Genomic DNA, 57,671 nt, shown 5'->3' with positions numbered 1-57,671 from the left:
ACTGTAGGGATGATTGGGGAATCAAACCGACTTCCAAGCCTTCCACTTGACGCAAATGCGCTGCTATCTCTCGATAAACAGCTAATGGTAAGCCAGCAAATTCAATTTTTTCTTTAGTCTCCACTTATGAAGCTCCGACAGCAACAATATGTTGGGATGGCGTTATCCAAGAAACAGGATTTGCGCCAGGGTTTGTAGTTGGTGTTGCGGAATTAGCAGGATTATCGCCTACCATTCTGGCAACTTCAATACCATATTGTTCCACAATCACAACAGGATTGGAGCCTTCATTCATTTCAATACGTTTAATTAAAAGACCATTAGCTAATCGCTGTCCAGCTTGTACATAGCGACTAGTAGGTTCATTTGGGACTTGGATAATCGCCTGGAGTTGTTTACCAATTAAAACTACGCCAGTTACAAGCACAGATTTTGCTAATTCTGGTTGTGGTTTTTCTGGTAATACAGATACTAGTTTGGGACTAGGAATAACCGGCGGTAATACTGGAGTTAATCTAGGCAACAATTTAGGCGCAACTTTGGGAGTTTTTGCCACAAGAGCCAATTTAGACACAGGTTTTGCCTTGTTGCTTCCTGGTGGATTTAGACTAACTGATTGTACTCCACTACGTACTGGTACTTTTTTTGCTGGTGGTTGAGCAATTGGTAGGGGAGGTAACTTAGGAATAGATTTTGCCGTATTTGTGGTAAGTCCTTGAACTGTTGGTGCTTGGACAATTTCGGCAAAGGGGTCATTTCGGCCTTTTGCTATCATCACTAACCGCTCTGTAGCATTAGTGGGTTGAATCAAAGTAGCCGATGGACTATAAGTTGCGGCGGCAACTTTTGATTGTTTACCAGGGACAATTGGATTATTAAAAGATTGGGTAGCAGTTGGCGATTTAATTGCTGATTTTGTAGTCGGGGGAAGATTAGCCGCAGGACTAGGATTGCTAGCCTGTGGTGTTTCTTCAGAACTACATCCAGCGATCGCTAACATTAAAATGGCTACACCCGCGATTGTGGAATTTTTTCTACCCATTAGCCGTTCTCAAAAGCTATAGGAAAATTTGTTTGGAACATAAACATGCCTAAAATTTTTATTCAAGGCTAAGTCTGTTCCTTTTATAACCTAATTTTTTTGATTTCAATGGTTATTTTTAGTACTGTGAGACCAGCATAACTGCGGGGGCAACTGATTGATAGTTAATCTTCCGCTACACCCATGAGATTTTTTAACAAATCCAACCCTTTTTTGACTCGCCGAGAAACAGTAACTACGCTAATTCCTAACTGTTCTGCTACTTGTTTTTGCGTCAAATCATGTAAAAAGACACATTCTAAAACTTCGCGGGTTCGTTGTTCTAGTTGAACCAAAGCTTGTTGTAGACGAATTTGGTCTTCTTGTGCTAATTGAAAACTACGGTAATGCGGATCTGGTACTAATTCGCCTAAGCTAGTTGCGCCTTCTTCTCCATCTTGGATGGGTACATCCAAACTCAAAGGTGCGCGATTGATCCATGCTAATTTAATTTCCTGCCATTCATCGGGGGAAATATCTAATGCGGCTGCTAGTTCAGAGTCTGTTGGCTGACGATTATATTTTACTCGTAAAGAACGGGAGACTCCAATAGCTTGCTGTTGCAGTGCTAAGTAGCGTCGAGGAATCCGCACAGTCACACCTTTATCTCGCAAGTAATGTTGAATTTCACCGCGAATATAGGGAATAGTAAAAGAACTAAAGGCATATCCTTTAGAAATTTCAAATTTCTCGATCGCCCTAATTAGACCTAAACAACCGACTTGCAGTAAATCTTCGTAATTTTCATGGCATTGATTCATCCAGTAGTGAGCTTCTCTTCTCACTAGCCCAAAATTGAGATTAACTAGTTGATTGCGAACAGTTTCTGAGCGAGTTTGCTGATATTCTCGCAATAACTGCCAAGTTTCATGCTTCAGTTCGTTGGTGACTGTGGTAGGCATAGCACCGCATTTGTTAAGCAAAGCAAAAAAAGGATTCGTTGCTAAAGTTGGTGCGATGGGATGATATTAGCTAAATATCAGCCTAAATGAGCCAAATTAACCTATGGTACATAACAACTTGATGCTGAATAAACCATAGTTTTTTTTAGCGATCGCACCAAATCTCAACAAGCGAATTTAGGATTGTTTTTGTTATTTAGCTTTGGTATTCCTTGCAGCCAAATAACTCTATATAGCCAAAATATAAAATTTCTTATTAAATTTGGAACCGAGATTGTACCGAATTTGAATTATGAAGTATCCGGCGAACTTCTAAATAAAAAAAATAAACCTTTGCAAATTATGCCAAACAGTAAAAAAGATTGAGTCTAGTAAAAATACGTAAATAATTGCCAGAAAATCATAATTATTATAAAAAGGTTTAATTTTTGCCTTAAATATACTTAGAGATCTATTGTCAAGCAGTAGTTGATAGCAAGTAAGTGCTAATTTTAAACAACTATTTTTAAAGCAAATGATTTTCTTGTTTATCAGTTGTAAATATTAACGATGAATTTAAAGTTTAAATTTATAAATTTTGTGTAATTATGAATTTAATTTAATTGATTTAGGTTCTCTTAATAAAGATATATTTAAAAAATTACAATCTATAAATAAAAAACTCCACCCATAAGAGGATGGAGTTTAGGACTGTGGTAGGAGCGGCTTTATTTGCATCTTTGTTAATAAATAAAGATAGCGGTGAACCCGCCCGTACAAATAAATCTAAAAATCACGCCACTTGCTATGGGCGGGTATTAGACCAGATCCTTTCAATAACTAATACCTAACTGCAATCAAAAATGTAACATTGAAACCCACTCAAGGGTGGGGAAACTCACACAAGGGCTGGGAAACCCCGCCCCTACAAAAATCTTAATTACCTATGAGAATGCGGATTGGTATAACAATTGACAACTGAATTTTGAGATGCAAAGTGTAATAAATTAGCGATCGCGCTTTATTTGATCCACAAAAAAACACATACACCTAGCAATAAAAGGTGTATGTGAGTTAATTTTTGCATTCAAGCCTAATGCTTACAGAATTATTATGCTGATGTGAGTGCCCGTCAGTTGCGGTACTCAAGATAAATTAGCCTTGGGGTTCAACGCGAGCGTAGAACAAACCACGAATCTTGACTTCTTTGGGTTCACCAGCACCTAAATCTGTATCAGAGGGCTGTTCGCTCTCGAAAGTACCTGCAATTTCACCACTAGAGCTATCTACTTTTGCTACTTGTAGGGAAATTTTGCCACTAAGAATTTCAGCACGCTTAACGTTAGTGCGGGTAAGGTCTTCATCATCTGCTTGAGCAGGTAAAGCTACGGCATTATCATAGCCAGTAACAACACCACGACCTTTGGGATCTAAGAAAGCAGCACCACGATAGGAAGGTACTTTGAAAGTGCCTTCAAAATCTGTGGAGGTATTAACACTATTCAAACCAGGCTGTGTTTGTGCAACTAAGTTTTTGATGGTGAACAAGAAAGGAACTCGCTCGCCACCAGGGAGTTGGACGGTAATAGCTTGGAAGTCCAAACCATCTTTTTCTACAAATGTCAAGCTCTTATCTTGATTAAATGTCAGATCGCCTTGTACCTGATCGATAGTGGAGGTATATCTGGTTAACAGCTTACCAGCAACAAATTCTGCTTCTTGGCGTTTGTTAGCGGGTTCTTCTTTAACGAAGAAATTAGTAGGTTCCAAGCAAAGTTCTTTGATGGAGTAGGACTGGCTAGAATCTAAGGGGATGGAACCACGGCTTGTTTCTGCTAGTTGAGGGCATTTGTTAGCCAAACCAGTGCCGCGAATTTGTTCATAGGTGAGTACATCTTTACTACTGCTAGCAGATGAACCATCGCTACAAGCTGTGATTAGCCCCAAGCACAAGGCCAAAAATGCAACAATTAAAGCGCGATACCTCATAGTCAACCTCAATTTCAAAAATTAATATCTAACGTTGTAAAACTGCACTAAAGTTTTGTTCTCTGATGAGAAACAGCCCTAATGGCGGGGTTTATCAGGCTAATCGCCTTTAAATGTTTCCCAAAGGGGTTACTGTTAGCTGGGTGCTACCGCTCAAATTGAATCTTTGCTAAACCTCTGTCAACCTGTTGCTGTTGGTTCTAGGATAGAAATCCTAGTTTGGCCAGTACACAGCATCGGTTTGAGATAGTCAGCATGGAGTAGAGTCTAGGCACATAGGTTAAGTATGGCCAGACACAGAGCGGTATTGGCCCTGAGCTTTCAGGAAAAGAAAAGGGGAAAATTCCCTTGGTACTTTTCTATAGCGTATGGCAAAAGTGGCATCGCTTTAGACATTATGTATGATGTATGTGTCGCCACTACATACAGCCCTTGGTTTAAATAGGGAAATCAGCCAGATCATACGATTTTTTGAAACTCAAAATCAAAGCAATCTGGTATTAACTAAGAAGATTGCGATCGCCTTTAGTTGATTTTGAGGCTGGCGGAAAGCTCACAGCTTTGATTAAGAAGCGATCGCAATTCTGTTGCATCCGCAGGTTAATCTAGTCATACTCTGCCCTTGTAGAAACCACTAAGGAGCAACAAGCAACCACCCAAAGGGAAATGGTATAACATCGCCCTTCGTCCGTAAAAGCCAAAAATCTCCGGTAAATTTGAGTAGACTTGATTTTTAGGAAAAGCTGGAATGAACAACGACAGAAGCTTAGATACAGAGAAATTGGCTTCTAAATTAGAAACGATTACAACTACGGTGTATGATGCAGTAGAAAGTTGTCAAAAAAATTCGATAGCTATTTTGGCTCTGCTGCGGCAGTTAGAGCAGTTGCACCGAGAAATCCGCGATGGCGCTTTTCAAGAAACTTTACCTGAAAATCGTCAGCAACTTTACTCGTTACTCAAAGATATTGAGGCTGAGGGTGGCTGGCCTTATATTGAGCGGATGAAGCTACAAGCTTTTTTAGCCAACTTGCAACCAGAGGACAGCACAGAGGAAAAATTGACTGTTGACTGTTGACTGTTGACTGTTGACTGTTGACATTTCTCGGCAGCGTTACTAGGGGTTAGGGATGATACCTTCGCAAAGAGTGCGATCGCGCTGATCGACGTTGCGGTTGTGCTTGAGGTAATCATCCACCCAGTTACAACCACGCTGCAGTAAGTCATCAATATTCAAATTCCAGAGAATAATTGTGTTGTCATCGCTAGCTGAAGCTAATGTTTGCCCATCAGGACTAAAACTGACGCTTAATACTGCACCCTGATGCCCAGTCAAGGTTTTAATTAATTTTCCCTCGCGGCTCCAGAGTTTGACTGTACGATCCCAACTCGCAGCCGCGAGGAATTCACCGTTAGGGCTGAAAGTCACAGCGCTCACGCTATCGCTATAGCCTTTTAACAAGGTTTTTAATAAGGTACCATCCTGCCGCCATAACTTGACTGTGTTATCCCAACTAGCTGAAGCTAATAATTGGTCAGTAGGACTAAAGCTGACACCTAACACCCAACTATCTTGAGGCGAGAAAGTGGTTAGTAAAGTTCCATCACGCCGCCACAGTTTGATGGTTTTATCGTCGCTAGCAGAAGCTAAAATTTGACCGTCTGGGCTAAAATTAACGCTATTTACCCATCCATTGTGCCCTACTAGAGTTGTCAATAACCGACCATCACGGCTCCAAAGTTTGATCGTCTTATCCTTACTAGCTGAGGCTAATAGCTCGCCATCCGGGCTAAAATTGACGCTCAGAACGTTATCGCTATGTCCTGAGAGTGTTTTTAATAAAGTACCGTCGCGTCGCCAGAGTTTGACGGTTTTGTCGTGGCTAGCCGAGGCTAAAATCTCGCCTTTAGGGTCAAAGGTGACACTAGGAACTTTATCTAAGTGTCCCTGCAAAGTTTTGTAAAGATGGACTTTAGCTTCATTGCTTTTGGGATTTCGTTCCCAGAGTTTGATTGTCTTATCCTTACTACCAGAGGCTAACATTTGACCATCAGGACTCCAAGCGACACTTAAAACTCTAGCTTGATGACCTTTGAGGATGGGTATTGTTGGGGCGTCTAAACGCCACAATTTCACGCTTTTATCATAACTAGCTGATGCTAGAAGTTTGTTATCTGGGCTAAAGGCAACACTGGATACGGCGTCACTATGTCCTTTGAGGGTATCTAATAAATTACCCTTGATACTCCAAAGATTAATGGTGTTATCATCACTGCCAGAGGCTAACTTTTTACCATCAGAACTAAAGGTTAGGCTCCAAATTGTCTTGCTATTCTGCTGTAAAGTTTTACTGGGACGAAAATAAAAGCCATCTTTACTGTTATTGTCTTCTTTGCGCCAAAGCTTGATGATTTTATCTCTACCCCCAGAAGCTATTATTTGACCGTTAGGACTAAAGGCGACAGCCATGACACCTTGTTTATGTCCTTGCAAGGTAGTGACTAAGTTACCATCTCTTCGCCAAATTTTTATGGTTTTATCTTCACTGGCTGAGGCAATAAATTGTCCATCAGGGCTAAAGGTTACCCAGTTAACCCATCCCCGATGTCCTCGAAGGACTTTGACTAAATTTCCATCTTTACTCCAGAGTTTAATCGTGGTGTCCTTGCTAGCAGTCGCTAATAACTCCCCATCTGGACTAAAAGTGACACTATAAATCCAATCGCCATGACCTTCCAAAGTTTTGTATGGCTGTGGGTCAAATTCCCCTGTAGTCGGATTTTTCCGCCAGATGAGTACATTTTTATCTAGACTGACCGAAGCCAGGAAGCGCCCATCAGGGCTGAAACTGACACTGGTGACAGCATCATTATGACCTGCGAGAGTTTGTAGTAAAGTTCCATTAGGCAGCCAAATTCGGACTGTTTTATCCGTGCTACCTGAGGCTAACAATTTACCATCAGGGCTAAAAGCAACGCCCCAGACAATATCACTATGTCCTTCTAGGCGATTTTGCTCTTTCACACCATAAACAGCTTGTTGCAAGGCTGTTACTACCCGCATTTTATTTTCTGCTTGCACTCCTTCTGAAAGTTTTAGCCTGTTCCAAGCCCGTAAACTTTCTAACAAGGCATCAAATTCTTTATTGGAGGCAAATAGAGCTTCGCTGGCAGCAGTAATAGCACTGATTTTAAAGTTAGTTTCACTACGTTCTGCCCTTAAGCTTTGTAGAATTGCTGCTCTTCTTTGTAAGTCAGCTTGCCACCATAATATGGCTATTGACCCTGCCATGATTGCCAATACCCCGCCTGCGATCCGGGCTTCTCGCAATCGCTTTTGTAAAACTAAATTGAGTTGTTCTTGAGATAGTTTTTGTGCTACTTCAGCTCGGTCTTTTTCAATTCTGACTTTTTCTAGTTCAGCAACCATGCCATAGTTATTTTTTTGGCGAATTGGTTCCACTAAGTAATCGTGAACGAGTTGATAGCGATCGCCTAATTCTTCTGGCTCGCGTAAAATTAACCCTGAACCTACCAAAATCTCTAAGATAAATTCCCAAGCCGAGTCAAAATCAGACATGGTTGCCAAATTATTGCCAAGAGCAACTGACAAATCAGCTTTGGTTTTGAGGGGTCTTGTACCTTTTTCATCGGTTAATTCAAATAATAATTTCCAACTTTTCTCTTCATTTTTCTGACCGCAATCTTTGATTACTTCCTCTAGCCAGCGTTCTACTAGTTTGGTCGAGCCGCCACAGAGTTTGTATTGGGCGAGGGTAGTAATATTTTCTGTTTGTAGTTGGGCACCGACTATTTGTAGCTCAATCGGATGGACTTCATCTACTTCTTCAGCTAAATCATGCACTAATTGATTAATTAATTCATCTGTAATTTCATAATGAGAACGTTGGGTTAAACTTTTGATAATATTAATAGCATCATTGCTGTTAAATTTACCTAAGAAATAGCGAATATCTTTATCTAAAATATTTTTATTAATGATACCTAAATCGTATAAGCCATCGCTATTTTCTTTACTTAAACGTTCAAATTCTAATAAATAATGTAAATAATCTTCTCGAATAGCTAAGATAATTTTAACAAAGGCAATATTTAAACATTCGCTAAAAAATTTATAAAATTGAATCTTCTTTTCAGGAGATGTACTGACAAAGAAAAACTCTTCAAATTGGTCAAAAATAATAATAATTGTGTGATTGCGTTCCGATGCTAACCGGAGTTTTTCAATGAGGATAGTTGGGGTAATTTCTGGTGCAGTCGAGATTTCTGTTTCCGTCAGTACTTGATTAACACTGCGCCCCAATGCTGTTATCCAATCTGTGTATACAGATAATACAATCGGTAAAGGAATGCGTTCGCCGATGACTTTTCCTTTTAAAGCTGGGACTAAACCTGCTTTGAGAATTGAGCTTTTACCGACACCGGAAGGCCCGTGAATCACTGTCAGTTTATAGTCAGCACGAGTAATGCGTTCAATTAATCGACTAATATCTTGTTGGCGTCCAGATGCAGCAATTTCCTGGGCTACTTCCTCAGGAATGAAGGGTATTTTTTGCGGTTCCAGTACTGGGTTAATTCGATAGCGTTGTGGCTGTAATTGACTTGCCCCAATAAAGGCGCGAAAACCGTACTGATGTTCTATTTGAATTTTTTCTTGTTTGAGGCTAAAAGCTTCTGTGTAGTCATGACGTTCAAAAAAGTAGAGCGATCGCAATTCTTCTAAAATTTCTAAATACAGCGATGGCTCATACTGGAGTTCACAGACTACCTTAGCCCATTCTAAATTATTAATTGCTTCTTCCCACTCCCCAAGATGCCTCTGTGTCCTGGCTAGCATTAACAGATACCAACTTTCCTGGCGACGGGTAACTTCTGTGGTTTGTTCTGCAATCGAAAGTGCTGTGTTGACTAATTCATGGGCTAGTACCCAATTTGATTGGGAAGCGGCTACATCTGCTAAAAAGCCGTAATCTTGGGCAACTTGGGCTTGATTACCATAATTTTCATGTAGCTTTAAAGATTTTTGTGCCAATTCTTCTAATTCTTCCCACTCTTGTAAGCGTTGCAGCATTTCGCAAGCAGGTAAGATAAATTTAGCTACTAAATCTTGTCTTTGTGCTTCTTCTAATATCTCTAAGCATTTTCTAAACCAAAACAGCGCATCTTGCCAGTATTTACTATCAGCACCTTGGTATAAGTCTGCCATGCGCCGATAACACAAGCCAAGATGGAAAACTACCACAGCTTGTCGCAGAAGTGGTGGCGAAGCTAATTTTGGTGGATGGGGAGAATATACTTCTAAATTCTCTTGTAAATCTCCAAATCCACTTTCTTCAGAACCGACCTGTTGCCACAGTTCCAAACTTCTTTGATAATGAAATAAAGCACTATCGACTTGATCGTTGGCGTATTCATCGCGCCCCAAAACAAATTCTAAACTTGCTTCTAATTCTGGCTCTAATTTGACTCCATATAGACGCAGTAAATCATTTCTTGCTGACTCAATTTCTCGGCGATTTTGGGATTTGGGAGCTAAATCAAGAGCATCATTTGATAAAAAATTATCTGCACCAGCCTCTAAAACTTTCGCAAATAAAGATTCAGTTTCTTGGCGGATTAAAGCAATTAAATATTCTTTAGCTAATTCAAATTTAATTGTCGTAGCTGCCCAACTTTTAAAATCAGGAGCTAATCTTGATAGCATTGATGCGATGTCATCTTGTAGCCAAAATATTAGCGGAAATCGAAAAGTAGCAGCATAAATGTCTCTAGCTTGATTAACACCAGCCAAAAAATTATCTAGAGCAAGAATTGACTCTAGCCCAAAAACCATTACAGCTGATGGTAAAGTGTCTTTTGCCACCACAGGATGATCTAAAAAGAGTTCTTTGATGATTTGTGTATGTAAAGCATTCGTTGATGGTGGCAGAAATATTTCTCGAATATAAATATCTTTAGTTAGTAAGCGAAGATTACCCAACATCTGCTCGCGTAATTGCCCATAATTACATCGGACTAAAATCAAAGCAAATTGGCCTTTAGAGAGCTTGATTGCCCGAACCATCCTTTGTAGAGCATGTTGATTATCATTAACGATAGCTGCTGTGAATTGCCACTTTGTCATAAATAAAACCAGGGCGATAAAAGAAGAAAAAATTACACATTAAGCAGCCGAAATACTTAGCAATGCTAGGTTTTGGATTTGGGGAACAATTACAACGAGTAGCTAGTACAGGGTGGCGTCAATCAAGCCACTAGTGATGGCTAAGAAGCATTGGGTACCATTTTGCTGGTTATCTAACCTACAGATTGATAGCTGCTATGGAGACGGTTGTAGATAGAGCAGGAAGTCAGAATGGTTTACCTTGGGTGCAAATTTTTGACAATATTTTTTAATTATTGATTTGCATTGCTTATGTATTTTGCTGCCAAGTCAGGACTTTTTCTGTTTCTGCTAATGCGGGACTAATACCAAACCAACGTCCTTGAGGATCTCGGTATTCAAAAAGATACATACTGCGTAGTAAGCTTTGGTAGTCGGACTCGCCTTTAACGCTTTGCTGCTGCACTACTTCAAATAGTAATTTCCACTGATATTCATCAATAGCTAACAACAGGTCATCTCGATAGTCTTTGATGACTGCTTCTAAGCATTCTCGAGAAAAAGGCGGATCTTGCCGTTGTAAGCAACTGTACAGCAGACCTAATAAGTTACGAATGTGACCGCCACTGACACGACATATCCGACATAGGGTATCTCGATCATCGAATAAATCTGTAATTAATTCAGATCTTTCATCCCAAGGAACTTCTGGAAAAGCTCTGGCTAAAACCAGCTGGCGCAAAAGTGACATTCCTGGCTCTGAGTCTTCACCATTTCTTTGACGCACCAGTACCATTGGTAAAACTTTTGGCGCGATTCCTCCACCTAAGCGATTTTTGAGTGTTTCGTACTCGTTAGAAAAAATCAAGGCTAGGGGAATGGTGTAGACTAAATGGCATTTGAGTCGGCGTAACTGCTCTCCTCGGTCAATAAACAGATACTCTGGTTGGGTGCGTCCAGAAGCTACAGGACGCATATCCACCCGATCTAGGTTATCAACGATGACTACTAAGCCTTTTTGACCGCGTTGTTTGAGCTGTTCAACAGATTTTTCTAATATCTCCTCGTTAATTGCTTGCAAAATACTGTTAGTGCGTGGCTCTAAATATTGCCTTAATTGATTGCGCATCTGGGCGCTATCTTTAGTTTTGGCAGTAATTTTGGCAATACCTAGAGATAATTCTGCTTGTCCAGATAATTCTATCGGAGTTTGTAAAAAATCCCCAATTTCTTTGAATAAGTTGGTGAAATAACCCGGTTTGAGTTTGATACCAATTTTTTCTAAACTAACACTGACTTGACGAGCGACACTCAACAATATATCGCTGACATCAATATCCGCCATATCTAGGTCTTGACTGGATTCAAAATAAACTACATGAAATCCTGCTACTTCCAGCTCTGCTTTGAGACGCTGTAACTCTGTGGATTTCCCACAACCAATATGACCTGTAAATAATTGGCAGGTTGGCTCATCAGGCGAAATCCGGGTGATAGTACGTTGTAGTTCTTCAACTATTTTGCAACCACGTACATCAGAAAAATCTATATAGTACTGCTTATCCAGTACATCACCCATATTGAGTGTGTAGCTAGGGTTACATGCTTTATAAAACCGTGACAAATTTAGGGTCGTTCTCATGTAGATGCAGATGTAGATTTAGATCTGGTTTTATTTTGTATCTTTTGCTATCGCGAAATCTCTATCTAATATAGAGGTACGTAAGTAATGCATAGACAATTTTTGTCTAGTGGAAGACAGATCTCAAAGGCGTTCTCCGAAAAAGTTGTTGAAGACATCGCGACAAACAAATATCGGTAGATTGCTGAAAGCTAGTTCTTCCTTATACGTTATGTGTATCTGTCATTTGTACAGCTGCTATTGAGCTTTTGACAATCTCTGGTCTATAGTTGATTAGGCAAAAGGCGCAATAGCTAAGTTTATATGTAAAAAAAGTTACTATTTGCTCGCAGATTGCTATACATATCATTTTGCAGTTTTTTTGTCAAGGCAAACACCAAAAATATTTATATTTAAATTAATAATTTGTAATTATCTGCAAAAAAAACTCAGATGTCTATATGTTCTAACGGCTACCTAGTAATATTTTGCGATTAATCAGCTTTGACGCGCCTAGACTTATATATTGATGTTAAGGCTGTTTGATATCTTGCACCTACACCCTATAAGAGTGAGCGATACAAATTAAGCTTGCTTACACAGGCTAATAAACTTGGTTTTTCGTTTTATTGCAAAAATTTAATGTTTATTGAAAAATTATTAACTCTGTATAAATACTTTGGTGCCAGATGCAATCTGTGGGGTGCAGTTTCAAGTCCAAGTTAGCCTTTGACTCTGGACTTTTGACAATATGAGGACAAAATCGACTCTGTCAAGTATATAAATAAAAGTTGAAAACTAAGCTCTTGACAAAGAGTTGAGGAAGTGAAAAAAAGTAGCGATCGCCCTCAGAAATCCTAAGCATTAATACTTAATAAAGTTGAATGTATATATACAAATAAATTAAATATTCTCAGACGGCTACTGTAGATTTTTTAGCAGATAATGGCTGTGACCCTACAGTCAAAAGGTTACATGAGAATTAAAATTAGCAGCGCTAACTTTTCGATTCGCTTTTCCTCGTGCCACAATCCTAATGTAGTTGCGGTAGATTGTTACTCAAACGTGAAAAAAGTCTTGAGAATCAAGGCTACAACATGCCAACAGAGTTTACTAAAATTAATTGACCCTCCCGTAGGTATCAATAATTTTGACGCTCACCCACAATTGAGGTTTTAATGGCTGGCTTAGTATCAGTGTCCCGTATGGATTTAGCCCAACGTCGTCAAAAATTACGGCGACAGCAGCAGATGAGAATTATTCAGACTATTTGGCGAACCTTTGCTATTAGTAGTCTGGCAGGATGTTTGCTTTGGATAGCAATTCAACCAATGTGGGTACTCAATTCGCCTAATCAAATTGCTGTCAAATCAGCGAATCAATCACTGTCAGAGGAGACAATGCGATCGCTACTCGCTATTTCCTATCCTCAGTCTTTATGGCGGATTCAACCAGCTGCGATCGCAGAATCATTGAAGCGACAACCCACCATTGCACAAGCAATTGTGACGCGCCGTCTGTTCCCCCCAGGATTAATTATTGAAATCCAGGAACGAGTACCTGTAGCGTTTACTCAAGCTACTCACAGTACAAATACTGAAAATAGTAACAAACAAGAATCTGTAGGTTTAATAGACGCTAACGGAGTTTGGATACCTTTAGATAAATACAGAGCGTTGAATTCTACTGGTACATTACCTAGTCTCAAAGTCATTGGCAAACCAGAACAATATCTACCTTACTGGAGCCAACTTTATCTGTCTGTGAGTCAAAGTTCCGTCAAAGTTACAGAAATTGATTGTCAAAATCCCACAAATTTAATTTTGAAAACAGAACTAGGGAATGTACATTTAGGCCCGCCTAGCTCCCATTTAGCCGAACAAATTAAAATGCTAGCTCAAATGCGCCATTTACCTAGCAAGTTGAATTCTAGCCAAATAGAATACATTGATATTCAAAACCCCGAAAATCCTTTAGTACAATTGAACCAAAAAAAATTAAAGGTAAATATCCGAACTCCCTAAACAAATGTTGCTGGTTTTATGTATACAAAGCTGTGAATAACTGAAAAATTATATGCTACTGAATATATTAATTATTTTTTTAGATTTCAGTGACCAATCAGGCAATCAGCGTTAACTGTCCAATAACATGAGAGGGGAATTTACAAAACCTGCCCTAGTCAGTAAAAGCATCTCTATTTTTACTTTAACATTTAGCCATAGGGTAGAAAGTTTTCGCCAGACTAGCTTGAAAATGGGCATGGGGCATTGGTCATGGGGCATGGGAAAGAGAGATTTTCATGTTTGGTTGTGAGATTTTCTTGTGAATGGCTAACTTGAAAATAGCGTTGATGGTTGACTGTTGACTGTTGACGGTTGACGGTTGACTCTTAAGAGCGATTTTCGTATTTTGTTGTGAGATTTTCTTGTGACAATTTACCCTATGTGTCGTCAGCTTTGGTTGGTGAAAACTGGGGACATTTTATCCTCACCCTAAACTATCTAAGTTGGATAGCTATTTGGCGATATCTGTGCCAGCGACACCAGTAACGATTTCTATAAGGTAGAATATTTCTCCAACCAACGTGAGTTAACAAACTCAACAGCTAATCAATCAAGGTTTGCTATCCATTGACCAGCAACCTAAACATTAACAAGTAGAGGGCAAATTTTGTGTAATCAGGTGCAATCATCTCCAATGATGAAACCTATTAAAAATATTTCTCAATCAGACACAAAGCCTGACAACCTGTCTTTACAAGTTGTACGCTCTGAGTGTAATTTTGGGTGTAGATTCACTTGTACTGTAGTTATATGTATATTTAAACACTGGCGTATTTGTGAGTTAGTCAAATTTAATATTGGTAATAATTTCTTTAACCAGTATTTTTCTTTGAAAGGAGATTATAAAATATACAAAATTAACATTTTGAGAGTGGCGATCGCCAGAAAAAAAATCAATACTGTAAGTTGTAAAATTAGTAACCGTTCTAATTTCTTAGTAATCGCGGGAGAAAACCATTGGCAACAGCAAATTCCAATCAAGCTAAATTACCAACCTAAGACTGAAAATATTAATCATAGACTGAAGTTATACAGATCATTTTTAAGTAAATATAGGTATACTTCTCTAGAACTAGTTGTGCGATCGGCTGCGTTCTTGGCTGATGCCGTAGCGAAATTTCGCACTGACAATCCTGTTAGGGTTGGAAGTAGTGAGAACAATAAAGAACACTGTCATGATTTATGGCAGTGTCAAACTATAGTTGACTCTTAGGTGAGTAACACCTGAAAAAGTCGTTTATCTACCTTTCACAAATCCAATGACACTTGATAATAACCAAGGGCTTACCTATAAAAACTCCCAATCAGTGGGACAGTCAGGGTTCTCACTGGCTGTTAACTCGACCAATCCTTTTAATCACTCAGGGCTGAACTTTGGACAAAATCATGACGGTAAAAAGATGACCTCTGAAAGTAACCGCATTGGAGAGATTGTTCCTGGTAGAGTTGCCAACATCAAAGTGATTGGTGTAGGTGGCGGTGGTGGTAATGCTGTTAACCGCATGATTGAGTCTGATGTCAGTGGCGTGGAGTTTTGGTCAATTAATACAGATGCCCAAGCTCTTACCTTAGCTGGTGCTCCTAGTCGGTTACAAATCGGGCAGAAACTGACTCGCGGTTTAGGTGCAGGCGGTAATCCGGCTATTGGACAGAAAGCAGCAGAGGAGTCGAGAGATGAAATAGCTACAGCTTTAGAAGGAGCTGACTTAGTATTCATCACTGCTGGTATGGGCGGTGGTACGGGAACTGGCGCAGCGCCGATCGTTGCAGAAGTAGCCAAAGAAATGGGCGCGCTGACAGTTGGTGTGGTGACACGTCCATTTGTATTTGAGGGACGACGCCGTACCAGTCAAGCAGAGCAAGGAATTGAAGGTCTGAAAAGTAGGGTAGATACGCTAATTATCATCCCTAACAATAAGCTGTTGGAAGTGATCCCCGAACAAACACCAGTACAAGAAGCTTTTCGCTATGCAGATGATGTCCTGCGTCAAGGGGTACAAGGTATTTCTGATATCATCACGATCCCTGGCTTAGTTAACGTTGACTTTGCGGATGTGCGAGCTGTGATGGCTGATGCGGGATCGGCATTAATGGGAATCGGCGTGAGTTCTGGAAAATCAAGAGCTAGAGAAGCGGCGATCGCGGCTATTTCTTCGCCATTACTCGAATGTTCGATTGAAGGAGCTAGAGGAGTTGTATTTAACATTACTGGTGGTAGCGATCTCACCTTGCATGAAGTCAACGCTGCGGCGGAAACAATTTATGAAGTAGTCGATCCCAACGCCAATATTATTTTTGGTGCGGTGATTGATGACAGACTCCAAGGAGAAGTCCGGATTACTGTAATTGCAACTGGGTTTACAGGTGAGCCACAAGCAGCACCACAACAAACAGTTGCTAACAACAGAGTCACCACACCGCCACCCAGAAGACCGGTATCACAACAGCCGCCAACTGTTAGCCCACCTTCTCCTATTCCCGAACCCAAAGAAAAACCTGTCTTAGATATTCCTGATTTTCTGCAACGGCGACGCAACCAACCGAAAAATTAAGCGATCGCCAAATTAATTCTCAGGTCGAACTAAAGACAGTATAGAAAGTGTTAGGTATGGAGTTGATGCCAATCAAGAGTAAATTATTTCGGTTCCATCACTAAGATTGCTAATTAGTGACGAAACTCCTCAACCCTAACCCCAAACCTGATGAAATTGGGCATGAGTCTGCTAACTCAGATGTCCTCAATTTTGTATGGGATAAAATAGCGAAAATAGAAATTATTTGCTGAAAATTCGGGAAGACTAGCCCCACTACAACTGCTCTCACTTGTATGTATTTTCGCTGTGCGATCGGGAAATTACATAGGCATAGGCTTCCCTAAAGTAGAAGAAACTAAAAAACTCCAGAAACTAAATTATTTTTATTGATAGTTCAGTTGTCATTAGTTATTTGTTTGCGTTATCTTGTAGCGTTTGCTCAACCCATTGAATAACTTGACTAGCAAGGTTAGTACCATCTAGTCTGTCGATTTCCCTAACTCCAGTTGGGCTAGTAACATTCACTTCAGTCAGGTAACCGCCAATCACATCAATACCCACAAAAATTAAGCCGTCTTGGCGTAATTTGTCGGCTAATTGTCTACAAATTTCCTGCTCTCTGGCGGTAATTTCCGTTTTTGCCACTGTACCACCAGTAGCCATATTATTGCGAAAGTCACTACTGCTAGACAGGCGATTGAGAGCGCCAATGGGTTCGCCATTGAGAAGAATGATTCTCTTGTCTCCCTCTTTTGCTTGTGGTAGGTAGGTTTGTACCATTACTGGTACTCGACCTTGAGAAGTGCTGAGTTCGACAATAGAGTTAAAATTGCGATCGCTTGGTTGTAAAAATAAAATCCCTTCCCCAGCTTTATTTCCTAGTGGCTTTAGCACTGCTGCGCCTTTTGCTTCTAAGAAATTGCGGATAACCACCTTATCAGCACTTACTATTGTTTCGGGAATTACATCGGTAAACTGGAGGGCGTACATTTTTTCATTCGCCCCTCGGATACCTTTGGGACTGTTAATGACTAAGGTTTTGTTTTGGTCGATGTAATCCAAAATGTAAGTTGCATAGAGATAAGCATCATTCACTGGTGGATCTGTCCGCATAAAAACAGCATCCATTGTTTCTAAGCAAGTCAACAAGCTTTCTGCATTGCTCAACTTGTACCAAGGATTTGCTGCAAAATAGCGTCCTTCCACCAGTTGAACTGGAGTAATTTCTACGCGCTGTAAAATAGCCCAGGCTTTTCCCTCTACTACAGTCAACAGATTAGCCTGCGTTATCCACACTTCATGTCCGAGTATTTGCGCTGCTTCCATTAAGGCAACACTAGTATCGTGACATGGATCGAGCTGATGGATGGGATCGATGATAAAAGCTAGTTTCACGCTTTTTGCCTCAAGCACCAGGAAATTTAAAGTTATTCAATTTACATTATCCCTTGATGTTCAGGCTGATTTACACTTCCTTCTGTAATAAATAAAGCGTAATTTTCATCCATCATCCCTCTATACACTATTGCCAGCTGCGAGTAACTCATCTAGCTTCCCTTGACGATCTAAAGCATGAATATCATCACAACCACCAACATGATCATCGTTGATGAAAATTTGAGGCAAAGAGCGTCTTCCATTTGCTCTTTGAGCCATTTTATCCCTTGCTACCTCATCACCATCGATGCTGTATTCAATAAATTCAACACCCTTGGTAATTAGCAAATTTTTAGCGCGGATACAAAATGGGCAAGTCCTCCAGGTATAAATTTCTACTTTTGCAGCCATAACTTCCTCAATTAGTTTTAATATTCTTAATTTTAGAACTTTGCCAGTATTACCATCCTTGAGTTCAGTTAAAAGTCACAATAATTTTATTCCTATACAAATAAAGTTTAGTCAATAGTCGATAGATTTTTAGCTATGGACTCTTGACTAATTGTATGTTTGCACCAGGTTTTCTTAATAAATCGATATTATTGCACTTTCAATAGTGATAGCCTCAGCAACTATACGGTGATTACTCGGCTATTTAAATTTAATTTAAGTATTAACCGCTACTATTAAAACAACTTGTTGAGTATTAAAGCACTACTTGGCAATATTTTGGGTGATTAGTTACTGGTAGAATTTAGACTTGAGGATTTCCATTGAAATTTAGGAAATATACTCAGACTGGTCAATGTCCAGCAGATGTATTTTGCTGGACATTGTTCACCAGAAGAGAGAAAAATTTAAATTTGTACTAACAGCTTTTTCTTGAGTACTTTCAGCGTCGTCACTGCTAACGCCCCCAAGGCAACAATTGTACTAGGTTCAGGTACAGCTTGAGGAATATCAGCTTTTCTGGCAATGACTTTGAAATCAGGGCCGTTGAAACCGTTCTTACCTCCTTCAGCTAGCACTTGAATGCCTTTAATACCTGTGGTAGCTTGTCCATCGGTTAATCCTAGCTGCTTGAGACTGACTCCCCAAGAACCAACTTCTTGAGCACCACCAATTTCTTTCGTGTCAATCTTGTATCCAGCGCTTTGTTGAGTTGTTCTCGTCAGTTTTAAGAAGTTACCCAATAAATTGCCATTTTCATCAATGGCTTGAATCCCCAAGTCACTGTTCATACCCCGTTCCCAAAAGAAGAGGTTGTCTAAACCAGAACTATCTTGGCTAATAGTAGTATCGAACCAGAGGTTCATTTTAAAAGCCCCTTGGTCTTCAGTATCAATAATGTTGTTGAGGTTATTGTTACTCAAGTAAGCAACAATTTCCTCAGGTTTTGGAGCTTCGGCGACTGGTATATTGTTGGGTGTAGAAGCTCTATCACCTCTATCTGTACTGGCTGCACCAGTATTACCCCCTGTGTATTCAGGATTTTCTAATCCTGTAACTTTATTAACAAAGGAAAAATTACTAAATTCCTGATTTTTTCCTTCTTTATCCTGTTGAGTAATAGATTTTAACCAAATATTTGCTTTAGAGTTTGTAGATTGGCTAATATTAGTTGTAAAACTCGCTGCTTGAGCAGATGGGGCAAGCAGTAAACTGCTGCCAAAAGATATCAAAATTAAAGCGGATATGCGTTGAATGCTCATAATATGTATGTGGTTGTCATCCATCAACCTGTTACGTTTTGCCTGTAATCTCAAAAGATATGATTTTCTCACCGGAATCCAGCCAAGACTTGACAAACTTTTATCACAGAGTTTTGTAATTGTTGGGTACTGTCAACACTGATAGTTTCAGTGAAAGCTACTGCTAAGTTAGTGATGAATATAAATTGCCACAGATCGTGGAAAATAGTCTAGAGTTTTAGAGAGATTCATGAAATTTTTAATTTAGGCATTTAAAACTATCGGATTTTATGGAATACTTCCTGTTGGTTTACAATCGCCACGTGACTTTTTTGAGAAAACAAACAGTAAAATAACAGGTATAATTAACTGAATTATCGCTCGGATATGAATATCTTGCTTTTTAACTAGTCATATTCTCTAGCCCTGAATGTTAGGGCAAGCTACATCCTACTTAAACTTAATTCAGTATATATAGCCATCCTATTTGATATATCAACAAAAAGGACAAGGGAGACAAGGGGGACAAGGAGGACAAGGAAGATAGGTGTTTGTAACTCTTAAACGCATTGCTATATATAGCAATCCTATTTCAGGTTTACAAAATATCGTTTTTGCCTGTTGACTGTTGACTGTCAACGCTTAACAGTCAACAACTATAGATGTAATATTTCATAAATCATTGACGATTTCTATAGCAATACTGATAGAAAAATGCACTATACATGGCGATTTAAACTGTTATCTTTCTCCCGTAAGTAGTCAAACAACAGAGCGATTAACCCAGCCGTTAATAGTGAAGCGGCTATCTGCAAAAACTCTAGAGGGGCAAACTACAGGCAGTACTTCGTGCATGTAGCGGCTGAGAAAGAAGACAATACTATTATTTCGAGGCTCAACTTTTTGAAAAGAATCGGCATTTACATAAAAGCTATTGGCAATTTTGCTATCGTAAATCAGCAATTCTCCACCTGAGAAGTTTTTAGGTTCTTGATGAAAATAATAAACATAAGTAATTTCTCTCAGGCTAGTTTCTGGGCTACCATTATCATTATGAATTTTGTAATAATTACCATCATTATGGGCAGTGAGTTGGCTTTCAATATAATTGCTCGTAAATGCTGGGATAGCCAATTTATCGATTACTTCAGGTAAAACAGCTTCTATTTTCTGCAAAATTAATTGAGAAAAATCAGGGAAATAATAAAGCACCTTTGATTGACGATAATTTACTTCATTAGTAGAAGTACTGGTATTTACAAAGTTTGCTTCCTGTTGGCAAACATATTGGAGTAGTTGCTGATGTTCTTCTGAAGTGAGAAAGTTATCTATTTGTAGATATTTAGATGGCAAAATATTTATATTTTCACTTTCTACTATATCTGTTGTTGGTGGGCAGTTTTGGGCTTCTATAGTCATAATTATTAATATCTGTAGACAAAATATTTACATATATATAACAAATGCCGTAGTTAAATATAACTACAGCATTGTAATTAAAAGACAAAATTTACTAAATTTTTAGTATTTACCGCGAGTCAACAGCATATTGAATCAGCTGGGTTAAGCGATGGCGTAGGGTTTCTAATCCTAAACGCTGGCTAGCAGATATAAATACTGCTAAAGGAAACTCTTCTCGTGCTAAGGCTAGGGTTTCGCTGTTGACTTGGTCGATTTTGTTAAAAACCACTAGTGCTGGGCCTGGAGTCACGGGCATTTGGGCGAGAATGTCTCTAACTGAGCGAATATGGCTCAACCAAGCTGGATGAGACAAATCGACTAAATGCAGTAAAGCATCTGCTTCTGTGACTTCTTCTAAGGTAGCGCGAAAAGCATCCATTAGTGAGGCTGGCAATTCATGTATAAATCCTACTGTATCTGTCAGTAGAATCTCTTGGGTTTCACCTGTCTCGGCATAGGAAATTACTAGACGGCGCGTGGTAGGGTCAAGAGTTGCAAATAGCTGGTCGGCTGTATATACCTCCGCATTGGTGAGGGCATTGAGCAAGGTGGATTTACCAGCGTTGGTATAACCAACCAAAGCTACTGAGGGGACTTCTCGGTGCTGTCGGCGTTGGCGTAAACGGGAACGATGGGCTTGCAACTGGTTGACTTCTTGTTGCAATCGCGAAATCCGTCGCTGAATGGCGCGGCGTTCAGTTTCTAGTTTGGTTTCACCAGGGCCTCTAGTACCGATACCACCCCCTAATCGGGACATGGCTTGCCCTCTACCAGTCAGGCGGGGCAGCATATATTCTAGCTGTGCTAGTTCGACTTGTAATTTACCAGCACGGGACTGAGCGCGTTGGGCGAATATATCTAATATGACTTCGGTACGATCGACTACCCGAACGCCAATTTGGGCTTCTAGATTGCGGACTTGGGCGGGTGAGAGGTCGCGATCGAAGACGACGAGAGTTGCGCCTAAAGTTTGGGCTGTTAAGGCGACTTCTTGGACTTTACCTTCGCCAACGACTGTTTGGGGATGAATCCGCGATCGCTTTTGTTGTACTGTCTGTAAAACATCGCCCCCGGCTGTATCTACTAAACGTGCTAATTCCGCCAAGGTATCGTGGAATTCTAAATGACTCTTTTCGTCTGTCATCACTCCCACAATTAACACGCGATCGTGGTCGATATCTACTTGCTGGGCAACAAATTCGCGCTGAAATTCAGCTTCCAGATTTTCTACTAAATCGAGAAAATCCTGCTGTGTTAATTCATCCAAACTCATTGGTGGCGATACATTCCAGCTTGGCGACTGCACACCACTCGACCCAACTTTAGATAAATTCCCACTGGCCAGCACAGCCTGAGATTCCTGGGGTGTCAGGTGCGCTAAATAAGCTTCTTTGACATACCCAGTAGCGCCTCCACCTCGACGGGTAAATCCCGTGCCGGTAATATTTAGTACTACCAAAGCATCTAAACGTTGTAAAGCCATCGCTGTCAGCGCCCCGTCATTGGGTGGTTCTGACTTGAGGTGAGTGGCGATGCAACGAATACCGCTAAGTCGTTCTGCACCATAACGGGGCAATTCTAGGGGTGGGATTTGCGTCTGACGCGGTGTGCCTACCCCTACACGAATCACTTGTCCGCGACGGTTGAGGTAGGCACACACAGGCTGATTGATTTCTGTACTGATTGCTGCCAGTCGCTGGGAAAACTCGGACGTACTGATGCGATCGCCCGGTATGCGCTGGTGGTACAGCCGCTGTAGTTGCTTCAGCTGGCTGGACTTTAAACCTTGGAGATTTCCATAGATAGTCTCTATAGGCGTTTATGACCAGTTAATGGCCCTCCGAATCCTTCTATTGTTTATTTTACAACATGCCAAAAACAGCAAACTATATCTTCTGGGGTTTGCACTGTGCTTTAATAACATCTAGTTTAGGGCTGGGGATAAAAGACAGTCTCGATGAAATAAATTTCATCGCCTTGCATGAAACAGAAGGTGGACAAGGAAGAAATACAGCATATTTATAGGTAAATGAGGTACGCGCTTCGGGGCATGGCAGTGCCAATGCCCCTACAATCAACGATTATCTGTACCTCACCAAATTGCAATTCCCTGTAAATCTTTCAATTCCGCTATTCACCAAAAAATTTTACAACCAAACATCAAAATTTCTCTCCCCTAGTCCCTAGCCCCTATTATTAATTAAGCCTATGACTGATTCAACACAAGAAATTTGGTATGTTGTCAAGCGTCCTGCTGGCCATTGCGAGATCGTAGACAACTTAGATGGTGGGGAAGATAAGCCAGAAATTATTGAACAGTGGGGCCCCTTTTCATCCCAAGGAGAAGCGATCGCGCGTCGGGTAGGATTAATTAGGGCTGGTAAATGCCAACCCCAATAAAGTATAAAATTTACAATTTTTAATTTTTGCCCGTTGTCGTGGTACTTTGAGCCGTAATTTGCTTACCTAAAACTTCCACTGCTTTAGCAAATTGCGGATCTTCTTTTGTTGCCAATTTATCCCGCTCGTTGAGCCATAACTCTTGTCTTTGAGCATCGCTCAATTCTACCTTGACATCTGGATCTATCCCATGCTTGTTAATATCTTTACCGCTAGGAGTATGATATTTAGCAATTGTCACCGCTAATCCAGAGCCATCTTCCAGTGGGCGGACTGATTGTACTAAGCCTTTACCAAAGGTTTGAGTGCCTACCAAAGTAGCGCGTTTGTTATCTTGCAAAGCACCAGAGAGAATTTCACTGGCACTAGCTGAACCTTTATCAACTAAAATGACCAACGGCTTATTTGTTAAGGCGCGTCCATTGGCTACTTCCCGTTCTTGCTCGCCTTGGCGGTCAATAGTCGAGACGATAATCCCTTTATCTAGCCACATGCGGGCAATTTCGACGCTAGAGAATAGTAACCCACCAGGATTCCCCCGTAAATCCAAAATATAACCAACAACTTGTTTTTTTTCTAAACTTTTGATGGCATTTTGCATTTCTTTGCCAGCATTTGCACTGAATTGGTTCAAGCGAATGTAGCCAACAGTACCTGATGGTGTTTGTTTTTCCGAGAATTTAACTGGATGAATTTCAATCCGCGCGCGCTGGATTTCAAACTGTTTAGTTTGTCCGCTACGGCGAATGGTCAGTTTCACCTTGGTTCCAGCTTCGCCACGAATGAGGGATACAGCTTGGTTAGTATCCATCCCCTTGGTGCTTTTACCGTCGATTTGGAGAATTTCATCTTTGGCTAAAATCCCGGCTTTAAATGCGGGAGTATCCTCAATCGGGGCAATAACAACTAGCTGTTTGGTTTTTTCATCCTGACTAATTGTGATACCGATACCTGTGAGTTCTCCAGAGGTATCAACTTGCATATTTTTAAATTCTTCCGGGTCCATAAACCGGGTGTAGGGGTCATCCAGCTTCTTCAGCATTTCCCGGATGGACTTATATGCTTCCTTTTTACTGCTGTAATTCTTATTTAAATACTCCTTGCGTACAGCCTGCCAATCTACTTGATTAAAAGTAGCGTCTACGTATTGGCGCTGAACTACTTGCCAAACCTCATCTATCAATTCCTTGGGACTGTTATTTAAAGCCTGACCTCGCGAGTGAATGCCCAGGCTTGTAATAGCAATAGTTGAGAGCGTCACTGCAGTAGCACCCAAAACCAGCCTACTTTTTGTAATCACCATAATGACAGCTGCGCCAGAGGAAAAATTTTGTATAGTCAGTATGCTCAATGTAACACAGGGTATCACTGTGACACAGAAACATGTATTCTTATTACAGCAAAATACTTGGCAATCCGGCGACCATCAGGGTCGCCGTTGGCAAAATCTTAAGGATCTACCCAGCGTCCATCAGACTTGATGAGATTAATTAATTCCTCTACACCTTGGTCTTCTGGGACTTTTTTAATTTCTTCTCTACCACGATATAAAGAAATATAACCGGGAGTTTTACCTACATAGCCATAGTCCGCATCTGCCATTTCACCAGGGCCATTTACAATACAACCCATAACGGCTATATCTAGCCCAGTTAAGTGTTTAGTTGCTTCTCTGACTTTGTGCAGTACTTCTTCCAGGTTAAATAAGGTGCGTCCGCAAGAAGGACAAGCGACATATTCCACCATTGTTTTGCGCAATCCCAAGGCTTGGAGAATGCTATAGCAAACGGGAATTTCTTTTTCTGGTGCTTCTGTTAATGAGACGCGGATTGTATCGCCAATGCCATCAGCGAGTAAGGTAGCAATACCAGCAGTAGATTTAATTCGCCCGTATTCCCCATCTCCAGCTTCGGTGACACCCAAATGTAGGGGATATTCCATACCCAATTCATCCATGCGCTTGGCCATGAGACGATAGGCGGCTACCATGACTGGGACGCGGGAAGCTTTCATGGAAATGACTAAATTATGGAAATTTAGCGATTCACAAATGCGAATGAATTCTAAAGCTGATTCCACCATCCCCTCTGGGGTATCGCCGTAGGTAAATAACATTCTCTCAGCCAGAGAACCATGATTTACCCCGATGCGCATGGCTTTACCTTGATCTCTTAAGGAGACAACTAACGGCTCTAAAGTTTCGCGGATTTTTTCGCCAATTTCATCAAATTCGGCTTTGGTGTATTCACTTCTATTGGCATTTGGTTTTTCAAACACATACAAACCGGGATTAATACGTACTTTTTCGATGTGTTTAGCAACTTCTAAAGCAATTTTCATCCCATTGTGATGCACATCAGCAACGATGGGTACGTCTTGATAGGTTTGCAGGAGTTTTTGTTTAATTTCCGCTAAAGCTTTGGCATGAGCCAGACTAGGCACAGTAACACGCACAATTTCGCAGCCAATCTCGTGCAGACGACGAATAGCTGCCACAGATCCATCGATATCTAGGGTGTCTTCATTAATCATTGACTGGACTACTACAGGGTAGCCACCGCCAATGGTGACATTTCCCACCTTTACCGGACGAGTTTTACGGCGCTTGATTGTTGTATCAAAGGTGAGTTCGCTAGATGTGGTGTTTACAGTTGTAACTGTGGGCAGAGTTTGCATAACCGCATTAGGTAAATTTGCTGTAGCGAAAATATCAAATTTCGATTTCTCTGTTTTTCAGATTGCCACAGTTAGGGCGATTTTAGTCAATGTGGGAGTAAAAAAATAAGAAACAGAGACAGGGGTAGAAATAAAGCAGATTTATCGGCTTTGATCTCGACGGAAAATAGAGGATTTACCAAGCTTTGTGATGAGTTGGCGATCGCTCTGTTACTGAGTTATTAATGTTATCATCAAAGCCAATTATTTTAGGAAATCAACTTGCATCAGCTTTGTCTATGAAATAAATAAAGGCGCAGCTTTAATTACTACGGTAATTCAGGAGTATATAATTATCATCTCAATTCAAATATGAATACTCAAACCAATAGCCAACTCCCAATTCCGCCACAGTTTCACCCCGATACAGTGGGTTCAGTCTGGCGCGTACCCTACCAAGAAATTGCTGCTCAAGCGGAAGCATGGGCAAAACAATATAATATTCAACCAAGCTCTAGCGATAAAACTCGGATTTGTTTACTGTTAATTGATGTTCAAAATACTTTTTGTATTCCTGAATTTGAATTATTTGTTGGGGGTAAATCGGGTAATGGAGCAGTAGAAGATAATCAGCGCTTGTGTGAATTCATTTATCGTCATTTAGGGGTAATTACAACCATTACCCCAACCTTGGATACCCACACAGCGATGCAAATCTTCCATCCCATTTTTTGGATAAATCAAGCTGGCGAACATCCAATACCAGCAGCTACAAATATTACCTTATCTGATATCGAAAAAGGGATTTGGCAAGTGAATCCTGTAGTCGCTAATAGTATTACTCAGGGCGATTATCAACTATTAGAAAAACATGCCTATCACTATGTTAAACAGCTAAGTCAAGATGGTAAATATCCTCTGACTGTTTGGCCTTATCATTCCATGTTAGGCGGTATTGGTCATGCTTTAGTTTCTGCAGTAGAAGCAGCAATTTTCTTTCATTGTATTGCGCGCCAGAGTCAAACCCAATTTGAAATTAAGGGCGATAATCCTTTAACGGAGAACTATTCTGTTTTACGCCCAGAAGTTTTAATAGATTTTGCCCAAAATCCTCTAGCACAAAAGAATACGCGCTTAATTCAGCAACTTTTAAACTTTGATGCTGTGATTATTGGCGGTCAAGCTAAAAGTCATTGTGTTGCTTGGACAATTGACGATTTATTAACAGAAATTCAACAAATAGATGCGAATTTAGCGAAAAAAGTTTACCTGTTGGAGGATTGTACTTCGCCTGTGGTTGTTCCGGGGGTTGTTGACTATACGGAACAAGCTGATGCAGCTTTTAGTAGGTTTGCTGCTGCGGGGATGCATGTTGTCAAATCTACTGATGTGATGCAATTTATTTTGAGTTAAGAATTGGTTGATACTAATTTATTAATTTGTTTATTTGGGAAGCTGCACAAAAGATAATTTTCTGAAACGCAAAGGTACGCTAAGGTTAGCGCAAAGGTACGCAGAGTTTTTTAAGTTCTATATCTCCTGGTATGCTGGTTAAGGTTAAGAAAGGTAGTAGAAATAATGGTTTTATGGTTTGATTTTTGCTAATTGCTATTAGTTCTAGGTCAGTCGGCGGGAATAAACCAAACTATGTTACGCAATGTGAACATACTTGAAATCCTTACCAATGACAAATGACAAATGACAAATGACAAACCTCGCCAGTTGTCTTTAATTACACTGCACTACTTATTTCTTTAAATAACCTTTGGGATCTTGGGCTACCCAACCAACGGATGAACTAGAACGCATTTCAAAATGTAGGTGAGGTTGTTTGGCTGCGGGTTGTCCAGTTGTACCGACGGTTCCTAACAAGTCTCCTTTTTTGACTTGTTGACCAGCAGTTACTTTAATAGTATCAAGATGGGCGTAGCGACTTTGAAGTCCGCCATCGTGATTGATAATGACTAATTTGCCATAACTAGCTTGTTCGCGGGCAAAGGCGACGGTTCCAGGGGCGATCGCTTGTACTGGTGTACCAATAGCCGCAAATAAGTCTACGCCACTGTGGAAAAAGACTTCACCAGAATTAGGATTAACTTGCCAGCCATAGGGTAAAGCTACTGTAGTCACGGCTGGTAAAGGATAGCCACTAATTTGGCTAGATGGCTGATTTGCTGCCGGCGGTGCAGTGATAACGCGAGTTGAAGCCCCATTGATCCCAGGAACAAAGACAATTCGGGGATCTTTTTGACAGCCATTAATTTCAAACATGGCATCAGCACGCACTTTATATTTGGCTGCTACTTGTCGCCAAGTTTGGCCTTGAGGCACTTCAACCACAATTCCATTGTAGGGAGCAATCTGAAGTTCGCTACCAACAGTTACAGTGCCGTTTTTCACATTAGGATTCATACTGATAATAGTTGCCGGACTGAGGTTATAGCGCTGGGCTATAGTCTCTAGCGTTTCGCCACGAGCAACTATATGGCGCTGGAACCGAGATAGGGCTGGAGTTGGGCAACTCTCTACACCAGCTTTAGCACTTTGTCCGCCCGAAAAGATAAATCCTAGCCCCAAAGTGCTGACTAAACCACAGATAAACATTAGACGGTAGGGACGATTCATGTCTACCAGTAAACAGAGGGTCAATATTTAAAATCTAAATTAGATTTTAAATGAGGTACTGGGGAGTAGAAGTGGATTAGGAGTTAGTAGTTCCCCAGAAATTTTGTGCAAGGCGATTGAGAGAAATTAAAATTACTTAATATCTCTCTACATTTTCTTTAATTTCCTGTGAAGTTGATCTATCCACTTGTTATTTGCTTGACTAAACTTAGAAATTAGCAACTGCATTGCTGTCCTGTGAGTGAAATTATTATGAAGTTATCCTTAAAGCAGCTGGCCGTATATATATCTTTACTGTTAATTGGTGGTGGTGCAGGTTTGTTAGGTAGTCGTTATTTCCTGCCAAAAAGGTACTCTTTTCAGGAATTAAGAAATGTCACCGCAGCTTTACCGCCAGAAACCGCAGCACCTAGTCCAGTTGCCGGGCCTATAGGCACCACTGGGGGCGATAATGTGAATTTTATTGCTACGGCTGTGCAAAAAGTCGGCCCGGCGGTGGTAAGAATTAATGCCACCCGTAAAGTAGCTAATCCAATTTCGGATGCTTTAAAAAATCCGCTATTGCGGCGATTTTTTGGCGAAGATGAGCAACCAATGCCGGAAGAGCGAATTGAACGCGGTACGGGTTCAGGATTTATCTTAAGTGCTAACGGCGAGTTATTAACTAATGCTCACGTAGTGGCTGATACAGACACGGTACAAGTTACCCTCAAGGATGGACGGTCATTTGAGGGTAAGGTTTTGGGTGTCGATGCGGTGACAGATGTGGCTGTGGTGAAAATTCCCGCGAGTAAATTACCTACTGTCAAACTAGGGACTTCGCAAAACTTGATTCCCGGTCAATGGGCGATCGCAATTGGCAATCCTTTGGGTTTAGATAATACTGTGACAATTGGCATTATTAGCGCTACCGATCGCACTAGCGCTCAAGTTGGCGTTCCCGAAAAGCGAGTTAGCTTTATTCAAACTGACGCAGCAATCAACCCTGGTAACTCTGGCGGGCCTTTGCTCAACGCCCAAGGCGAGGTGATTGGCGTGAATACGGCAATTCGGGCTGATGCTCAAGGTTTGGGCTTTGCTATCCCCATTGAAACTGCTGCGCGGATTGCGAATGAACTTTTTACCAAAGGGCGTGTCGAACATCCTTATTTGGGAGTGGAAATGACCGATTTAACTCCCACGAAAAAGCAGCAGATTAATCAAGAAAATCAGCTTAATATTCAGCAAGATGCTGGTGTTGTCATTAAAGGTACTCTGGATGATTCCCCAGCCAAACAAGCCGGACTACTTCCTGGCGATGTAATTCAAAAAATTAACGGCAAGCCAGTTAAAACCTCGGCGCAAGTGCAGAGGCTAGTCGAGTCAAGCTCAGTGGGAGACATTCTAGAAATCGAAGTCAACCGCAACGGCAAAACTCAAACATTCAAAGTGCAATCAGGGGCTTATCCTCATAAGAAGTAGTCAGGTAGAGAACAGAGGATACAACTGAGTAGTTGATTGTTGATTGTTGATTGTTGATTGTTGACAACTGACAACTGACAACTGACAACTAACAACTGACTCTTATCTATTGATTAGATAAATGATCTAACTGCATCCTCTGTTCCATCTGGCGCAGGAAATAGCCTGTCATCATTGCCGATGCTAAAAGACCCGCTAGATTTTCCCGATCGGTTGTGATTTGCACGTTGAAATTTTCAGGGGGTAGCATTCCCACAAGTCCTTGGACGTTTTGCGAAATAATTTGCTTAATTTCGGGGCTTACGGACTGGGCAACGCGAGCTAAAACTTCAGGCGACTGATGCTGTAGATATTTCAGCAGCTGATTGGGATTTTCCTCAAAGTAGTCGTTTAGAAGCTGGTTGGCTTGTTCCTCAGAGTTGTCATTAAGAAAGTCGGGATTAAACTCCATTGGCAGTGTTTTGTAGCTTAGTTGCTGATTCTACTCTAAACCATAGTACAAGGGTAGTGCATTCCCCACGGGTATAAGCCCTTGGCTCTATCTTGGGGTAGGTTGAATTGGGCAGAGGAGCAGGGAGCAGGGAGCAGGGGAGACAAGGAGAGAAGTCTGAGCGCCGGCTTCCGGCGATCAGAACTTCGGAGGGACAAGGAGGACAAGGAGGACAAGGAGGACAAGGAATTTTAGATTTTGCGAAAAGTCGGAGCGCCAGCTTCCGGCGATCTGTTAGCGCAGCGTAAAGCCTTCGGCATAGCTTCGCTTAGAGCGACGCAGGAGCGTCACTTTTCAAGACAGATTTGCGATGCATGGATTCCAATCTAAAATCTAAAATCCAAAATCCAAAATTGTTTCGATGCCCAATGCCCGATGCCCAATGCCCGATGCCTATGTCAAAAATATACCTCACAACCACACAACTTATTCTGCTACTGCCTCGGCTTCCAGTTCTAAATTTAGCTCTAATTGTTGCTCTTTTTGAGTTGTGGCTAATATTTGAGGCAGTTGCTCGATTTGAAAATACTGATGAAATTTCGGCGTTACTTGTAACGAATAAGACCGAGAATCGCTGTCTCGGCGTTTTTTGACGAAACCAAGTTCCACTAGTTCGGGAACGTGTTGATATACTCCTGAACCGCGCAGGTTAATTAAGTCGGTTTGCAGTATGGGGCTATTAAGGGCGATCGCGGCTAAAGTCCGTAATGCACCTAAACCCAATTCTACAGGGATGAGAGTTTGTACTAAATCGTGAAAATCAGACCGCAATTGCAAACTATAACCATTTGCTGTCTCTACGACTTCTAAAGCGCTATCGCGGCGGGCATATTCGTCCATCAGTTCAATTATGCCTTCCTCAACTGTAGCGCGATCGCACGCGGCATACTCGGCTATTTCACCGAGCGACAAGGGCTTACCCTTTAAATAGAGAATTGCTTCTATCTTCGTCGCTGTGGCTGTAGTCATTAGTCCAGAGTCAATAGTCAATAGTCAATAGTCAATAGCAACTGACAAGTGACCAGAGTGGAGTTACAAGTTTGAGGGATTATATCATTGACAATATGTTTTGTCAATGGCATGGGGCATTGGGCATGGGGCATTGGGCATGGGGCATTGGGCATGGGGCATTGGGCATTTGTCGTCCCCCTTGTCCCCCTTGTCCCCCTTGTCCCCCTTGTCCCCCTTGTCTCCCTTCCCTAGCCCCTATTCCCTGCTTTTGAGAATAAATTCCGCGATCGCTAAATCTTGGGGAGTGGTCACTTTCAAATTAGTCTCCTCACCTGGGACTATGCGCACTTCGATACCACACTTTTCAAATAAAGCTGCATCGTCAGTTACTTCCCAACCTTCTTGCACGCCTTTGGCATGGCATTCTTTTAATAACTTCACATCAAATCCTTGAGGAGTTTGTGCTGCCCATAATTGGCTGCGGTCGGGGGTACTTTGGATTATGCCACGTTCATCTACAACTTTGATAGTGTCTTTGACGGGGATGGCAGCAATTAAGCCCGGACAATGGCGAATAGCTTCAGCACAGGCGTTAAGTAAATCTGGCGTGGCTAGACATCTCGCGCCATCGTGAATTAAAACTTGCTCTGCGGCGGCTGGTAGCGCCTGCAAGCCATTGTAAACCGACTCTTGCCTGGTAGAGCCTCCTTGAATAAATTCCACGGGTTTAGTCAGCTTTAAATCAGCGACAATTTCCCGAAAATCATCCCAATCATCAGGTTGAGAGATAATGCCAATCCAAGTGATGCTAGTTGCCGCTTCGGCGGCTTTGAGAGTCCAAGTAATTAGCGGTTGCGATCGCACTTTGAGTAGGAGTTTATTGCGATCGCTCCCCATTCTTCGTCCGATGCCTGCAGCTGGAATTAGTAAATACACAGAATTCTTCAATCTTTTGGCTATATATTTTCCCCTAAAATAGGGAGCGAGTAAGCGTCAATAAATATTATGCGAGTAGTAGCCCTTGTACCTGGCGGAATTGGCGAGCAAATTCTTTTGTTTCCGACTTTAGACGATCTGAAGCGTTCTTATCCCAATGCGCAGATCGATGTCGTAGTGGAACCCCGGTCAAAGGCTGCCTACCGGGTTAGCAAGTCAGTTAACGAGGTACTTTCCTTTGATTTCAGAGATCGTAACAGTTTGGCAGATTGGAGTAACTTGGTGGGCATAATTCGCGATCGCGAGTACGATGTCGCCATTACTATCGGTAGAAGCTGGTTAGTTGGTCTTTTGCTTTGGTTAACGGGAATTCCCACCAGAATTGGCTATCAAGGTAAAGGAGCAGCTTTTCTCACCAAAACTCTACCTTTCAACCCTGCTCAATATTTGCCAGCACTTTACCATAACTTGCTGCAAGGCTTTGGCATTCAGTCCTCTTGTCCAGAATTAGCTGTGAATGTGCCGAAACCAGATATTGAGTGGGCACAAAAAGAACAACAACGCCTGGGAGTCAATGAAACCGGTTATGTGTTGATTCATCCTGGTTCTAGCCAATTGTCGCCCATCTATCCGGCAAGTAGCTGGCAGCAGATTATTCAAGAATTTCAACAAAAGCAGCCAGATTTGCCGATAGTTCTCGTGCAAACAGTTGAGGATGAGCCGATTGTGCGATCGCTTTTGGAATCTTGTCATCATCTTAAAGTGACAGCCCCAGGCAATATCGGTAAGCTGGCCGCGATCGTTGGGGGTGCAAGTTTGCTGCTGACTACTGACAGCATCGCCCTGCAACTCAGCGTTGCTGTACAAACTTATACCATTGCTTTGTTTGGCGATACGGAGCCAGCACAGCTATTACCTCAGAGCGAGAAATTTTTGGGGATCAAATCTGCGACAGGCAAATTAGCAGATATTCCACCTAAAGTAATTTTAGAGAAAGTTTTAGGTGGCTAAATCCGCATTTAAGACCAAAACAAAAGACAAAAGACAATTATTCTTAGCTTTTGTCATGTTTGTTAAATTGGTAGTGGACTTAATTTCTTAAATGAATTTCGGGGGATCGTTACTCGCTACTGTTTGTCACCCAACAACTGATCTGTTGATGTTATTAAATCCGCTACAATGTAGCGGATTTAAATTTATGTATTAACCCGGAACATATACATAAAATCTCAAGTAGATGTCAATCCTGACTAGAGTAGCTTTTGAGCAAAATAAATTTATTTTTATGTATTTTCTCAAATACCGTTAGCTTCGCCAAATTTTTGGGAAATATACAAATTGGATTCATCCAATCCTCTATTGACATTAAAACTAAAGACTAACAACCTCAGTCTTGATAATTGAGGTTAATTGGCTTTTGGGCGATCGCATGTTTACTCAAGCACCGAATTTGTTCAGCATATAAGTGAATCTAACGCCCCAAATTACTCTTTAATAGTCACCCTATGGTCTTTAGATAGGTGCATGTACGGTGAATTTTGATCTATCAAAAGGAAAAATAGATGGCGATTCGATTGCATGGCTTTCTTAGCAGTCCTAAGCGTTACATTCAGATTGAAAGTCAGCTATATCATATAACTGGAATTTTTCAAAGAATTCTTAACTTTCAACACTTGCATGGCTGCAACTTTGCTGACGTTCACAATGCTTATTACGAATTAGAAGCAGAGGGAACAATAACTTTTTATCAAGCACGAACAGATAAAACTAGTGAGTCAGGTATTTGGACATATCTTGTGTTTGAATGTCAAGAAGGTGAAGAGAAAATATACCGCGAACCTGCGATTAATACCAGCATTAATCCTTTACAGCAACTATTAGCTGGTGAAAAACTCACTCAATTTACCCTGGATATTAACGAATATCTTAAATATCAAGATAATGAATCTGAATATTTAGATATTCAACTGCCTGATGATTGGAATAATGAATTAGGCAAAGAAATCGCCAAGTTGCTGCTAGAAGAAGTCAAAGCCTTCAAATCCTCATCCTTATTTACAGAAAATATCGGTAAAGAATATAGACAGGCTAGTCTAGATGGATTCATTCAAGCAGCACAAGAAATTCTCGCTAAAAAGGGTACTCTCAAAGATTTTGAATCTGCTCAATATGAAGTATTAAATAAGATTCAAACTTATGATATTGCTAATTTAATTATTGCCTATAACGATTATCGGCTCTGGCAAGCTGCCTTACCTAGCAAATCTAAAGCTGTCGAATTTGCATTTAATACTGCATTAAGTTTGATATGTCGGATTAATTAAATATGGTCAATGGTCAATGGTCAATAGTCCATAGTCCATAGTCAAAATTACAGCGTATTTCAGGTAACTTTGTAGGGGCAAGGCACTGCCTTGCCCTAACAATTATCTATACCTAACTTGCAATCTACTATATTTAAAAAGCTTCAAAGAAAGCGTCATCTAATTCGTAACCTAGCATTTGTGCCAGAGATTTCAGTCGCGATTGCACTGGGAGATTTTGCTGTTTTAGCCAATCACTTAAAACAAAAATTTTGTGCATCAAAAATATCTCTAAGGCTTCAGGATTATACTGAATACCTTCTTTAGCACTAAATTGGTGTGGTACCAGCATGGCGGTATAACGGGCAAACTCGCCTGCTTTCCAGTCTAATAAAAATGGTAACCAGGGATATTTAGCATCTAAACGGACAAACCACAGCCGCACCTCCGGAATCTCGGAAATTTCTCTGGGATCTCCTGGCTCTAAATCGTATTTAATATCAAAGCGCAGTTGCTGTTCTTGGGATGCGATCGCGCCTTCTTGCAATAATTGTTCAATCAGCGTTGCGGCGGGCGACAGATCCAGACGGTTAATGGAATCAGTGTTGATTGCGATCGTGATTGTCATTGACTCAGCAGCTACTTTTTTTATACTCAACTGTAGGCTCGACAATCCACAGTAGCAGTTTTTAGGTAGCGATGCTAGATTCGCTCTGTTATTTTCATGGATAAAATTAAAGACGCGATAAATATCGCGCCCTGTAACGTCTTTGTCTATTTGCCGAAATTTAAAGAACAATTCTTCGCTTAAAAGTTACTGGCATTCATTTCACCTCTAGGCAAACCTCCTGTTGAAAAGATAGGTAGTCTACAGCTAAGAATCACATCTTGTTACCTTTGCAGTGTATTCACCCGTAGAGTATGCCACTAACAATTGCGCTTTCATTATTCATACTTCAAAGGTATAAACTTTGCGCTTTGCATACATCTGTCAGTTGTAATTTTTTTGATATAGTTATTACTCCATAAAAATTACACAGTAAATACTGAAAGCGCAGCTAACTCATACTCATAAGTTAAATCTTCTGCTTTCTGTATTTACCTGTTAGACATTATGTAAATATGCGGAAGTTATGTTAATACGTGAATATGCGGAAATTTTGCTGATTTTCCCAATGGTTTCCGTGTTAATTACATTACGATTTTCCGTTGGTGATGCTATGCCGAAAAGATTATTTTCTTTACTCAGAGTAATTATCTTGTTTCAAAGAGATTATCATGCAATTTGAGTTTTAGGAACCTAATCTTAAAAGGTTTAATGCAATTACATACTTAATAGCCAATGGTCAATAGTCAATGTTTAAGAAATTCTAGATAGTCAACTCTTGTACGGTGAAGTTTAATTTTATAATAAGTATCTAAAATAACTCGCTAATAATAATCGCCGTATTTATATTTAACACAATGTTATTTTTGTAACTAAAACAATTGTCTGATCTTATTAGACTAATATTCAGGTTAGAGAATAATCCGGCACAAAGGATATTACTTTAACCCTCAAAGCAATACCGCTAAATCGGCTGAAGCGAAATTATTTTTGATTTTTTTGACACTTGCATTAGTTCTCATGCAAAGCTAGCCTTGTACTGGTATCGGATGTTTCCTCTACTCTCTCTGTTTTATGTCAGCGAATCATGAGAATATCTTTCTTCCCTAGCCCAACTCTAGAGTATTTACTCCGCACAAGTGACACATCAGGCCTTTGGTGGACATTACCAACCAATTTAAGCTAAAGTTGTAATGAGTTTGTTTTAGATTAGGAAGAGTAAAACGACCTCAACAAATAAACAATCTTTAGCTTGACTTGTAATTTCCCCAGCGATTAACAGCAACTACACACTCAAGGTAAAAAGTAGTAACGTCTTCGCATATAAGTAAGAATATTCAATTTACCTTAAATGGGGAAAACTACCCCAACTGTTAACAAACTTAAAAATATGCCAAAACAAGCAGTAACTACAAAACCAATTCGTTCTTTAGAAGATGCTCTTGAGCAGTGTCAGTTGTTAGGAATGCGTGTGAGCCGCCAGCGTCGCTTTATTCTAGAATTACTTTGGCAAGCTAACGAGCATCTTTCTGCTAGAGAAATTTACGATCGCCTGAATCAGCAAGGTAAAGATATCGGTCATACTTCTGTCTACCAAAACCTAGAAGCTTTATCTAGTCAAGGTATCATCGAATGTATTGAACGTTGTGACGGGCGTTTATACGGTAATATCAGTGATTCTCATAGCCATGTTAACTGTGTGGATACGAATCAAATTCTGGATGTTCATATAGAACTACCAGAAGAATTTATTCGTCAAGTTGAACAGCAAACGGGAGTAAAGATTACTGATTACAGCATTAATTTTTATGGTTATCGCAATTCACAAGCAAGTTGATTAGCTGGATTCAGGTAAATAGTATCTTGAATTTTGGATGCTGTATTGCTCAAGCGCTTGAAGATCGCACAACGCTAGTTTGCATCTGTCAACATCTACAAGCTGAGAAATATTTCTCGCGCGGCGTTGCTCTCAAGAATTACCTCTGAAATTCGCAAAACCTGCCTATACAAGTTGCTTCTCTATATTTAACTACCATGTTTTAAATATCGTACCTTTTGGAAATTCCATAAAAATTAGATAGACGCTTGTGTTCGTAAATAAAATTTACGGACTCAGCGTCATTTATTTTTTATGCCGCGATTTTAGGTTGAAGATTGATCCTTGACTTCAATGTATAAGGGTGAATCAAGACTTTTAAATTCTTGGTTTTGAATTTCCAATTGAACAGCGAAAATTTAAAATCACAAATTCGGTGACAATGGGGAGTATCAAGGTTGTTGTCTAGCTGGGGAACAGGTTTCTGTTTTGAAGTAAACTATGAGCGATCGCCCTTTGAGATTATTATTAGTTGACCAAGACCCGATTTTTCGTTTAGGGCTAAGGGTAGGATTGGTAGAAATTCCCAATTTGCTCATAGTAGCAGAGGTAGAAACGGATACTGCTGCTTTACAAATTTTAACAGAATTAGCCAAACAAGACCCCAACCAAGTAAATTTAGTGGTTTTGGAATTAGCTAATCACCGTTCACCCAAGCAGCCACAAGCTGGTTTACAACTGTGCGGACAACTCAAAGCTTTATATCCTCATTTGCCTATATTACTTTTAAGTTCTGTTACAGAACCAGGGTTACTGTTAGCAGCAAAGGCTACTGGTGTGGATGGTTACTGTCCTAAAGGTACTCCTATTGCTGAATTAGTTGCGACTATGCAAGAAGTTGCACAAGGTGGTTCTGCTTGGTTTGCGGAAATCGAAATTCAAGATTCAACAATCAATAATCACAACTTAGCAATCAGCCATCAGCCATCAGCAATTCCTTTCGCTAAACTGCGAAATAAATTGCGTTTATCAGGAATTGGTTATATTGAAACCACACTTAGCTCGGTAACAGCAAAACTGCAAGTTCCTGGATTACCCTTGATGGAACAAGCAATTCTCGCAGGAAGGCGACGAGAATTATTAGCAGCACGTTGGCTACTAAATCAGATGTCAGCTTCAGAAGCAGAAAGGGAACAGGAACAACAGCAATTTATTCCCGCTTCTGTGCAATTACCATCAGCAATTAATTCTGCAATTCGTGTAACTACTTTATCAGATTCACAACAGTTACAAAATTCCCCACCTTTGCTGAGTCCTAGAGCATTGCAATCTAATTTATTTGCAGCTTGTATTAATAAATTGCAATTGCCTTTAGTAAATGTCACAGAGATTCCTTTAGAAATAGATATATTACGGGAAGATAAAAAGCGAGAACTACTTTATCTAATTTTGCAAAAGCTAGCGCAACAATTAGATGATTTAAGAGTAGCGCAAATTTCCCCAGATAAATTAAGTGATTTAAAGGGAACAATATTAGGTGATTTGTGGCAGGTGAGCTTGACAGATTTTTTTGGTAAATTTAAGCGAGTGCAAATAGGCGATCGCTCTTTGGAAGTTGTTAATTTTTTACTACAAAATATTGAAATTGTTCAAAAAGAAATTCTGCATAAAATTCCTTTGGTAGTAGAGTTATTTGCGCATTTGCTATTCCAAATTGATTTGCAAATTGATAATAATTTTTACTCGGCTGCTAGCCCAGAAGCCCAATCACAAGCATTAATTATTTTAGAAAACTTGTTAATTCAGGTAGCTAATGGAGTAGTACAGCCACTACTCAATTCTTTAGCAGATTTAGAAGTAGTTAAGCAAGAATATTACGATCGCAAATTGATTTCTACGCGAGAAATTGAAAAATTTAGAAACAATTTATCGTGGAAATATAGATTGAATAATTATATAAATGAGCCAAGAGCAATTTTTGAAAGCCGTTATGAGATATTTGTATTTGCACCACGGGGAATTGCGAAAACTTCAATTTATGCACCTCGCGGACAAGAATTAGCCGAATTAGCAAATGTACCATTGGCGGTAACTTTAGTATTAGAATTTCGGGATGCGATCGCGCCTCAGCTACAATCTTTATTAGCGGTTTTTGGTAGCGGGATTGTCTTCATTCTCACGCAAATTATTGGGCGAGGTTTAGGTTTAATTGGTAGGGGAATTCTCCAAGGAATTGGGAGTGTTTCGTTAACAGAAAAAAGCTTTAAACGTAAAAGCGATAAAGGTAATAGGGGATGAAAGCGATTAGTTAGCACAAGCAGCAGAGGAAGATAGGGATATGGGTAACGATTTTATCGGATTAACAGCATCTTACAGTTATGCGATCGCACTACTGTTATTTGGTGAAGCATTAGGTAGATTGTTGCATGTCCCGCCAAATCTAACTCGTAAAATTATCCATATTGGTGCAGGAATGTGGGTATTTGGCGTGCTTTTGCTGTTTAATCGCTGGGAAATTGGAATTGTACCCTTTGCTAGCTTTATCGCTGTCAATTATCTGCTTTACCGTTATCGCATCATCCGGGCTATGGATACTGATGATAGTTCACCAGGTACGGTATATTTTGCACTTTCTGTAACATTGCTCTTTGCGCTACTTTGGCGACCAAATGGCCCTGTAGATTATGTCCCGATTGCTGTAGCTGGAGTTATGGCGATGACTTGGGGCGATGCACTAGCCGCATTAATTGGGAGACGTTTCGGTAAACATAAATACCAAATCCTAAATTCGGTTCGTTCTTGGGAGGGTTCATTAACAATGTTTCTCGCCAGTACAACAGCAATTTTTTTGGTATTAATCTTACTTCCAGGTTCCTCACTCAGTCCTTTAGCAGTAGCTTATGGAGTTGATAAAGCAGTATTGGCGGCGTTGGTTAGCGGTACTTTAGCTACATTAGCCGAAGGTGTTTCACCGCATGGTACAGATAACCTGACTGTTCCCTTAGTCACAGCAGGCGTAATATGGATTGTAATTAATAATTCGTAATGCGTAATAGCAATTCTATGTGATGCTGCACATTAACGCCCTCACCCTCAAGGGTGGGGCTATACAAACAAAGCCTGCCTTCGCAGGCTGTATTATATAGCAATCGTAAATCATTTGTGAAATTTACAAACTATCAGTTTTGTTTTCTTATTCACCCTTGATTGAGTGCGATCGCTAAAATATCATTGAAAAATCTAGCTGTAAGTTTTGAAAACTATATCTCAATACGGTTCAGTTAGCGTCAAAAAACTGATTTGGCGTAGGTTGGGTTGACGTAAGGAAACCCAACACCAGCATCTATGTTGAGTTTTTGAAATTCATGTTGGGTTTCGCAAAGCCTCAACCCAACCTACATCTAATGCACTTATTTCTCTGTAAACTATGCGTTCTCTGCGGTTTATTTTAACCTTAGCTTTGGGTAATTCCTGTAGAAGGTTTTTCTAGGAAATTTACCTGAGATATAACCTGTGCGCGGATTGAATTAGCAGCCTGATTTGCAATTTCTTCTTTATCTGCATCAGTCAACAAAACAGCAACTAAAAATTTGAGAACTTCTCGGTTAGAAATAAACTCTTCACCGTATAAATCATCTTGCAATAAAGTAGCTTCTAAATAAGGGATGAGTTCAGGAGCAGGAGATAGCAAATGCTGTTTAATGCGCGTCATTGCAGCTTCAGTTGCAGCTGTTGTAGCTACGCCTAAATTCCAGGTTTCAACTATCAGCTTGATTTCACGGTTGAGCGATACACGCAGCGTTGATAAGCGCTCAAATAAAGATAGATTGAGGATTACAGGTGGTAATCTATTCAACCAATCTAAACCAGCGCTAATAGTAGAGTTTCCTTCATCTTCAATCCTCACAGCTTCATTCAGCCATCCTTCACCAAAAAGTAAATTTACAGCTTCTTGAGTTGTAATTAATTTACCTAGCTCAGAATTTTTATTTTGCGGTTGCTGATTCATAAATTTATTATCGTTTTTAAATATTCCAATCGCGGCGGAAATGTAAGAAATTTTCGATAAATTCCACGCGAGAATTATCAGTATTTAACTGTTGTTTGTGCCACTCTTGTACAGATTTTTCGATAATCTCGGCAAAACTCGGATATATAGGCGATAAATTTTCTAGCTGGTGAATTTTCAAATTTTGAGACATTGCCAAAGCAATTATATTAATTAATTCTCCTGCGGCTGCACCAAATATTTCGGCTCCTAAAATTTTGCCATTACGTAATAATATTAATTTACAAATACCTGTAGTTTCGTTATGAATTTGGGCTGCGGCTACTGTTTTAAAATATTGTCTTACAACTAAAACTTCTTGCTGATGATATTGTTGCCTTGCTTTTTTTTCTGTCAAGCCTACTTGTGCTAACATCGGCTGAGAAAATACCGCTACAGGGATGCAACGATAATTAACTTGTGAATGTGGCAGAAATAAGGCATTATTTAACGCTATTCTCGCTTCATATTTAGCAACATTGATAAAATCATAACCACCAATGACATCACCACAAGCGTAAATACGATGATTGGTAGTTTGCAGTTTTTTATTGACTGCTAAACGATGCTGATACCATTTCACGTTGACTGCTGCTAAATTGAGAGATTCAACATTTGGTTGCTGTCCAGTTGCTACTAAAATTTCATCAGTTTCAATAGCTTTATCTCCGGCTTGAACCCACTTTTTATCTTCAATTCGCCTTACCTGGGTTACTTCAGTATTCGTAAAAATACGCACGCCATCAACTTGTAATTGTGCCTGAAGTAACTGAGATATTTCTGGATCGATATTCGGTAAAATCTGGGAACGGTTGACGATAAAAGTTACATTACAACCTAATCTGCCTAAGGTTTGCGCAATTTCTATACTTTGGGGTACACCACCGAGAATTACCCAATCTTTTGGTGGTGTGGGCGCGGGAGAATTGGGGAGATACAGGAGGAATTGCCAAATGTTCGAGAGAGTAAAGTAGCCTGTAGCTAATAATCCATCAATTTCTGGAATTGCGGGACGGGAACCAGTTGCTAGTAAATAGGTACGGGATCGCAGAAGGCGTTGACGTATACCAGCGCTAGCATCGCCAATAGCAAATGCAAGATGGGGTGAAGATTGAAATTGACCATTATCAACAATTACATCCACTCCCAAGGCGGCTAGGCTAGCGATAGAATGCTGCGCTTCTATATTGGAAACAACGCCTTGGGCATATAACATAGCCTCTGGCAAGACTACAGATATGGGCGATTTCTCTGGTGTTTCTAACTCACAGTTAGGAATACTTAAACCCACTGATTCACGCAGATGCTGGGTTAGATTGGCAATTTCGCTAATTGCTTGGTGATAAAAAAACCCATAGTTGAGTTTAGGTTCTACCAAGGCGACTTTAGCGTGTAGTTGTTTCGCAACTAACGCCGCATAACGTGCAGTCAGACTGCCGCCAATAATTACAATATCGTAGTCAATGGGCATGGGGCATGGGGCATTGGGCATGGGGCATTGGGCATGGGGTATTTTTCTCCCTGATTTCCCTCAATCAATTACGAATTACAAATTACGAATTATTTAGTTAGTGGCCAGTTGAAAGTTAGAGGTAACTGGCCATTAACTGTTGATAACCGACACAAAACTCAACACTCAGCAGTTATTACTGAGTTTAACGCTGTGAGTAGGCGTTGGTTATCGGTTTGAGTACGTACAGCTGTGCGGAAAAAGCGATCGCCTAGTTCTTTAAAACTCAAGCAATCGCGAATTAAAATTTGGCTATCCGTCAGTAATTGCTGCTGCAACTGCGTAATTGACCGATTTGACTCGATCAGTAAAAAGTTGGCAGCACTGTTGTATGGTTTTAATCCTGGAATTGCCGCTAAACCCTGAAGGAGTTGACTTCTTGCAGGTGGAAGCCATAACCAGGTCTGTTGTTGAAATTCCCTATCTTGAATTGCAGCAATGGCTGCTGCTGCTGCCAATGTGTTGACAGGCCAGGGATCGCGCCATAACTGCCATTTTGATAGGCGGTCGGGATGAGCGATCGCATATCCCAGTCTGAGACCGGGCAGACTGTAAAATTTTGTAAGCGATCGCAACACTACTAAATTTTCATATTCCTGTACTAGCGCTATGAGACTTTGTTCCTCATCGGGCGACAAAAAGTCCATGAACGCTTCATCTACCACTACTAAGGCAAATTGATCCAGGTAGGGAAGAATCGCTTCCCTGAAAAACAGCTTTCCCGTTGGATTATGGGGATTGTTTAAAAGTAGTCCCATGTCCTGAAAATTTTTGCTGCCTTTGTCAAGAAAAGCTGACAAATCAGCTGTCGATTCCCAGTTAACGGGAAACTCCAGTACTTGAGCGTTATATGCCGACAGAGTCCGGTAGTAGTCGCCAAAGGCTGGAGTTATGACAACGGTTGCGGCTAGCTGGGCTAATTCGCGACCAACTAATGTAAGTAATTCTGCAGAGCCATTACCCGGCAGAATCCACTCAAAAGGTAGTTGATGGAAGTGACTGAGAGCGAGCCTCAGGTCACTGTAACTAGGGTCTGGATAGTGCCGAAGATTACCTATGTGGGATTGAATAGCCGCGATCGCGCTATTTGGAGGCCCCAACGGGCTAATACTGGCAGAAAAATCCAGAATAGCAGCAGGGGGACAGCCAGCTAGTGCTGCTGCCCAAGCTAAATTGCCCCCGTGTGCAGGTTGCCGCATTAAATCAAAGTTCCTAAAAAAAGAACTTAAGCTTTTGGGGGTGCAACCTTTTCTCTAAACAACTTACCAGCAGAGAAAGCAGGAACCTTGGTAGCAGGAATTTCCATCTTTTCGTTGGTTTTGGGGTTACGGCCTTCACGGGCTTTGCGTTCCCGTGATTCAAAAGAACCGAAGCCTACCAGGGTTACCTTATCGCCAGAGGATACAGCTTCAATGATGGTTTCCAAAGCCGCAGTCAGAACTGCATCTGCTTGCTTCTTGGTTACGCTAGCCTTTTCAGCTACTGCATCAACTAATTCACCTTTATTCATATCAAACTCCTTGAGGTTTATTTGAGATTCAGCATAGACACAACCTGATGCATCCTTACGCAAATCTCTGTCTGTACTAATACAAAAGTCATCCTTTGGGAGCAGTTTTACTCAAAATGGCTGCAAATCCCATCGGCTCGACTTTTCAATGAATCATTCTAAGGTGTAGTCGCCTGATGTGGATATATGAAACCGTTAATTTATATAGATTTCAGGATTTTTTGTGTTTTTAAGGTGATTGTTGCCCTCGAAACCACCCATTTTGTAGGAATAAATACTTAGTGAAAACCCTTGTGTCGGGAGTAGGGGGAGAGGGGGACAAACAATTCAAAATTCAAAATTCAAAATTCAAAATTAAGAATTCTATTTGCCCCATAGCCCCATACCCAATGCCCCATGCCTACCTACAACCTAACGACTCGCGAGTATTTACGCCAGTTTTGGAATTAATGCCGCTAGCTTTAGCACAAAGTTTCTTAACTTGGACTCCATCTAAGACTGCATTGGTAAAATCTGCGCCTGTGATGTTAACTTCGTCAAAAGTAGAACGTAACATCATGGCCTCTGTGAAAATTCCATCGCTTAAATCAGCATTTTTGAACTTGGCTAGGTAGGCGATACCATTACTAAAATCAACGCCATGAAAATTGACTCCCTGCAAAACCGTACCGTTAAATACGCCGCCGCGTAGGTCAGCATTGGTAAAATTGGCGTTTTCTAAATTGATATTGGTAAACTCTGAGCCAATCAGGCTTTGTCCAGAATAATCCTTACCTTTAAGTTCGTCGCCAGCAGAACGGGTAATACTGGAAGAACTTGCAGCTTGTGCCGATAAGGGAAATAAGAAAAGAACCATAGCTAAGACCAAGCTAGCTAGTACTCGCCTATACTTCATAACTTTTGCTTAATAAATCTCAACAATTCTGCCATTAACTATTAAAGCCTACTGGAATGAAGTTAGGACTTACGCACCGAACACAAAAACCCTCACAAGGGTGGTCAAAAGTCAAAAGTCAATGGTCAAAATTCAGGTTTTTGGACTGTGGACTATTGACCATTGACAAAAAGCATGAACAATATATGACACTGTGTAAGTCCTAGAAGTATGAAAAACTCCACCTTCTTACTGACGTAATTTTGCCCAATGCCCCATGCCCATCTCTTAGGATAGATAGATGTTAAAGTGCGATCGCAAACACAAAAAGATCTGTGGCTAATCAAGAATCAGAAATCGCCTTATCTTTGGCGAGAACTCCTTTATATCAACTGGGTGTGGAACTGAAAGCACGCCTCACCAGCTTTGGTGGTTGGGAAATGCCAGTACAGTTTGCGGGGATTACCAGCGAACATGAAGCGGTGAGAAATGCTGCCGGCATGTTTGATATTTCCCACATGGGTAAATTTACTCTCGTCGGTGACAATCCAATTTCTCAACTACAGGCTTTAGTTCCCTCAGACTTAAACCGTCTCAAACCAGGTCAAGCGCAATATACAGTATTGTTAAATCCCCAGGGCGGAATTATTGACGACATTATTGTTTATTACCAAGGTGAAGACAGCACTGGTAAGCAACAAGTAGCAATTATTGTCAATGCGGCAACCACAGATAAAGATAAAGCATGGCTATTGCAACACCTGGACTTGAAAACAGCAGAATTTCAAGACCTATCAAAAGATAAAGTGTTACTAGCTGTACAAGGGCCAAAAGCTATTAATTATCTCCAGCCCCTAGTAGAAGCAGATTTACACCCCATAAAAGCCTTTGGACACCTGCAAGCACCAATACTAGATAAAACAGGCTTCCTCGCCCGTACAGGCTACACTGGCGAAGATGGATTTGAGATCATGGTCGATCCCGAAGTGGGTATAGAATTATGGCAACGTCTTTATGATGCTGGTGTCATTCCCTGCGGGTTGGGTGCTAGAGATACCCTGAGACTAGAAGCGGCAATGGCACTTTATGGGCAAGATATCGATGACAACACTACACCCTTAGAAGCAGGTTTAGGTTGGCTGGTACACTTAGATACCAAAGGTGAGTTTATTGGTCGTGCCATTTTAGAACAACAAAAAGCAGCTGGCTTGCAGCGTCGCTTGGTGGGTTTGCAAATGTCCGGTAGGAATATTGCCCGTCATGGTTACCAAGTATTATCTTCAGGTAAAGTAGTAGGGGAAGTTACCAGTGGTACAATCTCACCTACACTTGGTTATCCTGTTGCTTTAGCCTATGTCCCTTCAAAGCTAGCCTCTGTGGGTCAGCAACTAGAAGTGGAAATTCGCGGTAAAACTTACCCCACATCTGTGGTTAAACGACCTTTTTACCGTTCCCAAAATCGCGTGACTAACTAAGCTAACGCACCTAAGCCAAATTCAAAAATTTCACATTGGCAATACTATCTAAAAATTGCCAGTCAAAGTATGGTTAATTACCAGATATGCCTGGGATTTATCTTGAGGCAATAATTTTTTTGATGTGATGAGGGAAATCTATGGACTATCCTGAAGATTTAAAATACCTGGATACTCATGAATACGTGCGGTTAGAAGGGGAAATTGCTACTATTGGCATTACCGAATTTGCCGTAGATCAATTAGGCGATATCGTGTTCTTGGAACTGCCTGAAGTTAGCGACGCGATCGCTAAGGGAGATACTATTGGCACGATTGAATCAGTAAAAGCTGTTGAAACCCTGTATGCGCCAATTTCCGGTACAGTAATCGAACGCAATGATGAATTGATCGATAATCCAGATCTACTCGCAGAAGATCCCTACGGTGAGGCGTGGTTTCTCAAAGTTCGCGTCAACGATCTCGATGAAATCAATGATGCTTTGAGTGCAGAAGAGTATAAAGCCTTGGTGGCAGAGTAATAGGGCAGGGGGCTGGGGAGGGACAAGGGAAGGGGGACAAGGAGGACAAAAAATTCAAAATTCAAAATTCAAAATTCAAAATTAAGAATTCTATTTGACTTTTGCCCAATGCCCAATGCCCAATGCCCAATGCCCAATGCCCCATGCCCAATTCCCTCATATTTATTGCAAAATATTAAATAGTTCCATCGGGAGAGCAATTTGTGGTAAAAGCCCCTATTCCCAAGTCTAGCGATCGCCAAATCTTAGACCAAAGGAAGCAAAAGTTAGATAATTTTATACAAAGGCATATCGGGCCTAACTCTGATGACATCAAGCATATGCTCGATGTATTAGGTATTTCCAGCCTGGATGCGTTAATCGATCAAACTGTACCTCAAGGAATTCGCCTCAAGGGAGGATTAAAATTACCAGAGGCTCAATCTGAGTACGTAGCCTTAGGTCAATTAAAAAAAATTGCTGAGAAAAATCAAATTTTCCGTTCCTTTATTGGTATGGGTTATTACGACTGCATCACTCCACCAGTGATTCAGCGCAATATCCTAGAAAACCCTGGTTGGTATACAGCTTACACTCCTTATCAGCCAGAAATCGCCCAAGGACGCTTGGAGGCGCTGTTAAATTTCCAGACGCTAATCATAGATTTAACGGGTTTGGAAATTGCTAATGCTTCATTACTCGATGAAGGAACAGCCGCCGCCGAAGCTATGAGTTTGAGTTACGGCGTTTGTAAAAATAAAGCCAACGCCTATTTTGTTTCTCATGATTGTCATCCCCAAACCATTGATGTACTGCAAACCAGGGCTAAACCTCTGGGGATAAATATTATTATTGGCGATCATCAAACCTTTGATTTTGAGCAACCAATATTTGGCGCAGTTCTGCAATACCCTGCGAGTGATGGCACAGTTTACGACTACCGCGCTTTTATCGAAAAAGCCCATGCTAAGGGTGCATTGGTGACGGTAGCAGCAGATCCCCTAAGCTTAACTTTACTCACCCCTCCTGGTGAATTTGGAGCTGATATTGCTATTGGTAGTACGCAGCGTTTCGGTATTCCTTTGGGATTTGGTGGCCCTCATGCAGCATACTTTGCTACAAAGGAAGAGTATAAGCGGCAAGTTCCCGGGCGAATTGTTGGTGTATCCAAAGATGCCCAAGGTAAACCTGCATTACGTTTAGCTTTACAAACCCGCGAACAACATATTCGCCGGGAAAAAGCTACAAGTAATATTTGTACTGCTCAAGTTTTGTTGGCTGTGATGGCGAGTATGTACGCTGTTTATCACGGCCCGGATGGATTGAAGAATATTGCCGAGAATATCCATCAGCTAACTTTAATTTTGGCGGCTGGATTGAAGCGTCTCGGTTACAGCATCAGTTCGGAACCGTTTTTTGATACTTTGCGGGTAGAACTGGGAAGACGCAATTTAGAGACAATTCTCGCAGGTTGCCAAGCACGTAATATTAATTTACGCATTTTTGCTGAGACTGAGGTGGGTATTTCTTTAGATGAGACAACCACAGTCGATGATGTGATAGAACTATGGCAGATTTTTGCTAATAGCGATCGCCTAGATTTTGATTTTGCCGAAATTGCAGATGCGATCGCCACACAACGTCCATCGCCTTTACAAAACTCAACTTTTACCCGTACCAGCAATTACCTAACTCATCCCGTATTTAACCGCTATCACTCAGAAACCGAGTTACTGCGTTACCTACATCAGCTAGAAACTAAGGATTTATCTTTAACAACATCGATGATTCCCTTAGGATCATGCACGATGAAGTTAAACGCCACTGCGGAGATGATACCCGTTACCTGGGCAGAATTTGGCAAAATTCATCCCTTTGCACCGCCATCACAAACCCTGGGTTATCAAATCCTCTTTCAGCAACTAGAATCATGGTTAGCTGAAATTACAGGATTTGCGGGAATTTCTCTGCAACCAAACGCCGGTTCTCAAGGTGAATACGCCGGGTTGTTGGTAATTCACGAATATCATCAAAGCCGAGGCGAAGCACACCGTAACGTCTGCTTGATTCCCACCTCAGCACATGGAACCAACCCAGCTAGCGCGGTGATGTGCGGAATGAAAGTTGTCGCCGTTGCCTGTGATGCACAAGGTAATATTGACGTTAACGACCTCAAAGCTAAAGCTGAAAAACACAGTCGCGAATTAGCGGCGTTAATGGTGACATATCCCTCAACTCATGGGGTGTTTGAGGAAGCCATTCAAGAAATCTGTGCTGTGATTCACGAACATGGTGGACAGGTTTACATGGATGGGGCGAATATGAACGCCCAAGTGGGAATTTGTCGCCCCGGCGATATTGGCGCGGATGTCTGTCACCTCAACCTACACAAAACCTTCTGTATCCCGCATGGTGGCGGTGGCCCTGGTATGGGGCCGATTGGCGTGGCTTCCCATCTGGTAGAATTTCTCCCAGGACACCCATTAGTTAAAACAGGCGGTACATTAGGGGCGGTAGCAGCTGCGCCTTGGGGTAGTGCTAGTATCCTGGTAATTTCTTGGATGTATATTGCCATGATGGGTGCGGCTGGTTTAACCCAAGCCACTAAAGTCGCAATCCTCAACGCTAACTATATCGCCAAGCGACTTGAACAGTATTATCCCGTGTTGTATCAAGGGAAAAATGGACTAGTTGCCCATGAATGTATTTTAGATTTGCGATCGCTGAAAAAATCGGCAGGTATCGAAATTGATGATGTCGCCAAACGGCTGATGGATTACGGCTTTCACGCGCCGACTGTCTCCTGGCCTGTGGCTGGTACAATCATGGTGGAACCCACAGAAAGCGAATCTCAGGAAGAATTAGATCGTTTTTGCGAGGCTTTAATTGCTATTCGCCAAGAAATCGCCGAAATTGAATCAGGTAAAGTGGATGCGCAGGATAACGTTTTGAAAAATGCGCCCCACACTGCCGAAAGCTTAATTACTGGCGAATGGAATCATCCCTATTCCCGCGAACAAGCAGCCTACCCCGCACCTTGGACTCGTCAACATAAATTCTGGCCGAGTGTCGGTAGAATTGATGCAGCTTTTGGCGATCGCAATTTCGTCTGTTCTTGTCTCCCAATGGAGGCTTATTCCCAACAATAGTTACTGCTAATATAGCTGTAGCCAGATAGATTAGGACATCAACCTAAGATAAAACCCTGACAATAAAAGGCTTTTAAGTCTGTCAACTGTCAACAGTCAACTGTCAACAGCTATACATAACTATTAAAAATCACGCAAAGGTTTTGTCCTTGCGTGATTTTCTCAAAATATTCGTTGAAAACCCTGGCATTTTCAGGCTTTTTATGAAATAAAACAGCCCTGCTTTTTACGGGGGATTGACAAGGCTAGGATTTAGAAGCCACTAAAGTTATAACCAACTCCTACCAATAAACCAATGTCGGTATTTTCAAAAAAGCCAGCGTTGACACCAACTGTTCCGGTAAATTGAGAAGTTAAGGGTACATCAATCCCACCGGATAATAAAAAGGCGGCTTCAGAATTATCGCCGGTTTTAATGGCTGCACCAATTCCTACGTAAGGCGCAATGGGTAAAGGTTCGCTAAATGGATCGGCTACCTGTTGAAAGGTAAAATCATAGGTGAGGGGAACTAGAATTGTAGTGTTATCTCCTAATATGGCTGCTGGTCTAATTGAGATAGCGTTTGTTAGCCCAACTTTACTGATGACGGCGAAGTTACCATCACCTAAAGCTGAGTCACTACCACTCAAGCCGATGTTACCAGCAATACCAATATAGCTTCTACCACCACGAGTAGGTCTACCGGGGTCGATATCTGCTTGCGCTACTGTTGTATTCGCTGGTTGAGACGTTGATGCTGTAGGTGTAGATTCTGGGTTTTGGGGTGCAAACGCAGCTGCGGTAGTTTCTGCTGTACCGGGAACGGGAGTAAATATCCGGCTAGCAGTTTTGATTGTCGCAATATTAGGTAACTTTTCTTTAACTAAGAAAGTTGTAGGTTCATTAGGTAGTTGTTGGTTTGTCGCTTCTGTTGCAATTACTGGGTTGGCTGACTCAGTTGTGGAAGCTTCACTTAACTGCTGACTACCTAGATTACCTAGATTATCTATAGTATCTGCTGTTTGGGCGAAAGTAGGTAAGCCAGTAGTACCTAAAATAGCGATCGCACTTAGATTCGATAACCAAAAGCTTGTTTTACGAACAAAAATATTATTCACATTCACTCCTTACACAATATTGCCACACATAAAATGTCGGTTTGTTTCTGTTGATTCAAGAAATCTTGACAACATGTAACTATTTAACACGAAAAGTTTAACTATTACATCCTGTATTTGACGGAATTACTGAGGTGGTCAATGGTCAATGGTCAATAGTCAATGGTCAATGGTCATTTGTTGGCGATCGCTTTTTTTCTCTCTTATACCACGGTGTTAATCAACTTACTATTCCAAATGACACAAAAGCTGATGATATCAGTATTTTTACTGTTGACTGTTGACTGTTGACTGTTGACTATTGACTGTTGACTGTTGACTGTTGACTGTTGACTGTTGACTGTTGACTGTTGACTGTTGACTTTAGCCTCTATTCTCTATTGATAAACTGCTGACGGCTTCGCTAATTAGTCTGGAGACATAAGGTAAAATCTCTCGGTTTTTGGCGTTGGCTTTACCTTCTGTGAACAAGACTAAAAGGTAGGGATGGCGATCGCGGATTTCAATGTATGCTGCATCATGGCGTACCTGATTTGTCCATCCGGCTTTTGACCAAATTTGCGCGTCTTGGGGAATTCCACCGCCGATAAAGCCTGTAACTTGGTCTTCTTCTACATCTGTGGGTAAATCTTCGCTTTTGAGACTGCGTTGAAGTAAGCCCATCATGGCTTGCGATCGCGCACTGGAAACGGCAACGCCCCCGACTATACTATGTAACAATCGAGCGATCGCATTTGTGGTCAGCATATTGCGATTTTCTAGCATTTCTCCATAAAATGCCCGTTCTCTGCCATAAGGGCCATCACCCCAGGTTTTTTGACAGACGTTAATTGTCTGCATTTCTTCCCAACCTAAAGACTGATAATAGCGGTTGATAAAATTGCGCTGGGATTTCCAAGTTTCAAAGGGGCCGGGAGGTAATTCCGGGCCGGATGTAGTACCAGTTAATACATCAACTATTAAGCTAGTAGCATCGTTACTCGAATCAACAATCATATCGCCCATGGCTCTTTCCAATTCTTTAGAAGGTTGCACCATGCCTTTGTCTAACCATTCGTGAACGGCTACTAAATAAAATAATTTCACCACACTTGCCGGGTAAATTCGCTCGACTCCCCGGTAAGTAAAACCACGGACTGTATGGTTCCAAAAGGCATCTGGTGTTAATGCTCCACCAGTATTTACTAGTACAGGCGGATCGTAGACAATCCAAGTCAGAGCAATTTGATTTCGGGCTAATGTGGGAAATTCTGCCCAAGTCGCTTCTAATATACTTGAACCGAGATTTTCGAGTTGTTCGTCTTTACGGAAAAAAATCATTGTTAGCTAATAACCTTGCAGAATGGTATCTAATTTAGAATCTTCAATCCAAAATCTCACATCGGCTGAGTACAATTGTCTGGCTGACCTTAATTTATATGATTCACCTGAATGTAGTCGCCTAGCAACTCAAGCTGCGACTGGGCGACATCTGTGGGTAAGTGCTAATTTTCAGGATGCAGCTGTTGAAGTGTATTTGTGTGAAGATGATTACCCAGGGTGGGTATCTCTGAGTGATGTTGGTTTATTACAAACAGCTACTTTACCTTATCGGGCAACCAGATTATCGGCTGCGGATATTAAAAAACTCTTACCGGGTGCGATCGCTTTTACTCACCAAGCAATGCAACAATCAAATTATTACCTTTGGGGCGGTACGGTGGGGCCGAATTACGATTGTTCGGGATTAATGCAAGCGGCTTTTGTGTCTGTGGGTATCTGGTTACCGCGAGATGCTTATCAACAGGAAGCTTTTACCCAAGCAGTTGCAATGGCTGAATTAGAACCAGGGGATTTAATATTTTTTGGTAATCCCGAAAAAGCAACTCATGTGGGACTTTATTTAGGGGATAGTTGCTACATTCATAGTTCGGGGAAAGATAAAGGACGCAATGGCATAGGAATTGATCGACTAACGGAAACAGGAGATGAGGTTAGTCGGTCATATTATCAACAACTGCGTGGTGCTGGCAGAGTTGTGAAGAGTTATGAACCACAGGGGCGCAAATAAATATGAGTAGTGGGTTGGTTTCTGCAAGAACTGGTGAGGAAAACGGGGCGATTTTGGGAATTGTCCCTGATGTTTCCGTGGTGGTGCCTGTCCGCGATGAAGTGGAAAGTTTGCCATTATTATTAGAAGCGATCGCATCTTGTTTGAATGCCAATCAGTTGACTTATGAAATCATCTGTATCGATGATGGTTCTAGCGATGGTTCTGCTCAATGGCTCAAGGAACAAGCCCAAATTCGCAATGATTTAAAAGCAGTAATTTTGCGCCGCAACTACGGACAAACTGCGGCGATGGCTGCGGGGTTTAATTATGCTTTGGGTAAGATTATCGTCACTCTAGATGCGGATTTGCAAAACGATCCGGCGGATATACCCATATTATTAGCCAAATTAGCAGAAGGTTACGATTTGGTCAGTGGGTGGCGACACAAACGTCAAGATGCAGCCTTATCTCGCTTACTTCCGTCAAAAATTGCCAATTGGTTAATTGGGATAATTACAGGCGTAAAATTACACGATTATGGTTGTTCTCTCAAAGCTTATCGGGCAGAAGTTTTAGCTGATATGAACCTTTACGGCGAATTACATCGCTTTTTACCCGCTTTAGCTTACATTGAAGGGGCGAGAATTACCGAAATCCCCGTGCGCCACCATCCCCGGCGTTTTGGTCAAAGCAAATATGGCTTATCGCGGACTTTCCGGGTGATGATGGATTTATTAACTATTTCTTTTATGAAAAAGTTCCTCACCAAACCCATGCATGTTTTTGGGCTTTTGGGTTTAATTTCGATGGTATTGGGAACAATTATTGGGATTTATTTAACTTTTCTTAAATTAGCTTGGGGGCAAATGATTGGTAATCGCCCATTGCTAATTTTAGGAGTGCTGTTATTAGTAACGGGGGTGCAATTATTTTGTTTTGGGCTGTTAGCTGAATTATTGATGCGTACTTACCACGAATCTCAAGGTAGACCGATTTATCGAGTGCGGGAAGTGGTAGCAAAAAATATTAAGTAACGTAACAATAAGAAGGAAACACACTTAGTATTTAACTGCATCTACCTTGAAAGCCTTCGACAATTTTGATATTTACGTGCGTCAAAGCCTGTTAATTTTATTTTTAGCAGGTTTATTATTTTGGTCTAGCATGTCTTCTTTGATGCCTACTTTACCTTTATATATTGCAAATGTAGGTGCAAGTAAGCAACAAATTGGCATTGTTATGGGTAGTTTTGCCATTGGCTTGTTACTCTTTCGCCCCATGTTAGGAAATTTAGCCGATCGCGGTGGTCGAAAAATTCCCTTAATTATTGGTGTCATTGTCGCCGCGATCGCACCCTTTGGTTATTTATTCTTTCCATCAATTCCCATTTTGGGTTTCGTTCGCGCTGTACATGGCGTTGCAGTAGCGGCGTTTACTACAGGTTACAGCGCCTTGGTGGCAGATTTAGCACCACCCGCCAAACGTGGTGAAATTGTTAGTTACATGACTTTGGCGACTCCCATCGGTTTAGCAATTGGCCCGGCTTTGGGTGGTTATTTACAAGCAACAGCAGGGAATGGGACGTTATTTCTTTTAGCATCTGAATTGGCTTTTGTGGCGCTATTGGGTATTGGCTTCATCATTAATCCGCCAATTACAAAATACCCATCAACAGAAAATCAAAAAACCAATTTTTGGCAACTGATCGTTAGTCCCAGGGTGAGAATTCCCGCCTTGGTAATGTTATTAGTTGGGTTATCCTTGGGTACTGTACATACCTTTATCGCTTTATTTATTCAAGAAACAGGCGTTAATTTTAACGCGGGGTTATTTTTCACCATCGCCGCCCTTGCTAGCTTTAGCGTGAGAATTTTTTCGGGACGAGGAAGCGATCGCTTTGGGCGTGGTTTATTTATTACAGCTGGCGTCATTGGTTACTTTTTAGCCACTTTGCTACTATGGCAAGCTAATAGTCAGATTACTTTCATCCTCGCAGCCATAGCCGAAGGTGCTGGTGGGGGAACCATCATTTCGATGGTGGTGACGCTGATGACAGATCGCTCCTTACCCCAAGAACGGGGGCGAATTTTTGCGATCTGTGTCGCCGGATTAGATTTAGGAATTGCGATCGCCGCGCCAATTTTGGGTTATGTAGCCGAACAAGTCGGTTATCGGCAAATGTTTGCTTACTGCACCGCTTTAAGCTTTCTCGCCTTGCTGATTTTCCTCACCCAATCCAATAAAAATCTGCGCGATTCCCTCAGCTTTGCCTTAGGCAGAGGCAAAGACCATTATTATCTCAATAAATCCTGATATATAGAAAGAGGCGCAATTAATTAATAATTGCGCCTCTCTAATTTATGTAACGGGCGAGGAGGGATTCGAACCCCCGACACCGTGGTCCGTAGCCACGTGCTCTAGTCCACTGAGCTACACGCCCTCGCACAGGAACTTATATTAGCACTTTCTCTCAAAATTATGCAAGACAATTTTTCAGCTAATTTTGCCAACCTCTCTCACCTCGATTCCCAAGGACAGGCGCAAATGGTGGATGTGTCGCAAAAAGCACTAACCATTCGCCAAGCTGTAGCGGCGGCGCAAGTACGCATGTTACCCACAACTTTAGCCGCCATCCAAGCCGGAAATACGCCCAAAGGCGATGTTTTAGCTACTGCGAGAATCGCCGGAATTATGGCGGCGAAACAGACAGCAAATTTAATTCCCCTGTGTCATCCGCTACCCTTGCAGAAAGTTGAAATTCAGATAATAGCCGACGAACAGCTTCCCGGCTATCAAATTCAAGCCACCGTCAAAACCAAAGCCGAAACCGGGGTAGAAATGGAAGCCTTAACGGCGGTTTCCGTTGCGGCTTTGACTTTATACGATATGGCGAAAGCTTTAGAAAAATCGATGCAAATTGAATCAATTCGCTTAATTAGCAAAACTGGCGGGAAATCAGGAGATTATTTCCCACCAACAGGGACTTCCAATTAAAAAAGCTGTGGAGGCAGGCAGGGGAGCAGGGAGCAGGGAGCAAGGGGGAGGAAAGGGACTTCCAACTAAAAAAATATTCCATCGCTGTGTATGCAGAGGAGGCAGAGGAAGCAGAGGAGAAATAATTTGCCACTATGAAAATGGGATAATTTATTTTCTGGAAGTCCCAAACAAAATGCAGGATAGGTTATTCTAAATCGCCTAGAGCTGCGCTGAGATCGGTGGGGCTATCAAATTCTTCATCTTCGGGTAATTCTTCTAAGATGGATAGCACATCTTCATCAGCGCCTTGCTCTTGTGCGTGTTGAATTAATTCTTCGGTGGTGGCGGGATAGTCAATACCCTTCAAGTATTTTTGTACAGAAATTGGGTTTGCCTTAGCCATTTTTATCTACTGATAAAGTGCAATTCCATATTCACAATTACATCTTGTAACTCCCTCTACCAAAATGCAGAATCATTTTTGTATCATCAATATTTAAACTCAGCCAATTGGTTGATGTATGTAAATTTATTAGGGATAATTTCCCGTATCAATAAACTTTTTTCAAGCAAGTTAATGAAAATAGTAACTGTGCTTTTTGCAATGAAATTTAAATAATAGTTTAATGAAAACTTTCCTAGCAACCTGTCAATATTGAACCCAAGACAGCATTTTTGAGATTAAACTGATTACCATAAATTGAGCGCAAAGCTATGTCCTCTCTAACAAACAATGCTTTTGAAGCAGGACGAATATATAAATCTACTGGTGCAATTCCTGTAAATCTGTTGCGATCGCCAATTTATCATGCATGGGAGCGATCGCACCTCCAAGGATCTAACCCCTACGCCCTACAAGCGGAAAAACTTTCAATTATCGATACAGAAAGATTAGTAGGGCAAAATAGTGCTTTAATTAAGGCAGCTCGTCCCTATTTTAGAATTTTATCCCAAGCCGCCGGATCTGAGCGTCATGCAGTTATGTTAGGCGATCGCAACGCCATTGTCTTAGATGTGGTAGGCGATGAGCAGACTGTACATGGGCCAGAACCTTTCCCCGGCCCAGGTTCCCTACTTTCGGAAAGTGTAGCCGGAGCTAATGGAATTGGTACATCCTTAGCAGCAGCAGATTATATAGAAATCGTCGCCGCCGAGCATTTTATCGAGGGGTTTCATTCCTTTACCTGTCAAGGAATTCCTCTGAGAAACGACAAACAAGAAATTATTGGCGTATTTAGTATCTCTCTACGGCGTGCTGATGCTGGACAACGCCTCAAAGAAATCTTGAAATGCGCTAGTCATGGTATTGAAGCTGAATTTGTTGTCGCTAAATTAGAACAAGATGTACGCCGGATTTTGACAGCTCATCATGAAGACTACCAACCCATAGAAGAACTGCGTCAAGATATTATTCAAGCGCATCAAGCAGC

Annotated in this window: 50 protein-coding genes and 1 tRNA gene (2 of these 51 cut by a window edge); 23 read left to right on the top strand and 28 right to left on the bottom strand. The window is 41.2% G+C overall.

The annotated features are described in order from the left end of the window. From H6G08_RS02310 to H6G08_RS02295, 4 genes are all read right to left on the bottom strand, one after another. Positions 1–124, bottom strand: the 5' portion of a protein-coding gene (locus H6G08_RS02310; protein ID WP_190538686.1) for a hypothetical protein. The gene continues 122 nt to the left of window position 1, outside the view; the window shows 124 of its 246 coding nt (coding positions 1–124); the start codon lies at positions 122–124; the stop codon falls past the left edge of the window. Further along, positions 125–1,042, bottom strand: a complete 918-nt coding sequence (locus tag H6G08_RS02305) for a hypothetical protein (RefSeq protein WP_190538685.1) — start codon at positions 1,040–1,042, stop codon at positions 125–127. A 164-nt stretch (positions 1,043–1,206) separates the two neighbouring features. After that, on the bottom strand, positions 1,207–1,983 hold the full coding sequence (locus H6G08_RS02300; protein WP_190538684.1) for an RNA polymerase sigma factor SigF: 777 nt from the start codon (positions 1,981–1,983) through the stop codon (positions 1,207–1,209). Between the two features lie 1,134 nt (positions 1,984–3,117). Then, positions 3,118–3,951, bottom strand: a complete 834-nt coding sequence (locus H6G08_RS02295; protein WP_190538683.1) for a photosystem II manganese-stabilizing polypeptide — start codon at positions 3,949–3,951, stop codon at positions 3,118–3,120. A 748-nt stretch (positions 3,952–4,699) separates the two neighbouring features. Between H6G08_RS02295 and H6G08_RS02290 the strand changes: the two genes are divergently transcribed. Next, positions 4,700–5,029, top strand: coding sequence for a hypothetical protein (locus H6G08_RS02290; protein ID WP_190538682.1), 330 nt, complete (start codon positions 4,700–4,702; stop codon positions 5,027–5,029). Positions 5,030–5,068: 39 nt separating this feature from the next. Here H6G08_RS02290 and H6G08_RS02285 read toward each other — a convergent pair whose 3' ends face one another. Continuing rightward, a complete protein-coding gene (locus H6G08_RS02285; protein WP_190538681.1) occupies positions 5,069–10,096 on the bottom strand; it encodes a WD40 domain-containing protein in 5,028 nt (1,675 codons plus the stop codon). A gap of 289 nt (positions 10,097–10,385) precedes the next feature. Beyond that, positions 10,386–11,717 carry a P-loop NTPase fold protein gene (locus H6G08_RS02280; protein WP_190538680.1) on the bottom strand — a complete coding sequence of 444 codons (1,332 nt, stop codon included), beginning with the start codon at positions 11,715–11,717 and terminating at the stop codon, positions 10,386–10,388. A 1,157-nt stretch (positions 11,718–12,874) separates the two neighbouring features. Here H6G08_RS02280 and H6G08_RS02275 point away from each other — a divergent pair. The 3 genes from H6G08_RS02275 to ftsZ all read left to right on the top strand — a co-directional run bounded on the left by H6G08_RS02275 (position 12,875) and on the right by ftsZ (position 16,314). Then, positions 12,875–13,720: a cell division protein FtsQ/DivIB gene (locus H6G08_RS02275; RefSeq protein ID WP_190538679.1), complete on the top strand. Its 846-nt coding sequence runs from the start codon at positions 12,875–12,877 to the stop codon at positions 13,718–13,720. 871 nt (positions 13,721–14,591) lie between these two features. Further along, positions 14,592–14,975 carry a hypothetical protein gene (locus tag H6G08_RS37305; protein WP_242046043.1) on the top strand — a complete coding sequence of 128 codons (384 nt, stop codon included), beginning with the start codon at positions 14,592–14,594 and terminating at the stop codon, positions 14,973–14,975. A 46-nt stretch (positions 14,976–15,021) separates the two neighbouring features. Next, positions 15,022–16,314 carry a cell division protein FtsZ gene (gene ftsZ / locus H6G08_RS02265; protein ID WP_190538678.1) on the top strand — a complete coding sequence of 431 codons (1,293 nt, stop codon included), beginning with the start codon at positions 15,022–15,024 and terminating at the stop codon, positions 16,312–16,314. A gap of 390 nt (positions 16,315–16,704) precedes the next feature. Here the strand turns inward: ftsZ and gshB are convergent, their stop codons facing one another. The 5 genes from gshB to hflX form a co-directional block, all read right to left on the bottom strand. Continuing rightward, positions 16,705–17,691, bottom strand: coding sequence for a glutathione synthase (gshB, locus tag H6G08_RS02260; protein ID WP_190538677.1), 987 nt, complete (start codon positions 17,689–17,691; stop codon positions 16,705–16,707). A gap of 120 nt (positions 17,692–17,811) precedes the next feature. After that, complete coding sequence (grxC, locus tag H6G08_RS02255) at positions 17,812–18,084, bottom strand: glutaredoxin 3 (RefSeq protein WP_190538676.1); 273 nt, start codon at positions 18,082–18,084, stop codon at positions 17,812–17,814. Between the two features lie 446 nt (positions 18,085–18,530). Beyond that, positions 18,531–19,385, bottom strand: a complete 855-nt coding sequence (locus H6G08_RS02250; RefSeq protein ID WP_190538675.1) for an exosortase-dependent surface protein XDP2 — start codon at positions 19,383–19,385, stop codon at positions 18,531–18,533. A 741-nt stretch (positions 19,386–20,126) separates the two neighbouring features. After that, positions 20,127–20,783 carry a 2OG-Fe(II) oxygenase gene (locus tag H6G08_RS02245; RefSeq protein ID WP_190538674.1) on the bottom strand — a complete coding sequence of 219 codons (657 nt, stop codon included), beginning with the start codon at positions 20,781–20,783 and terminating at the stop codon, positions 20,127–20,129. A gap of 109 nt (positions 20,784–20,892) precedes the next feature. After that, complete coding sequence (hflX, locus tag H6G08_RS02240; RefSeq protein ID WP_190538761.1) at positions 20,893–22,638, bottom strand: GTPase HflX; 1,746 nt, start codon at positions 22,636–22,638, stop codon at positions 20,893–20,895. Positions 22,639–22,694: 56 nt separating this feature from the next. Here hflX and H6G08_RS02235 point away from each other — a divergent pair, with 56 nt between their 5' ends. Both H6G08_RS02235 and H6G08_RS02230 read left to right on the top strand, forming a co-directional pair. Then, positions 22,695–22,850: a hypothetical protein gene (locus H6G08_RS02235; RefSeq protein WP_190538673.1), complete on the top strand. Its 156-nt coding sequence runs from the start codon at positions 22,695–22,697 to the stop codon at positions 22,848–22,850. Positions 22,851–23,033: 183 nt separating this feature from the next. Beyond that, the gene (locus H6G08_RS02230; RefSeq protein ID WP_190538672.1) at positions 23,034–23,225 is read left to right on the top strand and encodes a DDE transposase family protein; all 192 of its coding nucleotides are present in this window, start codon (positions 23,034–23,036) and stop codon (positions 23,223–23,225) included. A 19-nt stretch (positions 23,226–23,244) separates the two neighbouring features. On the opposite strand, the gene ctpC is transcribed toward H6G08_RS02230, so the two are convergent. Then, positions 23,245–24,528, bottom strand: coding sequence for a carboxyl-terminal processing protease CtpC (ctpC, locus tag H6G08_RS02225; protein WP_190538671.1), 1,284 nt, complete (start codon positions 24,526–24,528; stop codon positions 23,245–23,247). 146 nt (positions 24,529–24,674) lie between these two features. Then, a complete protein-coding gene (gene ispG, locus H6G08_RS02220) occupies positions 24,675–25,901 on the bottom strand; it encodes a (E)-4-hydroxy-3-methylbut-2-enyl-diphosphate synthase (protein WP_190538670.1) in 1,227 nt (408 codons plus the stop codon). Between the two features lie 351 nt (positions 25,902–26,252). Between ispG and H6G08_RS02215 the strand changes: the two genes are divergently transcribed. Next, positions 26,253–27,293 carry a cysteine hydrolase family protein gene (locus tag H6G08_RS02215; RefSeq protein ID WP_190538669.1) on the top strand — a complete coding sequence of 347 codons (1,041 nt, stop codon included), beginning with the start codon at positions 26,253–26,255 and terminating at the stop codon, positions 27,291–27,293. A 333-nt stretch (positions 27,294–27,626) separates the two neighbouring features. Here H6G08_RS02215 and H6G08_RS02210 read toward each other — a convergent pair whose 3' ends face one another. Beyond that, the gene (locus H6G08_RS02210) at positions 27,627–28,505 is read right to left on the bottom strand and encodes a LysM peptidoglycan-binding domain-containing M23 family metallopeptidase (protein WP_190538668.1); all 879 of its coding nucleotides are present in this window, start codon (positions 28,503–28,505) and stop codon (positions 27,627–27,629) included. Positions 28,506–28,757: 252 nt separating this feature from the next. Between H6G08_RS02210 and H6G08_RS02205 the strand changes: the two genes are divergently transcribed. Next, positions 28,758–29,966 carry an HhoA/HhoB/HtrA family serine endopeptidase gene (locus H6G08_RS02205; protein WP_190538667.1) on the top strand — a complete coding sequence of 403 codons (1,209 nt, stop codon included), beginning with the start codon at positions 28,758–28,760 and terminating at the stop codon, positions 29,964–29,966. 106 nt (positions 29,967–30,072) lie between these two features. Here the strand turns inward: H6G08_RS02205 and H6G08_RS02200 are convergent, their stop codons facing one another. The 4 genes from H6G08_RS02200 to ispD all read right to left on the bottom strand — a co-directional run bounded on the left by H6G08_RS02200 (position 30,073) and on the right by ispD (position 32,343). Then, complete coding sequence (locus tag H6G08_RS02200) at positions 30,073–30,417, bottom strand: DUF760 domain-containing protein (protein WP_096644047.1); 345 nt, start codon at positions 30,415–30,417, stop codon at positions 30,073–30,075. A gap of 465 nt (positions 30,418–30,882) precedes the next feature. After that, positions 30,883–31,425: an SMC-Scp complex subunit ScpB gene (gene scpB / locus H6G08_RS02195; protein WP_190538666.1), complete on the bottom strand. Its 543-nt coding sequence runs from the start codon at positions 31,423–31,425 to the stop codon at positions 30,883–30,885. A 17-nt stretch (positions 31,426–31,442) separates the two neighbouring features. Continuing rightward, positions 31,443–31,580: a hypothetical protein gene (locus tag H6G08_RS02190; RefSeq protein ID WP_190538665.1), complete on the bottom strand. Its 138-nt coding sequence runs from the start codon at positions 31,578–31,580 to the stop codon at positions 31,443–31,445. Between the two features lie 82 nt (positions 31,581–31,662). Then, on the bottom strand, positions 31,663–32,343 hold the full coding sequence (gene ispD / locus H6G08_RS02185; RefSeq protein ID WP_190538664.1) for a 2-C-methyl-D-erythritol 4-phosphate cytidylyltransferase: 681 nt from the start codon (positions 32,341–32,343) through the stop codon (positions 31,663–31,665). A gap of 69 nt (positions 32,344–32,412) precedes the next feature. On the opposite strand from ispD, the gene H6G08_RS02180 reads away from it, so the two are divergent. Together H6G08_RS02180 and H6G08_RS02175 are read left to right on the top strand one after the other, a co-directional pair. After that, positions 32,413–33,354, top strand: a complete 942-nt coding sequence (locus H6G08_RS02180; protein ID WP_190538663.1) for a glycosyltransferase family 9 protein — start codon at positions 32,413–32,415, stop codon at positions 33,352–33,354. A gap of 551 nt (positions 33,355–33,905) precedes the next feature. Further along, positions 33,906–34,667 (top strand): hypothetical protein, encoded by a 762-nt coding sequence (locus H6G08_RS02175; RefSeq protein ID WP_190538662.1) that lies wholly within the window; start codon positions 33,906–33,908, stop codon positions 34,665–34,667. A 133-nt stretch (positions 34,668–34,800) separates the two neighbouring features. On the opposite strand, the gene H6G08_RS02170 is transcribed toward H6G08_RS02175, so the two are convergent. Continuing rightward, positions 34,801–35,274 (bottom strand): CRR6 family NdhI maturation factor, encoded by a 474-nt coding sequence (locus H6G08_RS02170; RefSeq protein WP_190538760.1) that lies wholly within the window; start codon positions 35,272–35,274, stop codon positions 34,801–34,803. A gap of 505 nt (positions 35,275–35,779) precedes the next feature. On the opposite strand from H6G08_RS02170, the gene H6G08_RS02165 reads away from it, so the two are divergent. From H6G08_RS02165 to H6G08_RS02150, 4 genes are all read left to right on the top strand, one after another. Beyond that, positions 35,780–35,935: a hypothetical protein gene (locus H6G08_RS02165; protein ID WP_190538661.1), complete on the top strand. Its 156-nt coding sequence runs from the start codon at positions 35,780–35,782 to the stop codon at positions 35,933–35,935. 708 nt (positions 35,936–36,643) lie between these two features. Continuing rightward, positions 36,644–37,090: a Fur family transcriptional regulator gene (locus H6G08_RS02160; protein WP_096647728.1), complete on the top strand. Its 447-nt coding sequence runs from the start codon at positions 36,644–36,646 to the stop codon at positions 37,088–37,090. Between the two features lie 480 nt (positions 37,091–37,570). Continuing rightward, complete coding sequence (locus H6G08_RS02155) at positions 37,571–39,367, top strand: DUF3685 domain-containing protein (protein ID WP_190538660.1); 1,797 nt, start codon at positions 37,571–37,573, stop codon at positions 39,365–39,367. A 40-nt stretch (positions 39,368–39,407) separates the two neighbouring features. Continuing rightward, complete coding sequence (locus H6G08_RS02150) at positions 39,408–40,115, top strand: diacylglycerol/polyprenol kinase family protein (protein WP_190538659.1); 708 nt, start codon at positions 39,408–39,410, stop codon at positions 40,113–40,115. Positions 40,116–40,523: 408 nt separating this feature from the next. On the opposite strand, the gene H6G08_RS02145 is transcribed toward H6G08_RS02150, so the two are convergent. The 5 genes from H6G08_RS02145 to H6G08_RS02125 form a co-directional block, all read right to left on the bottom strand. After that, entirely contained in the window at positions 40,524–41,078 is a 555-nt protein-coding gene (locus tag H6G08_RS02145) for a hypothetical protein (protein WP_190538658.1), read from the bottom strand. Positions 41,079–41,094: 16 nt separating this feature from the next. Beyond that, positions 41,095–42,588 (bottom strand): dihydrolipoyl dehydrogenase family protein, encoded by a 1,494-nt coding sequence (locus H6G08_RS02140; protein WP_190538759.1) that lies wholly within the window; start codon positions 42,586–42,588, stop codon positions 41,095–41,097. 158 nt (positions 42,589–42,746) lie between these two features. After that, positions 42,747–43,826 carry a threonine-phosphate decarboxylase CobD gene (cobD, locus tag H6G08_RS02135; protein ID WP_190538657.1) on the bottom strand — a complete coding sequence of 360 codons (1,080 nt, stop codon included), beginning with the start codon at positions 43,824–43,826 and terminating at the stop codon, positions 42,747–42,749. Between the two features lie 26 nt (positions 43,827–43,852). After that, positions 43,853–44,137 (bottom strand): non-specific DNA-binding protein Hbs, encoded by a 285-nt coding sequence (hbs, locus tag H6G08_RS02130; protein WP_019490515.1) that lies wholly within the window; start codon positions 44,135–44,137, stop codon positions 43,853–43,855. 400 nt (positions 44,138–44,537) lie between these two features. Next, positions 44,538–45,032 carry a pentapeptide repeat-containing protein gene (locus H6G08_RS02125; protein WP_190538656.1) on the bottom strand — a complete coding sequence of 165 codons (495 nt, stop codon included), beginning with the start codon at positions 45,030–45,032 and terminating at the stop codon, positions 44,538–44,540. A 314-nt stretch (positions 45,033–45,346) separates the two neighbouring features. On the opposite strand from H6G08_RS02125, the gene gcvT reads away from it, so the two are divergent. The 3 genes from gcvT (at position 45,347) to gcvP (ending at position 50,135) form a co-directional block, all read left to right on the top strand. Beyond that, positions 45,347–46,486 (top strand): glycine cleavage system aminomethyltransferase GcvT, encoded by a 1,140-nt coding sequence (gene gcvT / locus H6G08_RS02120; protein WP_190538655.1) that lies wholly within the window; start codon positions 45,347–45,349, stop codon positions 46,484–46,486. A 140-nt stretch (positions 46,487–46,626) separates the two neighbouring features. Further along, complete coding sequence (gene gcvH, locus H6G08_RS02115) at positions 46,627–47,007, top strand: glycine cleavage system protein GcvH (protein WP_190538654.1); 381 nt, start codon at positions 46,627–46,629, stop codon at positions 47,005–47,007. A 320-nt stretch (positions 47,008–47,327) separates the two neighbouring features. Next, the gene (gene gcvP / locus H6G08_RS02110; RefSeq protein ID WP_390625551.1) at positions 47,328–50,135 is read left to right on the top strand and encodes an aminomethyl-transferring glycine dehydrogenase; all 2,808 of its coding nucleotides are present in this window, start codon (positions 47,328–47,330) and stop codon (positions 50,133–50,135) included. 252 nt (positions 50,136–50,387) lie between these two features. Here the strand turns inward: gcvP and H6G08_RS02105 are convergent, their stop codons facing one another. Further along, positions 50,388–51,233 (bottom strand): hypothetical protein, encoded by an 846-nt coding sequence (locus tag H6G08_RS02105; protein ID WP_190538653.1) that lies wholly within the window; start codon positions 51,231–51,233, stop codon positions 50,388–50,390. A 134-nt stretch (positions 51,234–51,367) separates the two neighbouring features. Between H6G08_RS02105 and H6G08_RS02100 the strand changes: the two genes are divergently transcribed. Further along, entirely contained in the window at positions 51,368–51,517 is a 150-nt protein-coding gene (locus H6G08_RS02100) for a hypothetical protein (protein ID WP_190538652.1), read from the top strand. A gap of 79 nt (positions 51,518–51,596) precedes the next feature. Here the strand turns inward: H6G08_RS02100 and H6G08_RS02095 are convergent, their stop codons facing one another. Beyond that, on the bottom strand, positions 51,597–52,553 hold the full coding sequence (locus H6G08_RS02095) for a serine hydrolase (protein WP_190538651.1): 957 nt from the start codon (positions 52,551–52,553) through the stop codon (positions 51,597–51,599). Between the two features lie 22 nt (positions 52,554–52,575). On the opposite strand from H6G08_RS02095, the gene H6G08_RS02090 reads away from it, so the two are divergent. The 3 genes from H6G08_RS02090 to H6G08_RS02080 are packed head-to-tail and all read left to right on the top strand — an operon-like array spanning position 52,576 to position 55,578. Beyond that, a complete protein-coding gene (locus H6G08_RS02090) occupies positions 52,576–53,283 on the top strand; it encodes a C40 family peptidase (protein WP_190538650.1) in 708 nt (235 codons plus the stop codon). Positions 53,284–53,285: 2 nt separating this feature from the next. Further along, complete coding sequence (locus H6G08_RS02085; RefSeq protein WP_190538649.1) at positions 53,286–54,299, top strand: glycosyltransferase family 2 protein; 1,014 nt, start codon at positions 53,286–53,288, stop codon at positions 54,297–54,299. A 46-nt stretch (positions 54,300–54,345) separates the two neighbouring features. Beyond that, positions 54,346–55,578, top strand: coding sequence for an MFS transporter (locus H6G08_RS02080; RefSeq protein ID WP_190538648.1), 1,233 nt, complete (start codon positions 54,346–54,348; stop codon positions 55,576–55,578). A gap of 53 nt (positions 55,579–55,631) precedes the next feature. On the opposite strand, the gene H6G08_RS02075 is transcribed toward H6G08_RS02080, so the two are convergent. Then, positions 55,632–55,705 (bottom strand) — tRNA-Arg (locus tag H6G08_RS02075). A gap of 38 nt (positions 55,706–55,743) precedes the next feature. Here H6G08_RS02075 and moaC point away from each other — a divergent pair. Continuing rightward, a complete protein-coding gene (moaC, locus tag H6G08_RS02070; protein ID WP_190538647.1) occupies positions 55,744–56,259 on the top strand; it encodes a cyclic pyranopterin monophosphate synthase MoaC in 516 nt (171 codons plus the stop codon). Positions 56,260–56,446: 187 nt separating this feature from the next. Here the strand turns inward: moaC and H6G08_RS02065 are convergent, their stop codons facing one another. After that, on the bottom strand, positions 56,447–56,644 hold the full coding sequence (locus H6G08_RS02065; RefSeq protein WP_190538646.1) for a DUF2795 domain-containing protein: 198 nt from the start codon (positions 56,642–56,644) through the stop codon (positions 56,447–56,449). A gap of 311 nt (positions 56,645–56,955) precedes the next feature. On the opposite strand from H6G08_RS02065, the gene H6G08_RS02060 reads away from it, so the two are divergent. Then, positions 56,956–57,671: the 5' portion of a GAF domain-containing protein gene (locus H6G08_RS02060; RefSeq protein ID WP_190538645.1), read on the top strand. 484 nt of this gene lie beyond the right edge of the window; 716 of the gene's 1,200 nt are visible here — the first part of the coding sequence; its start codon is at positions 56,956–56,958; its stop codon lies beyond the right edge, outside the window.

This window comes from Calothrix anomala FACHB-343 (assembly GCF_014696435.1).
In the GTDB taxonomy this organism is placed as follows: Bacteria; Cyanobacteriota; Cyanobacteriia; order Cyanobacteriales; family Nostocaceae; genus Aulosira; species Aulosira anomala_A.
Note: the sequence above shows the minus strand (reverse complement) of the source record. Positions and strands in the feature narration are given on the sequence as shown.

Excerpts from the sequence above, each read along its gene's own strand:
- H6G08_RS02305 (WP_190538685.1), bottom strand. The coding sequence starts at position 1,042 with ATGGGTAGAAAAAATTCCACAATCGCGGGTGTAGCCATTTTAATGTTA.
- H6G08_RS02300 (WP_190538684.1), bottom strand. The coding sequence starts at position 1,983 with ATGCCTACCACAGTCACCAACGAACTGAAGCATGAAACTTGGCAGTTA.
- H6G08_RS02295 (WP_190538683.1), bottom strand. The coding sequence starts at position 3,951 with ATGAGGTATCGCGCTTTAATTGTTGCATTTTTGGCCTTGTGCTTGGGG.
- H6G08_RS02290 (WP_190538682.1), top strand. The coding sequence starts at position 4,700 with ATGAACAACGACAGAAGCTTAGATACAGAGAAATTGGCTTCTAAATTA.
- H6G08_RS02285 (WP_190538681.1), bottom strand. The coding sequence starts at position 10,096 with ATGACAAAGTGGCAATTCACAGCAGCTATCGTTAATGATAATCAACAT.
- H6G08_RS02280 (WP_190538680.1), bottom strand. The coding sequence starts at position 11,717 with ATGAGAACGACCCTAAATTTGTCACGGTTTTATAAAGCATGTAACCCT.
- H6G08_RS02275 (WP_190538679.1), top strand. The coding sequence starts at position 12,875 with ATGGCTGGCTTAGTATCAGTGTCCCGTATGGATTTAGCCCAACGTCGT.
- ftsZ (WP_190538678.1), top strand. The coding sequence starts at position 15,022 with ATGACACTTGATAATAACCAAGGGCTTACCTATAAAAACTCCCAATCA.
- grxC (WP_190538676.1), bottom strand. The coding sequence starts at position 18,084 with ATGGCTGCAAAAGTAGAAATTTATACCTGGAGGACTTGCCCATTTTGT.
- H6G08_RS02250 (WP_190538675.1), bottom strand. The coding sequence starts at position 19,385 with ATGAGCATTCAACGCATATCCGCTTTAATTTTGATATCTTTTGGCAGC.
- H6G08_RS02245 (WP_190538674.1), bottom strand. The coding sequence starts at position 20,783 with ATGACTATAGAAGCCCAAAACTGCCCACCAACAACAGATATAGTAGAA.
- H6G08_RS02235 (WP_190538673.1), top strand. The coding sequence starts at position 22,695 with ATGCCAAAAACAGCAAACTATATCTTCTGGGGTTTGCACTGTGCTTTA.
- H6G08_RS02230 (WP_190538672.1), top strand. The coding sequence starts at position 23,034 with ATGACTGATTCAACACAAGAAATTTGGTATGTTGTCAAGCGTCCTGCT.
- ctpC (WP_190538671.1), bottom strand. The coding sequence starts at position 24,528 with ATGGTGATTACAAAAAGTAGGCTGGTTTTGGGTGCTACTGCAGTGACG.
- ispG (WP_190538670.1), bottom strand. The coding sequence starts at position 25,901 with ATGCAAACTCTGCCCACAGTTACAACTGTAAACACCACATCTAGCGAA.
- H6G08_RS02215 (WP_190538669.1), top strand. The coding sequence starts at position 26,253 with ATGAATACTCAAACCAATAGCCAACTCCCAATTCCGCCACAGTTTCAC.
- H6G08_RS02210 (WP_190538668.1), bottom strand. The coding sequence starts at position 28,505 with ATGAATCGTCCCTACCGTCTAATGTTTATCTGTGGTTTAGTCAGCACT.
- H6G08_RS02205 (WP_190538667.1), top strand. The coding sequence starts at position 28,758 with ATGAAGTTATCCTTAAAGCAGCTGGCCGTATATATATCTTTACTGTTA.
- H6G08_RS02200 (WP_096644047.1), bottom strand. The coding sequence starts at position 30,417 with ATGGAGTTTAATCCCGACTTTCTTAATGACAACTCTGAGGAACAAGCC.
- scpB (WP_190538666.1), bottom strand. The coding sequence starts at position 31,425 with ATGACTACAGCCACAGCGACGAAGATAGAAGCAATTCTCTATTTAAAG.
- H6G08_RS02190 (WP_190538665.1), bottom strand. The coding sequence starts at position 31,580 with ATGCCCAATGCCCCATGCCCAATGCCCCATGCCCAATGCCCCATGCCA.
- H6G08_RS02180 (WP_190538663.1), top strand. The coding sequence starts at position 32,413 with ATGCGAGTAGTAGCCCTTGTACCTGGCGGAATTGGCGAGCAAATTCTT.
- H6G08_RS02175 (WP_190538662.1), top strand. The coding sequence starts at position 33,906 with ATGGCGATTCGATTGCATGGCTTTCTTAGCAGTCCTAAGCGTTACATT.
- H6G08_RS02170 (WP_190538760.1), bottom strand. The coding sequence starts at position 35,274 with ATGACAATCACGATCGCAATCAACACTGATTCCATTAACCGTCTGGAT.
- H6G08_RS02165 (WP_190538661.1), top strand. The coding sequence starts at position 35,780 with ATGTTAATACGTGAATATGCGGAAATTTTGCTGATTTTCCCAATGGTT.
- H6G08_RS02160 (WP_096647728.1), top strand. The coding sequence starts at position 36,644 with ATGCCAAAACAAGCAGTAACTACAAAACCAATTCGTTCTTTAGAAGAT.
- H6G08_RS02155 (WP_190538660.1), top strand. The coding sequence starts at position 37,571 with ATGAGCGATCGCCCTTTGAGATTATTATTAGTTGACCAAGACCCGATT.
- H6G08_RS02150 (WP_190538659.1), top strand. The coding sequence starts at position 39,408 with ATGGGTAACGATTTTATCGGATTAACAGCATCTTACAGTTATGCGATC.
- H6G08_RS02145 (WP_190538658.1), bottom strand. The coding sequence starts at position 41,078 with ATGAATCAGCAACCGCAAAATAAAAATTCTGAGCTAGGTAAATTAATT.
- H6G08_RS02140 (WP_190538759.1), bottom strand. The coding sequence starts at position 42,588 with ATGCCCATTGACTACGATATTGTAATTATTGGCGGCAGTCTGACTGCA.
- cobD (WP_190538657.1), bottom strand. The coding sequence starts at position 43,826 with ATGCGGCAACCTGCACACGGGGGCAATTTAGCTTGGGCAGCAGCACTA.
- hbs (WP_019490515.1), bottom strand. The coding sequence starts at position 44,137 with ATGAATAAAGGTGAATTAGTTGATGCAGTAGCTGAAAAGGCTAGCGTA.
- H6G08_RS02125 (WP_190538656.1), bottom strand. The coding sequence starts at position 45,032 with ATGAAGTATAGGCGAGTACTAGCTAGCTTGGTCTTAGCTATGGTTCTT.
- gcvH (WP_190538654.1), top strand. The coding sequence starts at position 46,627 with ATGGACTATCCTGAAGATTTAAAATACCTGGATACTCATGAATACGTG.
- gcvP (WP_390625551.1), top strand. The coding sequence starts at position 47,328 with ATGCTCGATGTATTAGGTATTTCCAGCCTGGATGCGTTAATCGATCAA.
- H6G08_RS02095 (WP_190538651.1), bottom strand. The coding sequence starts at position 52,553 with ATGATTTTTTTCCGTAAAGACGAACAACTCGAAAATCTCGGTTCAAGT.
- H6G08_RS02090 (WP_190538650.1), top strand. The coding sequence starts at position 52,576 with ATGGTATCTAATTTAGAATCTTCAATCCAAAATCTCACATCGGCTGAG.
- H6G08_RS02085 (WP_190538649.1), top strand. The coding sequence starts at position 53,286 with ATGAGTAGTGGGTTGGTTTCTGCAAGAACTGGTGAGGAAAACGGGGCG.
- moaC (WP_190538647.1), top strand. The coding sequence starts at position 55,744 with ATGCAAGACAATTTTTCAGCTAATTTTGCCAACCTCTCTCACCTCGAT.
- H6G08_RS02065 (WP_190538646.1), bottom strand. The coding sequence starts at position 56,644 with ATGGCTAAGGCAAACCCAATTTCTGTACAAAAATACTTGAAGGGTATT.